Annotated in this window: 37 protein-coding genes and 1 pseudogene; 9 read left to right on the plus strand and 29 right to left on the minus strand. The window is 72.6% G+C overall.

The window, feature by feature from the left end:
• Positions 1–72: 72 nt before the first annotated feature.
• The 3 genes from KIK05_RS44030 to KIK05_RS44040 are packed head-to-tail and all read right to left on the minus strand — an operon-like array spanning position 73 to position 4,932.
• Positions 73–3,282: an FtsX-like permease family protein gene (locus KIK05_RS44030; RefSeq protein ID WP_308250400.1), complete on the minus strand. Its 3,210-nt coding sequence runs from the start codon at positions 3,280–3,282 to the stop codon at positions 73–75.
• Between the two features lie 16 nt (positions 3,283–3,298).
• Positions 3,299–4,003, minus strand: a complete 705-nt coding sequence (locus KIK05_RS44035) for an ABC transporter ATP-binding protein (protein ID WP_308250401.1) — start codon at positions 4,001–4,003, stop codon at positions 3,299–3,301.
• Positions 4,000–4,932, minus strand: coding sequence for an ABC transporter ATP-binding protein (locus KIK05_RS44040; protein ID WP_214416886.1), 933 nt, complete (start codon positions 4,930–4,932; stop codon positions 4,000–4,002). Before KIK05_RS44040 ends, KIK05_RS44035 begins: the two co-directional genes overlap by 4 nt.
• A gap of 568 nt (positions 4,933–5,500) precedes the next feature.
• On the opposite strand from KIK05_RS44040, the gene KIK05_RS44045 reads away from it, so the two are divergent.
• The 3 genes and pseudogenes from KIK05_RS44045 to KIK05_RS44055 all read left to right on the plus strand — a co-directional run bounded on the left by KIK05_RS44045 (position 5,501) and on the right by KIK05_RS44055 (position 7,858).
• Entirely contained in the window at positions 5,501–5,815 is a 315-nt protein-coding gene (locus KIK05_RS44045; protein ID WP_214416887.1) for a hypothetical protein, read from the plus strand.
• Between the two features lie 379 nt (positions 5,816–6,194).
• Positions 6,195–7,177: pseudogene (locus KIK05_RS44050) on the plus strand (serine hydrolase domain-containing protein).
• A 255-nt stretch (positions 7,178–7,432) separates the two neighbouring features.
• Positions 7,433–7,858, plus strand: a complete 426-nt coding sequence (locus KIK05_RS44055; RefSeq protein ID WP_214416889.1) for a S26 family signal peptidase — start codon at positions 7,433–7,435, stop codon at positions 7,856–7,858.
• 160 nt (positions 7,859–8,018) lie between these two features.
• On the opposite strand, the gene KIK05_RS44060 is transcribed toward KIK05_RS44055, so the two are convergent.
• A complete protein-coding gene (locus KIK05_RS44060; RefSeq protein ID WP_214416890.1) occupies positions 8,019–8,966 on the minus strand; it encodes an alpha/beta fold hydrolase in 948 nt (315 codons plus the stop codon).
• 398 nt (positions 8,967–9,364) lie between these two features.
• On the opposite strand from KIK05_RS44060, the gene KIK05_RS44065 reads away from it, so the two are divergent.
• On the plus strand, positions 9,365–9,655 hold the full coding sequence (locus KIK05_RS44065) for a hypothetical protein (protein WP_214416891.1): 291 nt from the start codon (positions 9,365–9,367) through the stop codon (positions 9,653–9,655).
• Between the two features lie 27 nt (positions 9,656–9,682).
• On the opposite strand, the gene KIK05_RS44070 is transcribed toward KIK05_RS44065, so the two are convergent.
• The gene (locus KIK05_RS44070) at positions 9,683–10,249 is read right to left on the minus strand and encodes a helix-turn-helix domain-containing protein (RefSeq protein ID WP_250564471.1); all 567 of its coding nucleotides are present in this window, start codon (positions 10,247–10,249) and stop codon (positions 9,683–9,685) included.
• Positions 10,250–10,317: 68 nt separating this feature from the next.
• Between KIK05_RS44070 and KIK05_RS44075 the strand changes: the two genes are divergently transcribed.
• Together KIK05_RS44075 and KIK05_RS47775 are read left to right on the plus strand one after the other, a co-directional pair.
• Complete coding sequence (locus tag KIK05_RS44075; RefSeq protein ID WP_214416892.1) at positions 10,318–11,643, plus strand: alpha/beta hydrolase; 1,326 nt, start codon at positions 10,318–10,320, stop codon at positions 11,641–11,643.
• Positions 11,644–11,681: 38 nt separating this feature from the next.
• Positions 11,682–12,923 carry a serine hydrolase gene (locus tag KIK05_RS47775; protein WP_214416893.1) on the plus strand — a complete coding sequence of 414 codons (1,242 nt, stop codon included), beginning with the start codon at positions 11,682–11,684 and terminating at the stop codon, positions 12,921–12,923.
• 59 nt (positions 12,924–12,982) lie between these two features.
• Here the strand turns inward: KIK05_RS47775 and KIK05_RS44085 are convergent, their stop codons facing one another.
• Positions 12,983–13,768, minus strand: a complete 786-nt coding sequence (locus KIK05_RS44085; RefSeq protein ID WP_214416894.1) for a carbon-nitrogen hydrolase family protein — start codon at positions 13,766–13,768, stop codon at positions 12,983–12,985.
• Between the two features lie 247 nt (positions 13,769–14,015).
• Between KIK05_RS44085 and KIK05_RS44090 the strand changes: the two genes are divergently transcribed.
• On the plus strand, positions 14,016–14,420 hold the full coding sequence (locus tag KIK05_RS44090; RefSeq protein WP_214416895.1) for a cupin domain-containing protein: 405 nt from the start codon (positions 14,016–14,018) through the stop codon (positions 14,418–14,420).
• 48 nt (positions 14,421–14,468) lie between these two features.
• Here KIK05_RS44090 and KIK05_RS44095 read toward each other — a convergent pair whose 3' ends face one another.
• From KIK05_RS44095 to KIK05_RS44205, 23 genes are all read right to left on the minus strand, one after another.
• Positions 14,469–15,521, minus strand: coding sequence for a pyridoxamine 5'-phosphate oxidase family protein (locus KIK05_RS44095; RefSeq protein ID WP_214416896.1), 1,053 nt, complete (start codon positions 15,519–15,521; stop codon positions 14,469–14,471).
• Positions 15,522–15,566: 45 nt separating this feature from the next.
• Complete coding sequence (locus KIK05_RS48595; RefSeq protein ID WP_214416897.1) at positions 15,567–18,860, minus strand: ATP-binding protein; 3,294 nt, start codon at positions 18,858–18,860, stop codon at positions 15,567–15,569.
• The gene (locus KIK05_RS48600; protein ID WP_308250402.1) at positions 18,851–20,035 is read right to left on the minus strand and encodes an FAD-dependent monooxygenase; all 1,185 of its coding nucleotides are present in this window, start codon (positions 20,033–20,035) and stop codon (positions 18,851–18,853) included. The genes KIK05_RS48595 and KIK05_RS48600 overlap by 10 nt, the downstream gene beginning before the upstream one ends.
• Positions 20,032–20,379 carry an FAD-dependent monooxygenase gene (locus KIK05_RS44110; RefSeq protein ID WP_214416899.1) on the minus strand — a complete coding sequence of 116 codons (348 nt, stop codon included), beginning with the start codon at positions 20,377–20,379 and terminating at the stop codon, positions 20,032–20,034. The genes KIK05_RS48600 and KIK05_RS44110 overlap by 4 nt, the downstream gene beginning before the upstream one ends.
• A gap of 312 nt (positions 20,380–20,691) precedes the next feature.
• The gene (gene pyk, locus KIK05_RS44115) at positions 20,692–22,122 is read right to left on the minus strand and encodes a pyruvate kinase (protein ID WP_214416900.1); all 1,431 of its coding nucleotides are present in this window, start codon (positions 22,120–22,122) and stop codon (positions 20,692–20,694) included.
• Between the two features lie 324 nt (positions 22,123–22,446).
• A complete protein-coding gene (locus tag KIK05_RS44120) occupies positions 22,447–24,117 on the minus strand; it encodes a S8 family peptidase (protein ID WP_214416901.1) in 1,671 nt (556 codons plus the stop codon).
• Positions 24,118–24,301: 184 nt separating this feature from the next.
• Positions 24,302–25,786 (minus strand): glutamate synthase subunit beta, encoded by a 1,485-nt coding sequence (locus KIK05_RS44125; protein WP_214416902.1) that lies wholly within the window; start codon positions 25,784–25,786, stop codon positions 24,302–24,304.
• 13 nt (positions 25,787–25,799) lie between these two features.
• Complete coding sequence (gene gltB / locus KIK05_RS44130) at positions 25,800–30,317, minus strand: glutamate synthase large subunit (RefSeq protein WP_214416903.1); 4,518 nt, start codon at positions 30,315–30,317, stop codon at positions 25,800–25,802.
• 431 nt (positions 30,318–30,748) lie between these two features.
• Positions 30,749–31,402 (minus strand): hypothetical protein, encoded by a 654-nt coding sequence (locus tag KIK05_RS44135; protein WP_214416904.1) that lies wholly within the window; start codon positions 31,400–31,402, stop codon positions 30,749–30,751.
• A 68-nt stretch (positions 31,403–31,470) separates the two neighbouring features.
• The gene (locus tag KIK05_RS44140; RefSeq protein ID WP_214416905.1) at positions 31,471–32,811 is read right to left on the minus strand and encodes a hypothetical protein; all 1,341 of its coding nucleotides are present in this window, start codon (positions 32,809–32,811) and stop codon (positions 31,471–31,473) included.
• A complete protein-coding gene (locus tag KIK05_RS44145) occupies positions 32,808–33,530 on the minus strand; it encodes a VIT1/CCC1 transporter family protein (RefSeq protein WP_214416906.1) in 723 nt (240 codons plus the stop codon). Before KIK05_RS44145 ends, KIK05_RS44140 begins: the two co-directional genes overlap by 4 nt.
• Positions 33,527–34,708 (minus strand): prolipoprotein diacylglyceryl transferase, encoded by a 1,182-nt coding sequence (gene lgt, locus KIK05_RS44150; RefSeq protein ID WP_372455665.1) that lies wholly within the window; start codon positions 34,706–34,708, stop codon positions 33,527–33,529. The genes KIK05_RS44145 and lgt overlap by 4 nt, the downstream gene beginning before the upstream one ends.
• Positions 34,709–34,818: 110 nt before the next feature.
• Entirely contained in the window at positions 34,819–35,565 is a 747-nt protein-coding gene (locus KIK05_RS44155; protein ID WP_214416908.1) for a DsbA family protein, read from the minus strand.
• A 92-nt stretch (positions 35,566–35,657) separates the two neighbouring features.
• On the minus strand, positions 35,658–36,209 hold the full coding sequence (locus KIK05_RS44160) for a MauE/DoxX family redox-associated membrane protein (protein ID WP_214416909.1): 552 nt from the start codon (positions 36,207–36,209) through the stop codon (positions 35,658–35,660).
• Positions 36,210–36,422: 213 nt separating this feature from the next.
• Entirely contained in the window at positions 36,423–37,217 is a 795-nt protein-coding gene (trpA, locus tag KIK05_RS44165; protein WP_214416910.1) for a tryptophan synthase subunit alpha, read from the minus strand.
• 26 nt (positions 37,218–37,243) lie between these two features.
• Entirely contained in the window at positions 37,244–38,464 is a 1,221-nt protein-coding gene (gene trpB / locus KIK05_RS44170) for a tryptophan synthase subunit beta (protein WP_308250403.1), read from the minus strand.
• Positions 38,465–38,484: 20 nt separating this feature from the next.
• Positions 38,485–39,309 (minus strand): indole-3-glycerol phosphate synthase TrpC, encoded by an 825-nt coding sequence (gene trpC, locus KIK05_RS44175; protein WP_214416912.1) that lies wholly within the window; start codon positions 39,307–39,309, stop codon positions 38,485–38,487.
• A gap of 181 nt (positions 39,310–39,490) precedes the next feature.
• The gene (locus tag KIK05_RS44180) at positions 39,491–39,928 is read right to left on the minus strand and encodes a DUF2752 domain-containing protein (protein ID WP_214416913.1); all 438 of its coding nucleotides are present in this window, start codon (positions 39,926–39,928) and stop codon (positions 39,491–39,493) included.
• Positions 39,928–40,464 (minus strand): CD225/dispanin family protein, encoded by a 537-nt coding sequence (locus tag KIK05_RS44185; protein ID WP_214416914.1) that lies wholly within the window; start codon positions 40,462–40,464, stop codon positions 39,928–39,930. The genes KIK05_RS44180 and KIK05_RS44185 overlap by 1 nt, the downstream gene beginning before the upstream one ends.
• Before the next feature lie 153 nt (positions 40,465–40,617).
• Positions 40,618–41,262: a TIGR02234 family membrane protein gene (locus KIK05_RS44190; RefSeq protein WP_214416915.1), complete on the minus strand. Its 645-nt coding sequence runs from the start codon at positions 41,260–41,262 to the stop codon at positions 40,618–40,620.
• Positions 41,259–41,603 (minus strand): phosphoribosyl-AMP cyclohydrolase, encoded by a 345-nt coding sequence (gene hisI / locus KIK05_RS44195; RefSeq protein ID WP_214416916.1) that lies wholly within the window; start codon positions 41,601–41,603, stop codon positions 41,259–41,261. The genes KIK05_RS44190 and hisI overlap by 4 nt, the downstream gene beginning before the upstream one ends.
• Positions 41,593–42,318 carry a cache domain-containing protein gene (locus KIK05_RS44200; protein WP_214416917.1) on the minus strand — a complete coding sequence of 242 codons (726 nt, stop codon included), beginning with the start codon at positions 42,316–42,318 and terminating at the stop codon, positions 41,593–41,595. Before KIK05_RS44200 ends, hisI begins: the two co-directional genes overlap by 11 nt.
• 8 nt (positions 42,319–42,326) lie before the next feature.
• On the minus strand, positions 42,327–43,049 hold the full coding sequence (locus tag KIK05_RS44205) for a FadR/GntR family transcriptional regulator (RefSeq protein ID WP_214416918.1): 723 nt from the start codon (positions 43,047–43,049) through the stop codon (positions 42,327–42,329).
• Positions 43,050–43,141: 92 nt separating this feature from the next.
• Between KIK05_RS44205 and KIK05_RS44210 the strand changes: the two genes are divergently transcribed.
• Together KIK05_RS44210 and KIK05_RS44215 are read left to right on the plus strand one after the other, a co-directional pair.
• On the plus strand, positions 43,142–44,179 hold the full coding sequence (locus tag KIK05_RS44210) for an ABC transporter ATP-binding protein (protein WP_250564472.1): 1,038 nt from the start codon (positions 43,142–43,144) through the stop codon (positions 44,177–44,179).
• A 59-nt stretch (positions 44,180–44,238) separates the two neighbouring features.
• A complete protein-coding gene (locus KIK05_RS44215) occupies positions 44,239–45,453 on the plus strand; it encodes an ABC transporter substrate-binding protein (protein WP_214416920.1) in 1,215 nt (404 codons plus the stop codon).
• Positions 45,454–45,540 lie beyond the last annotated feature (87 nt).

Genomic DNA, 45,540 nt, shown 5'->3' on the forward strand with positions numbered 1-45,540 from the left:
GGCCGCGGATGCTCGGCCAGTGCGGGGCGGGCAGCCGCCGGCGCGACGGTGGCCGCGGGGCGGCCGGCCCGGTCACGACGCCACCCGCAGGTGCGCGGCGTCGGCGCGGCGGACCTGGAGGGCGACCACGGCGGTCACCGCGAGCGTGCATCCCGCCAGCAGCAGGATGAGCAGGACGGCCTCGGTGGCCCACGGCCAGTCCGGCAGGGCGGCCGGGATGGGCGCGGCGCCGGTGTCGGAGCGGACGAGCAGGGGCGCGACGACACGGGTGGCGAGCGCGCCGACGGCCGCGCCCGCCGCGTGCAGGGGCAGCAGGATGCCGGCGTGCTGGCCGAGCAGTACGGCACGGATCTCGCGCCGGGACATCCCGAGGCCCCGCAGCCGCGCCACCTCCAGGGCGCGGACCTGGAGGTCGCAGGTCACATGCAGGACGACGCCGGCGAGCAGCAGCAGGGCGGCCGCCGGGACGAGCAGCCGGAGCGCGGCCGGCAGTCCGGCGCGCAGGGGGCCGCCGGTGAGGCGGGCGGTCTTCCCGCCGCGAGTGGTGACGGTGCCGAGGTGGAGGGCGGTGGCGCGCCCGGCGGCGTCGGCGTGGGCGGGGTGGCCGACCCACCAGCCGTCCACCGGGAACTCCAGATCGCCGCTGACGACGAGCGCGCGGGAGAGGGTGTCGAGGTCGGCCAGGACGGCCGCGGCGCCGGGGGCGGACGGGACGGCGGGCAGCACCTCGGTCACCCTGACCGGGACCGGTGTGGTGCCGACGGTGAGGCTGAGCCGGGAGCCGCGCCTGGCGCCGACCTCGCCGGCGAAACGCGCGGAGACGGCGACGGGTACCGGTCCGGGGGCGGGGAAGGCCGTGGCGACGAGGTTGCGGGCGGCGTCCGGAGCACCCTTGAGCTGGACGGTCGTCGTCATCCTCAGCTGGGTGCCCTCGGGGGTGCCGGCGAGGGCGACGGCCGGATCGCCGAGTTGCCCGGGGGCGGGTGCGGCGGAGGTGACGGTCCAGGACGACCCGGCCGCCGCCCCCGCGGAGGTTCCGGGCACCGTGAGCGTGACGGCGACGCGGTCGTCACCGGCACCGGCGGCGTTCCCGGGTGCGTTCACGTCGGCCGCGAACGGCAGGGACACCGCGACCAGCCGCAGTCCCTCGGCCGTCGCGCAGGCCGGCAGCGGGTGCGCCTTCCCGTCGAGCGGGACGGGCGCGCCGCCGCAGGGGATCCGCAGCCCCGTGGCGTCCTGCAGCAGCAGCCGAGGGGTCATGATGAGCGGGGTCGCGCCGGTCGCCGACCCGGTCACAGTGAGCGCGGCGCCGGCCGGGACGGGGACACCGGTGGCGGGGGCCGCCGGCGCGAGGGCGGCGCCCACGTCCCTCCAGCCGCGACCGCCGTCCAGCCGGCCGCGCAGCAGGGCCTCGGCGCGGGCGGCGTCGACGGCGACCAGCCGTGGTGTCTCGCCGGCGTTGCCGAGCCACTGCCCGACCGCGACGCCACGCCCGGTGGCCGGGCTCACCGTTCCCCCTGTAGCGGCGCTGACCGCCGCGCCCTGCCCGGCGTCCGGCGGGGCGGTGAGGGTGAGAGCGAGGTCGGTCCCGACGGACAGGTCGGCCTGGTCGTGTTGTGAGCGTTCCCATGTGGTGTCGAAGGCGATCCCGAACGTGCCGGCCGCGCACGCCAGGGCGATCAGCAACCCCGCGGCGACCGCCTGCGGCCGGCGGGCGGCCTCGAACGCGGCCAGCGGGACGACCAGCCCGCGGGCGCGGCGCGCCAGCCGGTCGGCGCCGCGCAGCGCCGGCGGCACCAGGCGCAGCGCCAGCGCGGAACCCGCGGTGAGGAGCAGCGCGGGGGCGAGCACCCGGACGGCGTCGGCACCGGAGCCGGAACCGGTGGGCTGCGCCCGCAACTGCCACCAGCCGGCCGCGGCGAACGCCACGAGCAGCAGGTCGGCACCGGAGCGGGCCAGCAGTTCGCGCCGGTGACGACGCTCGCCGGCCGTGGGGGCGGGCCGTACCGCGAGGACGACGAGCACCGCCGCGAGCGTCAGCGCGCCGCCGGCGACGGCGAGCACCTGGACTCCGGTCACAGCCGGCCGGACGGCGAGCCCGGCGCCCGCCATCGGTGGCAGGTGGGTCAGGACGGCGTGCAGGGCGGACGAGGCGGGTATCGCGAGCGCGGTGGCGAGGACGGCGAGTGCGCCGGCCTCGACGGTGGCGGCGGCGGCGAACTGGCCGCGGCCGATCCCCAAGGCGGACAGCAGGGCGGTCTCGTCCGTGCGCACACCGGCGGTGAGCCGGCCGGCGAGGGCGAGGGCGGTCGCGGTCAGGACGCCGCCGAGGACGGCGACGGCGAGCACGACGGCGGCGGTCACCTGCTGCTGGTCCCGGGCGGCCAGAAGGGTCGACGGCAACCGGGAGGCGACGCGTTCGATCTGCACCCGGTCGCCGAGGGTGCGCGCCAGCCGGCGGTCGGCGCCGAGCAGGGCCCCGGCGACGGTGTCGAGGCCACGAAGGGTGGGCCTGGACAGGTCGGGATGGGCGGTGATCTCCAGCCGGTCGATGGTGGATCCCCCGGCGAGCAGGTCGGCGAGGTCGACGACGAACGGCCCGTAGGCGTGGACCGGCTGCGCGGAACGGCCGTCGTGGTAGGCGAGGTCGTAGCCGGCGGCGGCGAGAGGGTCGCGGTCCCAGCCGGTCCCCCGCAGCGGGCGTACGACGCCGACGACGGTCACCTCGAGCGGCGGGGCGGAGTCACTGGACAGCTCCCGGCCGAGGTGGACACGGCTGCCGAGGGTGAGGCCGAGCAGCCGCGCGGTGGGTTCGATCACGACCGCCTCCAGCGGCACGCCGGGCCGCCGCGCATCGGCCGCCGCACGCGGCCAGCGTCCGGAGATCATCTGGGCGCGGGCCGGCAGACCCTCCACACCGGACAGGTAGGCCTCAGCCGGGACGCCCTCCCCCGCGGCACCGGTGGGCGGCATCGTCCGCATCACCGACGACGCGCGCGCCGCCGTCGTCGCGGCGAACGGCGCGAGCGCCGAGGTCAGGACGCCGCGGGTGTCGCCGGCGACGGACCGCGCGTCCCGGCCGCGGACGGTGACGGCGTAGGCGGTGACGTCGACGTCGGCGGTGCCGGCGCGGGACATGGCGGCCTCGAGTGCCTGCTCGGCGGTGCGGGTGATGAGAAGGGCGCAGGCGCCCAGCAGGGTGGGGCCGACCATGACGACCGCCAGCAGGGCCGCCAGCAGTGACCACTGCGCGCGGGCCCGGTGGGCGAGCAGCCTCAGCACGGGCGACACCTGGTGATCACGGGGCCGCCTGCCCGTCGAGCCGTCCGTCGTTGATCCGGATGACCCGGTCGGCCAGCGCCATCATCACCGGGTCGTGCGTGGACACCAGCGCCGTGACGCCCTCGGACTCCACCACGCCCCGCAGCAGCGCCATCACCGACAGGCCCGTCTCGGCGTCCAGCTGCCCGGTCGGCTCGTCGGCGATCAGCAGCCGGGGCGAGGCGGCCAGGGCCCGGGCGATCGCGACCCGCTGCTGCTGACCGCCGGACAGCTCGCCCGGACGCTGCTGGGCGTGGTCGGCCAGGCCCACCAGCTCCAGCAGCAGCTCGACCCGGCGCTCGCGTTCCGCCGCCGGGACGCGAGCCAGCCGTAACGGCGCGCCGACGTTCTCCGCGGCCGACAGCACCGGGATCAGCCCGAAAGTTTGGAACACGTAGGCGACCTTCTCGCGCCGGAGCAGGGACAGGCCGTCCTCGTCGAGGGCCGTGACGTCGGTGCCGTCGACGAGGACGGTGCCGGCGTCCGGGCGGTCCAGGCCGCCGATGACGTTGAGCAGGGTGGTCTTGCCGGAGCCGGACCGGCCCACGAGGGCGGTCATCGTGCCGGCGGCGAGATCGAACGACACCTCCCGCAAGGCGTGGACGGCGGTCGCCCCGGCGCCGAAGCGCCGGTGGACGCCGCGGACGGTGAGCAGCGGCTCGCCTGCCGGACGGGCGCTCACGCATGCCCGCCGAGGTCGGGACGGATCGCGACGTGGTCGGCCTCCAGCGCCAGCCGGACCCGTCTTGTTAGCGCTAACGCCTCGCGGTAGTCGCGCGGTACCTGGACCCGCCCGGCGCGGTCCATGACGGCGTACTCCTCGGCGATCACCTGCGTGTCGCCGTCGGCGCCGGTGGCGGTACGGCGCAGCACCTCGCTGCTGGTGCGCCCGTCGCGGATCGCCACCGTTCGCGCGACCTGCCCGCTGACCTCGGGATCGTGGGTCACGATGACGACGGTGACACCGAACCGGCGGTTGACGTCCCGCAACGTCGCGAAGACCTCCGCGGAGGTGGCGGTGTCCAGCTCGCCGGTCGGTTCGTCGGCCAGCAGGACGCGAGGCTCGTTGGCGAGGGCCACCGCGATGGCGACCCGCATCTGCTGCCCGCCGGACAGCTGCGCGGGACGTCGATCGGCGCAGTGGGCGATCCCGAGGGTCTCCAGCAGCTCGGCGGTGCGCGCACGGCGGGCGCGGGCCGGCGTGCGGGCCGCCGTCATGGGCAGGTCGATCATCTGCCGCGCGGTCAGGTAGGGCACGAGGTTCGCGGCCGTCTGCTGCCGGACGAACCCGACGGTGTGCCGCCGGTAGTGCACGCGGTCGGCACGGGACATCTCCAGCAGGTTCCACCGGTCGACACGAGCCCGCCCGGCGGTGGGGGCGTCGATCCCGGCCAGGATGGACAGCAACGTCGACTTGCCCGACCCGGACGCCCCGACGACGGCGATCATCTCGCCGCCCTCCACGACCAGGTCCAGACCCTGCAGCGCCTGCACCTCGACCGACCCGGACTGGTAGATCCGCACCAGGCTCTCACAGACGATCAGCGCGTCCCGCCCGAACTCCGGCGCACGCTGAGGCGGCTGCGGCAAGGACAGCGGCCTGATCGACATTCCCCCTCCTTCGCCCCGGCCGTCGCGCTGATCTCGGGCCAGACTCTATAGCCCGCACCCGAGCCGGGAGAAGGAGGAGATCGACATCGCCGGCCAGGGATCGATGGGGCGCGCCTCTGCGCCTGGTGGTGCCGTCGCGGGGGGCGACGGGTTGATTTCTCGCGGTACAGTCGGCCCCTTCGGGGCCCGTTCAGCGACCTTTGAAAGTGCCGGTTCGCGTGGGATGCGGCCCCACTTGTCGATCGTGGACATCTCGAGCTGACCCGGGCCGCTGCGCACCTCGCCAGTACTCCTTCGGCTGGGACACACCAGCCGAAGGAGTAGTAGGGTCTCAACCGTTTCGACAAGCCGTGTTGCCTCGCCCCCTTGAATCCGCCCGCAGGAGGACGGGGCGCTCGCATTTAAGGTCAGGCAGGTGCCACAGGTCAGGGTCGCCCGCGTACGGCCTGGCCGGTTTGGCAGGTCTCTGAGCCAACAAGGCCGTCAGGGGTGATGTGCTGCTGCTGGAACTGATGGTCACCGTCACGGTGACCGGGCCAAACCACCGGTCGGCGGCATCACCGAATCGGTGATCTTTCGGGGGACCGCGAAGCTGCACGGCCTGACGACCAGCCGGGAGGACTTCGAACGGTGCGCCGAGGCGCTCGCCGACGCGCGCGTCGAACGGATGGCCGGGCTCCGCGAGATGGCTGCCGCTCCCGACAACCACACCTCCGTCGCGCACATCCACGTCGACCATGTCTTCCTGGCATGGGCCGCTGACGGCGCCCTTACGAGTGAACCGGCGCATCAGGTGCGCTGGTGCACCGCTGTCGACCTCGCGCAGGCGCCTGACGTTGCGGAGGACTCCCGATCGCAGGCCGTCGACCTCATGCAGCGGTGACTTCAGGGCAGATCGCTCAACCAGGGGTGCCGGTAAAAATCATGTCATGAGCCCCAAACGGCGTTGTTTTTTAGAGAGCTTCACAGGCCGAGGTTGGCCTGAAGGCCAACACAGGCGTCCTTCCCAAGTCGGAGATCGTCGGTGTGGAATCAGGGTTTTCGTAGGGGATGACTCCGACGCCGTACCGCCCTCTCGTGTCGGATCTTGATACGGCGGAGGCCGAGAGCCGGACTCCGTGAATCGGAGGAGCAACGTGAAGGGAAGATGCACCAGCGCGCCCGTCGTGGCGTGCTTGACCGTGTCGTTGCTGGCAACGCCTGTCGTGACCGCCACGGCGGCGGCAGACGCGAGCCCGGGCGGTCGGCCGAGTTTGCAGGCGATGCTGGACAAGGTCGTCGCAGGCGGTGCGGTCGCCGCGATCGCCGAGGTTCGCGACGGGGACAAGACCTGGCGAGCCGCCAGCGGCAAAGCGAAGATGAACAATGCCCAGCCGGCCCCGGTGGACGGGCGCTTCCGGGCCGGGAGCGTGACCAAGTCGTTCACGGCGACCGCGGTGCTTCAACTGGTGGGAGAGGGAAAGCTGCACCTGTCCGACAGTGTGGAGCAGTGGCTGCCGGAGCTCGTGGACAGGGGCGCCGACATCACGATCAGGCACCTCCTCCAGAACACCAGCGGCCTTCCCGAGTACTCGACGGGCATGATGGACGAGGCGGGCATCCCCAAGGAGCGCTACCGCACCTGGTCGGCACGCGAACTGGTGGAAAGAGCGGAAAAGCTTCCGCGGGACTTCCCACCCGGGTCTGAGTACAGGTACTCCAACACCAACTACATCGTGCTCGGCATGCTGATCGAGAGGGTCACCGGCAGGCCGTACGCGACAGAGATCAGGGAGCGGATCCTGCGACCGCTCGGCCTGCGGCACACCCGCGTGCCGGGAGCCTCACCGGAGGTGTACGGCCCGCACGCCCACGCATATGTGCCGGTCACCAGGGTGGCAAGGTCGTCCCCGTTGACGTCACACGGTTCAATCCCACGATGGCCGGTGCGGCGGGCGAGATCATCTCCACCACCGGGGACATCAACCGGTTCTACCGCGCCCTGTTCCAGGGCAAGCTGCTCCGCCCTGGTCTGCTGAAGGAGATGAAGGATCCCGGCACGACCGAGGGATATGGGCTGGGGCTGGAGCTGGCGCCTCTTCCCTGCGGCACTGCGTTTGGCCATGGCGGCGGCGCCCCGGGCTCCCTCACGGTGGCGTTCAACTCAGCCGACGGTTCGCGACAGGTCACATTGTCGATCACCCCGTTCTCCGGTGACCCTCATCAGGCGGCCATGACCCTGTTGACCTCTGCGCTGTGCCCTTAGAGGGCGCCTGCCTTGGTGGGAACGGGTTCGGCAGGAGGTGGGCTGCAGTAGGCCGCGTCGACCTCCTTGGTCAGAGTGTCGGCGTCGGCTTTGACCACGGACACCTCCTGGGGGCGGCACCGCCCGCGGCGCGGATGGGGTGCGCCGGTTGTCCAGGTCCATGTCCTGGAGGTTCAGGGGAGGATCCTCGCGGCGAGCGAGCCTCACCAGAGCAGGGCCTCTTCTCGTTCGGCGTGTACCCTCCACGAGCGGCGGGTGACCTCTACTCGAGCGGCAGGGCATTGGCCCACCTACGGCCCGGGGACGCGGCTGCTGACCCGGCGCGTCACGGACGTCTCCAAGCTGCGCAGAGACGATGTCGTGGTCCTGAAGCCACCGGAGGAGGAACGGCCGGTTTTCCCCCGGCTACTGGCCGGCGACGCAAGCACGGTCATCGGAGATCCGGTGACCGACCTGGTCGTCAAGCGGGTGCACGCGCTGCCCGGCGATCGGGTACCGCGCGCCCGCGTCTCCGCACTCACCCACGTCGACGAGGAAGCCGTACCTCCGGGACGTCTCGTGGTCCTCGGCGACAATCCGGAGGACTCGGTGGACTCTCGCAGGTACGGCTACCTCTCGGAGAGTGCGCTGGTCGCGGTGGTCATCCGCCCGCTGGAGGGCGGCCCGGACTCCAGGAAATGAGACTCGAGGGCGGGACAAGGGACCGACGGACCCCTGCTCGGCGGCGCCTCGCCCTCGTCTCCGCCCGCCGTCCCCGCTGCGGGACGGCGGGCGGTTGGCGCCTGTGGACCCCGGTCATGTGCAGGACGCGGGTGACGAACGCGCGGTCTTGTACGGTCAGTCAGTGTCTCGACCGCCGTTGAAGATCGGCCGGCTCATTCTCCGCGCCGGTGTGCTCGAGGATGAGCTCGGCGACGCGGTGCGGCAGACCGGGAGAGAAGAACCCGTGCCCCATACCGGGGACGGTCCGCAGCCGTGCCCCCGGGATCCCCGCGGCGACGGCCTCGCCGTGGGCCGGCGGGCGGAGGGGGTCCGCTGTGCCGTGGATGACGAGCGTCGGTGCCGTGATGCCGGACAGGGACACGAGCCGGTCCTCGGTCATGCGCTTGGCGGCCAGGTCATGGTTGGCGGCGGTGGCCTGGTCGGGGTCCCGTTCGTAGGAGAGTTCGACGTTGCGCCGCGCGGCGTCCTCGTCGAAGGCGAGGACGCCGCCGTTCAGTACGCGCCATGTCTCCAGGGCCGCCGCGACGCGCTCCTCGGGTGTCGAGGGCGGTGACCCGGCCAGGCCGGCGAGGTGCGCCAGCACCGTCGGCGCCGGAGGCGGGAGGTCGTCGGGGTCGGGGGACCGTCCGGACATGGCGCGCACCCACGCGTCCCTGGCGTCGTGGCCCATCGGGCCGGTCATGATGGCGGTGAGGGTCATGACGCGCTCAGGGCGGTGCACCGCCAGCCACTGGGCGATCGCACCGCCGAGTGAGGCGCCGACGACGTGCGCGGCGGTGACACCGTGGCCGTCGAGCACGGCCGTGGCGTCGGCCGCCATGTCCGCGAGCGTGTACGGCCGGTCGGTGAAGTCCACGTGCGTCGACCTGCCGGTGTCGCGGTGGTCGAACCGGATGACCTGCCGCCTCCCCTTCACCAGACCTTCCACCAGTTCGTCGGGCCATCCGATGCCCTGGGCGGAGGTGCCCATGATGAGCAGCACGACCGGATCGTCACCGTTGCCGAAGCGCTCGGTCCACAGGTGAATGTCTCCCGACGTGACGAATTTCCCCTCGACCAATTCCACGACGATGAATATAGCGCGACAAGGCTATTTAGTTCGAAATGTAAATAATGGCGAAAAGGCGATATAATTGCATCGTTGAATACGAGGGAGCGAGGTCGGCAAGGGCCTACATCGGACGCGACTCGTGTCACCTCCGTCTCCGCGAAACAGTCCCTGTAAGCGGACCAGGGGAGGTCGGGAATGGCACGGCGTGCGCCATCGGTCGCGGCTTCAGGAGAGTCACGGGACGCCTTGGGCGTACGGGCTCCGGCCGGAGAGGCCCATGCCTGGTATCCGGGGACGAACCAGACCCTGTGCGGGCTCGCCCTGAGCCGGTCCGGCCTGCGCCGCTTCCACCACGTGCCCTGGCCGGAGGTGTTCCCCGAGTCGGGCGGGGCGGCCGAGGAGGTCCGGGTGGTTTGCCCAAGATGCCGCGCCGCGTCGGGACGGCGCTCCGCCCGGGGCTGGAGCAGGACCTGGGTCAGGAACTCCCCGCGCCCGTGACCCTACCGGCCTGGAGAAGGCGGCCGGCCCGGCGGCTCGACCAGGTCCGCGCCGAGGCGAGTCTCGCCCCGCTCCCCTCGATGCGGCGACGGAAGCTTGTGGCCCGCGTCTTCGACGAGCGTCTGGCCGCCGCCCCGGACCCGGAGGCGGCGGTCGAGGCCGTCATCACGCTGGTGTCGGACGACCTGCTCGGCGGACGGCGCTGATCGCCCGTGAGCGAAGGCAGGCCGGTATCACCTACTCGGGTCAGAGTGGTCCGGGCTCGGTTCGGAGTCGGCGGATGGCTGTTCGACCGGGAAAAAGATCGGGCTGAGCAGGTGTTGTGCGCGGTCCGGCGTTGGCTGGTTGGCCAACAGGGGCAGGATCACGCGACGGAGCTCGTTGATCATCTGTTCCAGCTCGCCGCGGGTGAGCCAGAGGGCGTGCTGCCGGTAGCCGACGAGATCCGCCACCGGGTCGGCATCGTCGCGGTCGAGGTAGGCGTTGAACTCAGTTACCAGGACGGCCATCGAGGTGGCGAAGACGCGCCGGTGGTCGTCGGGCGTCATGGCCGCGAGCGCATCGGCGTCGAGGACGGCTCGGTCGTGGCGTAGCCGGTAACGGCGCTCCACCGCGCCGCGCACCCGCCTCTCCCCCGCCACTTCCAAGATTCCGCCGGTCACGAGCAGGTCGACGTGCCGGTAGACCATGGCCTTCGAGGTGTCGGGGATCCGTGCGCACAGCTGGCCGGTGGTGAGTTCCCGGTCTCCGCGCATCGCGTGCACGATCCGCAGCCGCACCGGATGCGCCAGCAGCTCCAAAGTGTCCACGGTGCAACAGTCTCATGTCGTGCTACCGTTCGCAAAACAGTAGAAAGGATGGTGTCGGGATGACCACGGGAGTGGATCCGGTGGCGATCGCCATGGCGGTCGTCGAGATGGCGCGCAGTGGACGCTTTGCTGACGTCGAGACATTGTTCGCCCCGCCGCTGCGAGCGGTGGTCTCCGCCGAGACGCTGCGAGTCGCCTGGGAGAGTCAGCTCTCCAGGATCGGGGCGATCTCCGCGGTCGGGACGCCGATCAGCGAGCCGGCCCCCGAGAGCTCGGTGACCGCATCGGGGAAGGCGGAGCTGGTCAAGGTGAGCGTCCCGGTGACGTACGAGCGTGGCGGCCTGACGGTGGTCATGTCGGTCGACGAGACCGGCCTGGTGCAGGGCCTGCAGCTCGCGCCCGCGCTCACCGGGCAATGGACGCCGCCGCCGTACGTCCGCCGCAAGAGGTTCGACGAGCATGAGGTCACCGTCGGCTCCGGCGCGCGGGCCGTGCCCGGCACGCTGAGCCTGCCGCGCGGGCAAGGTCCGTGGCCCGGAGTGGTGCTGCTCAGCGGCGGCGGGCCGTTCGACCGGGACGCCACCAGCGGCCCCAACAAGCCCCTCAAGGACTTGGCCTGGGGGCTGGCCGGCCGCGGCGTGGCCGTGCTGCGCTTCGACAAGGTGACCCACACCCACGCCGCCCAGGTGGCCGCCATGCGCGACTTCACGATGGGCGACGAGTACGTCCCGCACGCCGTCGCGGCCGTCCACCTGCTCCAGCGCCACCATGCCGTCGACGCCGCGCGCGTGTACGTCGCCGGCCACAGCATGGGCGGCAAGGTGGCCCCGAGGGTGGCCGCCGCCGAGCCGTCCGTGGCCGGGCTGGTGATCCTGGCCGGTGACACCCAGCCCATGCATCAGGCCGCCGTCCGCGTCGTCCGCCACCTCGCCGCGCTCGATCCCGGCGCGCAGGCCGCGGTCGAGGCGATCACGCGGCAGGCCGCGCTGGTCGACAGCCCGCACCTGTCGGCCGAGACACCCGCCACGGAGCTGCCGTTCGGCTACTCCGGGGCGTACTGGCTGGACCTGCGCGACTACGACCCGGTCGCGACCGCGGCCGCGCTGGACAAGCCGATGCTCATCCTGCAGGGCGGCCGCGACTATCAGGTGACCGTCGCCGACGACCTCACGGGCTGGCAGGAGGGCCTCGCCCACCGCACGGACGTCACCATCCGCGTCTACGACGCCGACGACCACCTGTTCTTCCCGGGCTCCGGCCCGTCCACGCCCGCGGACTACGACAGGCCCCAGCACGTCGACGCGGCCGTGATCACCGACATCGCCGACTGGCTGGCACCGCGCCGATCGGCGGTCGCCCGGCTCATCTCCGGCTTCAAACGCTGACTCCCGGCTCGCCACCCCCTTGCAGGAAGGGCACCGCAGTGATCGACGAAACCTCCTCCACTCCCGCACGACGTCAGCTGGACTGGCTGCTGGACGCGTCGCTCCGGGGTCCGCTGCCGGACGGCGAGATCCGCCGGCACCTGGCCCCGTCCCTGCTGGAGGCGAGCGGCGGACCGGACGGATTCAACGCCGCGCTGGCCGCAGTGGGCCCGCTCACGCTCCGGGAGACCCTCACGACGCGACCGGACCAGGTGCAGGCAGCCGTGCACGGCCACACCACCGGCTACCGCGTCACGGTGCACGTGGAGGCGGCGGGGCGCGTGGACAACCTGCACCTGACCCCCGACGAACCTGCGCCGACCTCGTGGACCGAGATCGACGCACGGCTGGCCGGGCTGGGAGCACGCGTGTCCTTCGCCGCGGCGCAGATCGAGGCGGACGGACAGTGCCGCATCGCGCACGGCCTCGACGCCGACACGCCACGCCCGATCGGCTCGGCGTTCAAGCTGTACGTGCTGGGCGCGCTCGCCCAGGCGGTCGCCGAAGGGCGGCTCTCCTGGAACGAGGAACTGGCCATCCGCGACGACCACAAGAGCCTGCCCTCGGGCACCCTGCAGAATCGCCCGGCCGGCACCACGCTCCCGCTGTCGGAATACGCCGACCACATGATCTCGATCAGCGACAACACCGCCACCGACCACCTCATCCACCGGCTCGGCCGGGACGCGGTGCGACGGCAGCTGTCGCTGTTCGGCCACCGGCAGCCCGATGCGAACGTCCCGATCCTCACCACCAAGGCGTTCTTCCAGCTCAAGGCCACCTCGGACCAGGACCGGGCACGGCGGTACCTGGCCCTGCCGGCCCACCAGCGCATCGCCGCGGTGCTGGAGCTGGAACGGTCACCGCTGCCCGGAATACGCCAGACCTGGTCCCGGCCCAGATACATCGACCAGATCGAGTATTTCGCCTCGCCGGTCGACATCTGCCACGCCTACGCAGGCCTGCTGCGGCTCGACCAGCCCGAGATCCACCACGCTCTCTCGCTCAACGACGACGGACTTCACCTCGACGCTCTGCGATTCCCGGCAGTCTGGTACAAAGGCGGCAGCGAGCCCGGCGTCGTGACCCTGCACTACCTCGCCCGCACCGCCGACGGCCGCGCCCTCGCCACCAGTCTCATGGTGTCCGACCCCACCACCGCACCCGACACGACCGACGTGGCGGCCAGAAGCCTGTCCATCCTCCGGCAAGCGTTCCACCTCCTGGCCCGGCAACGGTGACCGGCCGAACGCTCACCTGGTCGGACGTAGTGGCGGTGCTCGATCGTCCGCGGCAGGGGTCAGACGGCCGCGCGCGGATATCCGGCGAGGCCGTCCTTGTCGCGTAGCTCCCGCAGTTCGTGGCGCGGCAACGACGCGGTGACCAGGCCAGGGGATGTTCCGGCCTGGACCAGTCGCGTGCCGTCCGGGTGCCAGGCGCCGCTTCCCCCGCATGACTCCCAGCCCGGCCCGGTGCCGGCGAAGTTGGCCACGACGGCGAACATCCGGTGGTCCATGGCCCGCGCCGCGAAGTGGACGTCCATGCGCCGGGCCTCCCGCATCGTGTACAGGGCCGACGCGGCGTAGACCTCGGCACCCTCTCGGGCCGCCGCCTCGGCGTGGCCGGGCACCCCGGCGTCGTAGCAGATGGCAAGGGCGACACGCCAACCGTCGATGTCGAGGAGACCGCTCGTCCGGCCGGGCTGGAACAGATCGCGCTCCCGGCCGTGCAGGTGGCGCTTGCCGTAGACGTGGAGCTTTCCGTCGGGGCACATGACGAGGGAGGCGATCGGACCCGTGCCGTCGGGCCCGCGGTACGCGGCGCCCACCACCGCGGTCACGTCGTTGTCCACGGCGGCACGACGGGCGACGTCGAGCCGGGGATCATCCTCGGTCACCCAGGCCGACGGGTCGCCGAAGAGGTCGAGGTCGTAGCCCACGAGGGAAAGCTCGGGAAACACGAGGAGTCTCGCCCCCGCTTCGGCGGCGGCGCCGATCAGAGCGGCCGCGGAGACGGCGTTCGCTCTCACATCCCCTCGCTCCGGCACGATCTGGGCAAGGGCCACGGTGAGCATCTCAGTGGACACCCGGGCATCCTATCGGCCGCGTCGATTCGCCAGGGGCACGGCCGGCCCGCCGGGACATTTGGACGCGTGCTGAGGCTCGCGTCCTGACCCGGTTCCTCCCGGCGGGTGACGCGGTTCCCCCTGGCGGGGGATACGCGGGCTCGGAATGGTCGCGATCTTAGGAACAGAGCGGGCCGGGATCGCCTGCCCGATCGCAGGTCGCGATGACCATCCGGGCCGATCGCGCGTCTGGACGAGGAGAGTTCCCATGACCGTTCGTGCCATCCCGGCGAAGCTGCACGGCCGGACGGCGGCGGGCGTGCCCCGCTGGGCCGCGTGGACCGCCTACGCCGCCGCCCTGACCCCACTGCCCTCCAGCATCTGGCGGATCGCGGCCGTCAACTTGGGCGCACCGCTGCTGGCGCAGATGCCGGGGGCGACGGCCGTGATGGAGCCCGGCGCTCCGGAGATGCACACCACCGACAGCCTCGACTACGTCCTGGTCGTCTCAGGCGAGGCCACGCTGGAACTCGACGACGGCGACCAGACGGTGTTGCGGGCAGGTGACGTGGTCATCCAGAACGGCACCCGGCACGCCTGGCGCAACCACGGCGCGGGGCCCTGCACGATCGTCGGCGTCGCCATCGGCGCGGAGCGCACCCGGCCCGCATAGTCCAGGCCCTCCTTCCCTGGCCACCGTGATCCGGCTGCGCGGGGGCCGTCACGTTCCGGCGGATTCGCGGGAGGAGTCAGGCGTGGGGCGGCGGACGCGGGGGGCGGGCTGGCCACGGCGGGCGGCCTCGGCCTTCAGTCGCTTCCTCAGTATCCTGCCCTGGCCGAGGAACGAGCGGTTCCGCTCGCGGCGGTCTCCGGAGAGGCTCCAGTCGTTCAGGGCCCGCTCGACCCGCACGCTCAGCCGGTCGCCCTCTCCGGTCGCGGTGCCGACGAGCACCACGTTCTCCTGCCACTCCATGGCCGGGCCGTGCCGGTGGAAGGTCAGGCACACCGGCCCCTCGGCCGTCTGGACGCCCACGGGCAGCCGCAGGTCGAAGCCGGCCTCGGTGCGTACGGCGGAGCGGGTGCGCACGGCCAGCGGCAGGCCGTCGGCGACCATGGTGACGACGGGCTCGCCCAGGCGGGCCGCGCGGTCGGCGAAGGGCCGCCAGTCCGCCGGCGGGGCCACGCGGCCCGGCAGCCGGGGGCCCGTGGGGGCGGGATCGGAGGCGGGTACCGAGACGTCCCCCGGGCCCGTCCAGACCTCGGGCGTCCTGGACAGGTCGCCCTCGGGCCACCAGACGATCCTGTCGGGGGTGACCTCGACCCAGATGCGGGCGAAATACCACCCCAGCCGCTTCACCAGGAACCACGGCATCCCGGCGAACCCGGCGCCGGTCTTGGCGAGCGACTCCCGGACGTACCGGTCGGTGTTGGCCTGCAGATCCGCGTCGCGTACGGTCGCCCGGCCCTGCACGAGGACGATGGGCGCCCGGTCCGGTCCGGTGCCCTCCGCGCTGGAGTGGAGCAGCGCGACGCGCGGGTCGCGCCGGGCACGCTCGGCCTTGTCGGGGTAGGTGAGCCCGGTGCTCACGTCGAGCGTGCCGCCCGCGCCGACGTACGGTGTGACGGGCCAGGTGACGGGCCGGCCGTCGCGGGTGAGCGAGGCGTACTCGCAGACCAGGGCGCGGCCGAAGATCTCGGCCGCCTCGCGCGGCCACGTGGCCGAGAGACCGGCGTGCGTCATCAGGAAGCCGGTCAGATGTCGTGGTGTGGTCATCAGTCTGTCCCCTCACTTGTCGGGAACAGAGTGCGCGACCCGCCTCTACGTGCACTTGCCGAGGGCTTGTCGGGCCCTTGTCAGCCAGTAGGCCGCGCCCGCCCGCTCGAGCAGGCGCACCGCCTCCCGCAGGTGGGCCCGTGCCCCCTCGCGGTCCCCGAGTGCCAGCAGCGCCTCCCCCATGTGGCCGTCGTACGCCCCGCTGACGGTGGTGCACGTGTCGTTCACGAGCAGCAGCCCGGCGAAGGGACGGAACGCGTCGTAGACCTCCCGCGCGACGTCCAGGTCGCCGAGCCGGATCGCCGCGTGCAGCCGGCACGTGGCGGCTATCGCCCAGTGGTAGTCGCGCGGCGGGGGAGGGGTCTCCCGCAGGAGCCGCCGGGCGCGCTCGTGCTCGCCCAGGCCCGCCAGCGCGTACGCCAGCGCGTAGCCGACCCCTGCCAGGCCGGTACGCCGGAACATCTCCTCGACCCATGCCGCCTCCTCGCCGAGGCGGTCCTCGTGGATGAGCGTCTCGGCCCGTACGGCGATCATGGTCGCCTCGAAGTAGGCGAGATCGGCGAACGACAGCGTCGCCCTGACGGGCTCGAAGTGGCGGGCCGGTTCCGGCACGCCCTGGAACAGGTCGAGTCCCCCGTGCGCCACCGCCGCCTGCAGCGCCAGCATGGGATTGTGCAGCTCGCGCAGCAGCGTGTCGATCTCGGCCAGCAGCGCGCGGGCCTGCGGCACCCTGCCGTGCTCGACGAGATGGACGACGAGGTGGAGCTGTGCGATCACCCTGAGCTGGGACGACAGGTCCGGCTCCGCCAGCAGGCGCCGCGCGGTCTCGGCGCGCTGCTCGATGAAGTCCTGTCCCTGCATGGCGAGCAGCCGCAGGTGGAGCACGCGCCGCAGCAGGGCGGGGTCGCCCAGGCGCCCGGCCGCCGCTACGGCCTGCGACGAGACCGGGTCGACCTCGTCCTCGCGACCGGTCTGGGCGAGCACGACGGCCCGGACGGCCTGTGCCGTCGCCCAGGCCGGCGTGGACGGCGGGACCTCTCGCACGGCCCGGTCCATCGAGTCCCGCACGGCGGCCACGTCAAGGCCGTACCGGAAGGGCACCCAGATGCCGTGTCCCATCGCGATGTCGGCGGCCCTGACGGCCCTGTCCAGGTCGGCGCCGGCCAGGGCGAGCGCCTGCTCGACCGCCTCGTAGCCCTCGTCGAACCGCCCGGCGGCGTAGCGGCTCTCGGCCAGCCCGACGGCGAGCTCGAACCGCTCGGCCGCGCCGGCCCCGGCCGGTTCGGCCGCCGCCAGCGCCTCCTGCCACGACACGGCCGCGTCGTCGGGCGCGTGCCGCCGCAGGGCCGCCCGCGCGGCGCGGGCGGAGTAGTCCATCGCCATGCGGGCGGGCTCGGCGCCCAGCTCCGCCGCCGCCAGCCAGTGCCGGGCGATCACCGCCGCGCGGTCGTCCCGGTCGCCGTGGACGCGGGTGAGGACGCCCGCGACCTGTTCGTGCACGCGCGCCCGCCACAGCCGCGACCGTCGCGACAGCAACGCGTCGGTCACCAGGGCGTGCGCGAACTCGTACACGCCCAGCCGGTACGACGACTCCCGGACCAACCCCGCGTCGAGGGCCGCGTCGAGCGGCGGCAGCAGGTCGCCGACCGTGCCGCCGGCGACCTGGGCCAGGACGCCCGCCTCGAACTCGTCGCCCATCACGGCGGCGAGTTCCAGCACACGGCCCGCCTCCTCCCCCAGGCCCGCCACCCGGTGCAGCACGACGTCCAGCACACCCTGCGGCAGTTCCTCGCCCGCCCGGGCCAGCTCCCCGAGGAAGAACGGGTTCCCGGCGGTGCGCCCGCGCAGTTCCTCGGCCCTGCGGCCGCCCGGGTCGCGGCCGGACAACTCCCGGACGAGCGCGCGGACCTCCTCGGTGGCGAGCCCGTCGAGCCCGAGCCTGCGCGCGCCGAGCCGCGACAGCGCCGACAGCGTGGCGGTGAGCGCCGACGCCTCGTGCCGCCGGAAGGTCGCCACCAGCAGCAGGCCCGGACGGGCGGTGGACGCCACGTGGACCAGCAGCCGCAGCGTCGCGTCGTCGGCCGCGTGGATGTCCTCCAGCACGACGATCACCGGGCCGACGCCGGCCAGGAACGTGCCGACCGCCTCGAAGAACCGCAGCCGCGCCCCCTGCGCGTCGGACGCCGGGATCGCCTCCAGCCCGCCCGACAGGAACGTGCCCACCTCGTCGGGCAGGGCGGCCTCCGGGGCCGCGGCGGCGAGGTCGCGCAGGACCCGTTCCCAGGGCCACAGGGCGGGCGCGGTCTCGTGGTCGGGACTGGCCCCCCAGCCGACCGGCACTTGGGCGGTCGAGCGGAACCGCCGCAGCAGGCTCGTCTTGCCGACGCCCGGCTCGCCGTCCACCAGCACGACCTGCCCGGCGGCGGACGACGCCTTCGCCGCCTCGTCCAGGAACTGCAGCGCGCTCTCGCGGCCGACGAAGACCGGCTGGTCCGCCGTGGGCTCGGGAGCCCTGCGTGCCGTCGTCGGCGCCGGAGGCCGCCGCGCGGGCGACGGCGTGGCGGGCCGCTCCGGCGGGAGCAGCGTGGCGTCCTGGCGCAGCACCGCGCCTTCGAGCTCCCGCAGCCGTGGCCCGGGGTCGATGCCCAGCTCTCCGGCGAGCACCTCCCGCACCTTGCGCAGGCATTCGAGGGCCGCCGCCTGCCGGCCCGCCCGGTAGTGGGCCAGCACCAGCAGCTCCCAGGCACGCTCCCGCAGGGGATGTTCGCGGACGAACGGGTCCAGCCGCGCGACCACGTCCGTGTGGCGGCCCAGCTCCAGCAGGGCCGCGGCCAGTCCCTCCACCGCGTCCAGCCGCACCTGTCCCAGACGGCCGATCTCCGGCTGCGCCCACTCCTCGGAACGCACGTCCGCGTACGGGTCGCCCCGCCACAGGTCGAGCGCCTCGGCGAGGGCGGCCGCCGTCTCCTCGTGCCGTCCCCCGGCCAGATGGCCGGACCCGGCCGACACGAGCGTCTCGAAGTCCCTGGTGTCGAGGCCGAGCCCGCCGGTCATCAGGCCGTACCCGTCGGCGGCGCTGACCAGGACGGTCGGGGTCGTGCCCGGCCGCCGATCGGGCTCCAGCCGGCGGCGCAGGTTGGAGACATAGACCTGCAGGCTGCCCTGTGCGCTGGCCGGCGGGTTGCCGGACCACAGCCGATCGGCCAGGAGGTCCGCGGGGAGCACGCGGTCGGCGTGCATCGCGAGGAGGGCCAGGAGGGCTCGCTCCTTCGGCGGTCCGGCCGGTACGACATGCCCGGCCACGACGAGTTCAATGGGCCCGAGGACGTTCAGCCGCACGGGCCAATAGTAGGGATGCACCTTTGAAACGGTCCAGATGTCCGGCCCGCGGGTGCACCCGCCCACCGCGCCAGGGCGTCGGCGAGGCCGGAGACGTCGGCGGCGGAACCGGCCCAGCAGACATAGCCGTCGGGCCGTACCAGCACGGCGTCCGCACCGAGCTCGGCCCGCACGTGCGCCCGGCCGATCCTGGCCGACCACGGCTCGGCGACCTCCGCGAACGCGGCCTCGTCGGCGGTCGTCAGCAGCAGGCCGCGGCCGTCGCGCAGCAGCCGCGCCACGCGGCCGGGCCCGGACGGCGTCACCAGGTCGAGGTCGGGGACGTGGCGCCCCAGCAGGTGGTGGCGGCGGCCAGGCAGGTCGTAGCGGATGTCCAGCCCCGAGATCATTCCGGCGACGATCCGGTTGGCCTCCGGTACCCGTAGGAGCTCCTCGACGATGTCGCGCAGGGCCAGGTTCTCCTCGTCGTGGACGAGCAGGACGGCTTGGGCGCGGGTGTTGGCGAGGACGCGTGCGGCGACCGGATGCCGTTCGGAGTGGTAGGTGTCGAGCAGCCCATGGTGCGCCCACCCGCCGATCTCCCCCGCGAGCTTCCACCCCAGGTTGAACGCGTCCTGCAGACCGAGGTTGAGTCCCTGCCCGCCCACGGGCGAGTGGATGTGCGCGGCGTCTCCGGCGAGCAGGACCCGCCCGTGACGGTACCGCTCGACCTGACGTGAGGCGTCGGTGAACCGGGAGGCCCATCGGACGCCCGTGAGCCGGACCCCCGGGCCGAACTCGTTGCGCAGGGCCCGCTGCACCTCCCCCTCGGTGATCGGGGTGTCGCGGGAGAGCCCCTGCTGCTCGGCCCCGTAGAACAGGAACCGGTGGACACCGTCGCCGATGGGAGCGATGTAGCCCTTGCCGGTCTTGTCGGGCGTCATGACGGGCAGGGTCCAGGTCTCCGGCACGACGCCGTCCGGGTCGGAGATCGTGATGTCGGCGACCACCGAGAGCAGTTTCCCGTCCAGGCCGGGAAAGCCGATGCCCAGCAGCGCGCGGACGGTGCTGCGCCCGCCGTCGCAGCCCACCAGGTAACGAGCCGTGAGCCGTGACTCGCCCCCGGGTCCGAGGAGAGTCGCCTCGACCCCGTCGGCATCCTGCGACAGCGCGGTCACCTGGTGTCCGCGCATCACCTGAACGCCCAGCTCGCCGAGCCGTTCCTCGAGCAGCGCCTCGACGCGCCCCTGGGGATGCCGATCGCGTACGGGTGCCGGGTGTCCCAGGCGGTGTGATCCAGGCGGAGCCCGGCGAAGTGCCCACCGGGCACCCGCTGGATCGCCCGGTCCATGAGGGGCTCCAGCAGGCCTCGTAGTTCGAGCGCCTCCGCGGAGCGGGGCTGGATGCCGAGCGCCTTGGACTGCCCGCTGCGCCGTGTCAGCCGTTCGACGACCACGGCGTGCACTCCGGCGAGGCCCAGCTCTGCGGCGAGCATGAGCCCGGTCGGCCCGGCTCCGACGACGATCACATCGACGCTCATCACGGATGCTCCGTTCGACAGGGGCCGGCGATGAGGTCGCCGACCGCTGCGCAGACGGTAGCTGCGGGGGTGCCGGTTTCCGCAACGATACTTGCCCGCGATGGACGGTGATCCGGCCACAGGACCCCGCCCTCGCCGTACCACGGCGCCGGCTTGGCCGTACCGCCTTCCCACCGCCGCGGCGCCGGAGAGGCCCGGCTCGGGCGGAGCGAGGGGACGGCGCTCCGCCGGCCGACAGGAGGGACCCGTGGTGTCGGCCGGCGCTGGAGACCGCGGAGCCACGCACCGAACGGCGCGGGGCCGGCGGTGGTGTCAGCCGGCGCTGGAGACCGCGGAGCCGATGGTGTGGACGCGGAGGGCGTTGGTGGAGCCGGGGTTGCCGGGAGGGGAGCCGGCGACGATGACGACCTTGTCGCCCTTCTCGGCCCGGCCGGCCGACAGCAGGGCCGACTCGACCTGGCGCACCATGTCGTCGGTGTGGTGAACGAACGGCACCTCGAACGTCTCGACACCCCAGGTGAGGGCGAGCTGGCCGCGCACCTGCGGGGCCGAGGTGAACGCCAGCAGCGGGATCGGGGACCGGTAGCGGGCCAGCCGGCGCGCGGTCTCGCCCGACATCGTGAACGCGCACAGCGCCTTGGCCCCGACGATGGCGCCGACCTCGGCCGCCGCGCGGGCGATGGCGCCGCCGGTGGTCTCGGGAAGCCGCTCGAAGGTGTGCGTGGAGCGCAGCGCGTCGGCCTCGGCGGCCTGGGCGATGCGGTCCATGGTGGCGACGGACTCGATGGGATAGTTGCCGACCGAGGTCTCGCCGGAGAGCATGACGGCGTCGGCGCCGTCCATGACGGCGTAGGCGACGTCGGAGGCCTCGGCGCGGGTGGGCCGGGGCGCGCTCATCATCGAGTCGAGCATCTGCGTGGCGACGATGACCGGGTGGGCCTTCTCGCGGCACACTTCGATGATGCGGCGCTGGACGATCGGCACCTGCTCCAGCGGCAGCTCGACGCCGAGGTCGCCGCGGGCGACCATGATGCCGTCGAACGCGTCGACGATCTCTTCGAGGCGCTCCACGGCCTGCGGCTTCTCGATCTTGGCGAGCAGGGGCAGGTGGACGCCCTCCTCGTCCATGATGGCGCGGACGAGGGCGGCGTCGTCGGGGCTGCGCACGAACGACAGGGCGATCAGGTCGAAGCCGGTGCGCAGGGCCCAGCGCAGGTCTTCTTCGTCCTTCTCGGTCAGGGCGGGGGCCGAGACGGCGACGCCCGGCAGGTTGAGGCCCTTGTTGTCGGAGATCATGCCGCCGACGAGGACCTTGGTGACGACGCGGGGGCCGTCGACCTCGGTGGCCTCGAGCACGAGGCGGCCGTCGTCGACGAGGATCTTGTCGCCGGGGTGGACGTCGGCGGGCAGGCCCTCGTAGGTGGTGGAGACCATGGCGCGGTCACCGGGGACGTCTTCGGTGGTGATGGTGAAGACGTCGCCGAAGCCGAGGCGCACGGGGCCTTCGGCGAAACGGCCTACACGGATCTTGGGCCCCTGGAGGTCGGCGAGGACGCCGACGGCCTTGCCGAGCTCGGCGGCGGCCTCCCTCACCCTGGTGTGGACCTCCTTGTGGAGCTCGTGGCTCCCGTGGCTGAGGTTGAACCGGGCGACGTTCATTCCGGCGGCGATCAGCTCGCGCAGGCGCTCCGGGGAGGAGGTGGCGGGCCCCAGTGTGCAGACAATCTTCGCTCGACGACTCACAAGTCCTACCCTAATTGGTACAGACCACTTGGGGATGACGAAGTGCGCAGCGCCTGGCGAAATCCAGGTGACGCGACCCCGGCCATCTGGCGCCCTCAGGCCCGTCGTCGCAGGTGGCCCTCGGTGAAGCGGGGACGCGGTCACGACGAACGCGACCCGGCGCTCGAGGTCCGTGTACGTGTTCGTGCGCCACTCAGGATAGTTGCCCGGGGCCACAGGAGCGTCCCGGCCGTCCGGCCCTCCCTCTCCGCGGCCCCGGAAAGCCGGCGGCCCGCACGCCGTCGGAGGCGTGCGGGCCGTCGGTCGATCGCCTGGAGCGCGGTGTCAGCCCTTGGCGGTGGCGGCGCGGAAGGCGTCGACGATGCCGTGGCCGTAGAAGCCGTTCTTGGTCTTGCCGCCCTCGCAGGCGTGGGTCTGCTCGACGGCGGAGTAGGTCGTGGAGCCGGAGGACGGGCAGGCCGTCTGGTCGGCCGTCGCGTACAGCAGCTGCTCGACCCTGGCGGGGCTGAGCTGGACCCCGCCCTTGCCGGGCTTGCCGAACCGGTCGATCAGGATCGCGGCGACGCCCGCGGCGTGCGGGGAGGCCATCGAGGTGCCCGAGAGGTACTGGTAGTACGAGCAGGTGCCGCGGTGGCAGTCACGGACGACCGAGGAGCTGGTGGGCTTGCCCTTGGCGTCGATCAGCTTCTGCGCCCGCAGGGCCTTCTCCGGAGCCGCGGCGAGGATCTCACGGGCCGCCCCCTTCAGGGAGGAGCCGGTGTCGGACGGGTCGCCACCGGGAGCGGCGACGTCGGTCTGCTCGATGCCGTAGTCGGAGTACCAGGCCTTGCGCTTGCTCGGGCCGACGGCGGAGACGGAGATGACGCCGTTCGACTCGGCCGGCACGTTGACGCAGGAGTTGTCGATGGTGCGGTCGCGCTCCTTGCCCAGCGGGTAGCCGGGGCTCTCCTTGTCCTCGGTCGGGTTGCCGAGGTCGGTGGAGCCGTTGCCCAGGGCGCTGATCAGGGTGACGCCGCGGCTGCGGGCGTAGTCGAGCGCGCGCTGCACGCCGGTGACGATGCCCGCCTGCTGGAGCTGGTCGGCGCGGGAGTCGGCGGAGTTGTGGGCGCAGTTGAACGTCCACGGGTCGACGAAGAAGCTCATGTTGACGACGTCGATGCCGGCGTCACCGGCGTAGGTGAGCGCGTCCATGACGGGCTTGAGGAAGAAGAAGCCCGAGTCCGTGCCGGCGCGGATGTTGACCAGCGAGACGTTGGGGGCGACGCCCGCGACGCCGATGCCGTTGAGCGGCGAGCCGATGGTGCTCGCCACGTGCGTGCCGTGGCCGTCGTCGTCCTCGTCGACCGGGTCCTTGCAGCCCTTGACCTCGCACGGCCCGTCGAGGACCTTGCCGTTGGGGTCCTTGGGGTGGTCGGTGACGAAGTTGCGGCTGAGCGCCCGGTTGAAGTTCGGGGCGATGTCGGGGTGCTTGCCGTCGACCCCGGTGTCGATGATGCCGACCAGGACCTTGTGGCTGCCGCGGTCCTTGGCGTACGACCCGCTGGGCGTGGCGCCGATCATCTTCATGTCCCACTGGCGGGCCGACAGCGGGTCGCCGCCGCGGGCGCCGGCCGCCGTGGAGATCTCCTGTGAGGGGACGGCGGTGGAGGCGGCGCGGCCGGTGAGGGCGGTGGCGGTGCCGATCCTGCGGTTGTCGGTCACGCCGACGACGGCCGGGCTGTCGCCGAGCCGCTCGGCGAAGGCCGCTCCGGGCCCGTGGGCCATGACGTAACCGAGTTTGGTGTCGACGGCCCCCGCCGTGCCCCCGCTCGCCTTGACGGCCGCCACGGCGGCCGCCTGGCCGCCCTTGGCGTAGAAGACGAGGTATTCGCCGGGCGTGCTCGAGGCGGGCCGGGCTGTGGCGCCTGCGCCCGTCGCCAAAGTGCTCGCGGCGAGCGTCGCCGCCACCGTGATCGAAACGGCGGCGCCGAACAGGCGTCTGTACCCCTGAACCATTGACCCTCTCCTCAAGACCTCTCACAGAACGAGGCAGCATCTTTCAGCGGATCGAGGATCAAAGCAAGTCGTCGACCAAATCCCCCAACAATCCACCCACTACTGCTCTTTTGACTACAAATAACTCTATTCACCACAAAAAGGGACGGCGTCCCTCGGCGAGGGACGCCGTCCCCGCAGGTCGTCAGACCAGCGGTCGCGCCGTCGGCGGGATCGCGACGGGCAGGGCGGTCTCGCCGCTGAGGTAGCGGTCGACGGCCGCCGCCGCCGAACGGCCCTCCGCGATCGCCCAGACGATGAGCGACTGGCCACGGCCCATGTCACCGGCGACGAAGACGCCCTCCACGCCGGACATGTACGACTTGTCGCGCGCCACGTTGCCCCGCGCGTCGAAGAACGCCTCGGGGTCGCCGGCGGCCGCCGCCAGGTCGGTCAGCAGGGCGCCCTTCTCCGGGCCCACGAAGCCCATCGCCAGGGTGACCAGCTCGGCCGGGATCTCGCGCTCGGTGCCCGGGATCGGCTTGAAGCCGTTCGCCGGCCCCTCCACGTCCACCAGGCGCAGCGCCCTGACCCGCCCCTGCTCGTCCCCGACGAACTCGGTCGTCGACGCGGCGTACACCCGCGCGCCGCCCTCGACCTCGAGCTCCTCGTGGGCGCTCTCCATCTTGAACAGCAGAGGGTAGGTCGGCCACGGCTGGGTGCCGGGCCGGGCCGCCGGAGGCCGCGGCATGATCTCCAGCTGGGTGACCGAGGCCGCGCCCTGGCGCAGCGCCGTGCCGATGCAGTCGGCGCCGGTGTCGCCGCCGCCGATCACCACGACGTGCTTGCCCTCCGCCGACACCGGAGAGGTCTCGAAGTCGCCCTCCTGCACCTTGTTGGACAGCGGGAGATACTCCATCGCCTGGTAGATGCCGTCGAGCTCGCGGCCCGCCACCGGCAGGTCACGCCAGGCGGTCGCTCCGCCGGCCAGCACGACCGCGTCGAACTCCTCGCGCAGCCGCGCGGCCGTGACGTCCACCCCGACGTCCACGCCGGTGCGGAACTCGGTGCCCTCGGCGCGCATCTGCTCGAGGCGCCGCTCGACGTGCCGCTTCTCCATCTTGAACTCGGGGATGCCGTAGCGCAGCAGGCCGCCGGCGCGGTCGGCGCGCTCGAACACCACCACGTCGTGGCCGGCGCGGGTGAGCTGCTGCGCGGCGGCCAGCCCGGCCGGGCCGGACCCGACCACCGCGACCTTCCTGCCGGTCCTGGCGGCCGGCGGCTGCGGCGTCACCCAGCCCTCGGCGAAGGCGCGGTCGATGATCTCGACCTCGACGCGCTTGATCGCCACCGGGTCGGAGTTGATGCCGAGCACGCACGCCGACTCGCACGGCGCCGGGCACAGCCGCCCGGTGAACTCCGGGAAGTTGTTGGTGGCGTGCAGCCGCTCGATCGCCTCGTGCCAGTCGTCGCGGTACACGAGGTCGTTCCACTCGGGGATGAGGTTCCCGAGCGGGCACCCGTTGTGGCAGAACGGGATGCCGCAGTCCATGCACCGCGCGGCCTGCTTGGTCAGCGCGGGCTTGGGGAAGTCCTCGTAGACCTCCCGCCAGTCGCGGATGCGGACGTCGACCGGGCGGCGCGCCGGCAGCTCACGCTCGTGCGTCAGGAAACCCTTGGGGTCAGCCATCGGTGAACCTCCCTTAACCGTGTACGGCGGCGGCCATGACCGCCTCGTCGATGTCCCTGCCCTCGGCCCGCGCGGTCTCGGCGGCCGTGAGCACCCTCTTGTAGTCGACCGGCATGATCTTGCCGAACCGGGTCAGCGTGGCGTCCCAGTCGTCCAGCAGGTTCTTGGCGACCGTGGAGCCGGTCTCCGCCAGGTGCCGCTCGACGATGTCGCGCAGGAACTCCGAGTCGTCCTCGGTGAGCTCCTCGATCTCGACCATCTCGCGGTTCACCCGCACCGGGTCGAGGTCGAGCACGTAGGCGACGCCGCCCGACATGCCCGCCGCGAAGTTGCGCCCGGTCGGCCCGAGGACGACGGCACGGCCGCCGGTCATGTACTCGCAGCCGTGGTCGCCCACGCCCTCGACGACGGCGGTGGCGCCGGAGTTGCGGACGCAGAACCGCTCGCCCACCACGCCCCGGACGAACACCTCGCCGGAGGTGGCGCCGTACAGGCCGACGTTGCCCGCGATCACCTGCTCCTCGGCGCTGAACGGCGCGTCGGGGTGCGGCCGTACCGTCACCCGCCCGCCCGACAGGCCCTTGGCGAGGTAGTCGTTGGCGTCGCCGGTGAGCCGCAGGGTGACGCCCCTCGGCACGAACGCGCCGAAGGAGTTGCCCGCCGACCCGGAGAAGCTCACGTCGATGGTGTTGTCGGGCAGGCCCTCCCCGCCGTACCGCCGGGTGACCTCGTGGCCGAGCATCGTGCCGACCGTGCGGTTGACGTTGCGGATCGGCAGCTCCAGGGTCACCCGGTCGCCGTACTGCAGGGCGCCCTCGGCGAGCTGGATCAGCGTGTTGTCCAGCGCCTTGTCCAGGCCGTGGTCCTGCTCGACCGTCCGGCGCAGCGGCGTGCCCTCGGGCAGGGCGGGCACGTGCAGGATCGGGGACAGGTCGAGACCCGCCGCCTTCCAGTGCTCCTCCGCGGCCGCGGTGTCGAGGACCTCGGCGTGGCCGACCGCCTCTTCGATCGAGCGGAAGCCGAGCGCCGCGAGGTACTCGCGCACCTCCTGGGCGATGAACTCGAAGAAGTTGACCACGAACTCCGGCTTGCCGGAGAACCGCTTGCGCAGCTCGGGGTTCTGCGTCGCGACGCCCACCGGGCAGGTGTCGAGGTGGCAGACGCGCATCATCACGCAGCCCGACACCACCAGCGGCGCGGTGGCGAAGCCGAACTCCTCGGCGCCGAGCAGCGCCGCGATGATCACGTCGCGGCCCGTCTTCAGCTGGCCGTCGGCCTGGACGACGATGCGGTCGCGCAGGCCGTTGAGCAGCAGCGTCTGCTGGGTCTCGGCCAGGCCGAGCTCCCAGGGCGCGCCCGCGTGCTTGATCGAGGTCAGCGGGGAAGCGCCGGTGCCGCCGTCGTGGCCCGAGATGAGCACGACGTCGGCGTGGGCCTTGCTCACGCCCGCCGCCACGGTGCCGACCCCGACCTCGGCGACGAGCTTGACGTGCACGCGCGCCTTGGGGTTGGAGTTCTTCAGGTCGTGGATCAGCTGGGCGAGGTCCTCGATCGAGTAGATGTCGTGGTGCGGCGGCGGCGAGATGAGGCCGACGCCGGGCGTGGAGTGCCGGGTCTTGGCGATCCACGGGTACACCTTGTGGCCGGGCAGCTGGCCGCCCTCGCCGGGCTTGGCGCCCTGCGCCATCTTGATCTGCAGGTCGTCGGCGTTGACGAGGTACTCGCTGGTGACGCCGAAGCGGCCGGAGGCCACCTGCTTGATCGCCGAGCGCCGCACGGGGTCGTGCAGCCGCTCGGGGTCCTCGCCGCCCTCACCGGTGTTGGACTTGGCGCCCAGCCGGTTCATGGCGATCGCGATGGTCTCGTGCGCCTCCTGGGAGATGGAGCCGTAGGACATCGCGCCGGTGGAGAAGCGCCTGACGATGCTCTCGACCGGCTCGACCTCCTCGATCGGCACCGGCGGGCGCACGCCCTCGCGGAGCTTGAACAGCCCGCGCAGGGTCATGAGCTTCTCGGACTGGCCGTCGACCAGGTCGGTGTACTGCTTGAAGATCTCGTACCGGCGGGTTCGGGTGGCGTGCTGCAGCCTGAACACCGTCTCGGGGTTGAACAGGTGCGGCTCGCCCTCGCGGCGCCACTGGTACTCGCCGCCGACCTCCAGCCGGCGGTGGGCGTTCTCGGCGCGCGGGTAGGCCCGCCGGTGACGCAGCTCGACCTCCCGGGCGAGCACGTCGAAGCCGATGCCGCCGAGCCTGGAGGTGGTGCCCGCGAAGCAGGCGTCGATGACCTCCTGGCCGAGGCCGAGCGCCTCGAAGATCTGCGCGCCGGTGTAGGACGCCACCGTCGACACGCCCATCTTCGACATGATCTTCAGCACGCCCTTGCCGTACGCCTTGATCAGGTTGCGCACGGCCTTACGCGGCTCCAGGTCGAGCGCGCCGGCGGCGATCATGTCCTCGACGGTCTCGAGCGCGAGGTAGGGGTTGACGGCGGAGGCGCCGTACCCGATCAGCAGCGCCATGTGGTGGCACTCGCGGGCCTCGCCGGTCTCCACCACGAGGCCGACGCGGGTGCGCGACTTCTCGCTGATCAGGTGGTGGTGCACCGCGCCGGTCAGCATCAGCGACGGGATCGGCGCCATGCGGCCGTCGGAGCCCCGGTCGGAGAGCACGATGATGCGCGCCCCGCCCGCGATGGCCTCCGAGACCTCGGCGCGGATCTCCTCAAGACGCCGCAGCAGGCCCTCGCCGCCGCTCGCGACCTCGTAGAGGCCGGAGACGACGTGCGGCTGGAAGCCGGGCAGCGCGCCCTCGTCGTTGATGTGGATGATCTTGGCGAGCTCTTCGTTGTCGATCACCGGGTACGGCAGCACGAGCCTGCGGCAGGACGCCGCGCCGGGGGCGAGCAGGTTGCCCTCCGGGCCGATGGTCGTCTGCAGGGAGGTGACGAGCTCCTCGCGGATCGCGTCCAGCGGCGGGTTGGTGACCTGCGCGAACAGCTGGCTGAAGTAGTCGAACAGCAGCCGGGGCTTCTCGCTCAGCACGGCGACGGGCGAGTCGGTGCCCATCGAGCCGATCGGCTCGGCGCCCGTCCTGGCCATCGGGGCCAGGATGACGCGCAGCTCCTCCTCGGTGTAGCCGAAGGTCTGCTGGCGCTTGACCAGGGCCTCGTGGGTGACGATCGGGCGCTCGCGGGCGGGCAGCTCCTCGAAGCGGACCAGGCCCGCGTGCAGCCACTCGTCGTACGGGTGGTCGGCGGCGAGCTCGGCCTTGATCTCGTCGTCCTCGATGATCTTGCCGCGCTCGGTGTCGACGAGGAACATCCTGCCGGGCTGCAGGCGGCCCTTGCGGACGACCTTGGCGGGCTCGATGTCGAGCACACCGGCCTCGGAGGCGAGGACCACCAGGCCGTCCTCGGTCACCCAGAAGCGGCCGGGACGCAGGCCGTTGCGGTCGAGGACCGCGCCGACCAGCGTGCCGTCGCTGAAGGTGATCGACGCCGGACCGTCCCACGCCTCCATCGAGGTGGAGTGGTACTCGTAGAACGCCCGCCGCGCGGGGTCCATCTCGGTGTGGTTCTCCCACGCCTCGGGGATCATCATCAGCACCGCGTGCGGCAGGCTGCGCCCGCCGAGGTGGAGCAGCTCCAGGCACTCGTCGAACGACGCGGTGTCCGAACCGTCCGGGTCGCAGATGGGGAAGAGCCGGGAGAGGTCGCCGGGGATCAGGTCGGTCGCCAGCATCGCCTCTCGGGCCCGCATCCAGTTGCGGTTGCCCTTGACGGTGTTGATCTCACCGTTGTGGGCGACGTACCGGTACGGGTGCGCCAGCGGCCACGACGGGAAGGTGTTGGTGGAGAAGCGCGAGTGCACCAGCGCGATCGCGCTCTCGAACCGCTCGTCCGACAGGTCGGGGAAGAACGGCTCCAGCTGCGGGGTCGTCAGCATGCCCTTGTAGACGATCGTCCGCGAGGACAGCGAGGGGAAGTACACGTCCACTTCGTGCTCGGCGCGCTTGCGCAGGCAGAAGGCGAGCCGGTCGAGCTCGATCCCGCTCCGGCCGTCCGGCGAGGACACGAACAGCTGGTGGAAGGACGGCATGGCGGCGCGGGCGCTCGGACCGGCGTACGCCGGGTCGATCGGCACCTCGCGCCAGCCGAGGACCGTGAGGCCCTCTTCGGCGGCGATCTCCTCGATCGCCCGCACGGCGGTCGCGCGCGCCTGCTCGTCCAGCGGCAGGAACGCGATGCCGGCGGCGTAGGAGCCGGCCGGGGGAAGCGGGAACGTGACGTTCCCACGGAGGAAAGCATCGGGAATCTGCGTCAGGATGCCGGCGCCGTCGCCGGTGTCCGGTTCGCTACCCTTGGCTCCCCGGTGGTCAAGGTTGCACAGCGCCGTCAGAGCCTTCGCGACGATGTCGTGGCTACGGCGTCCGGCGACATCGGCGACCATGGCCACACCGCAGGCATCGTGCTCCTGCGAGGGGTGATAGAGGCCCTGGGGCTCGGGGAGACCGAGGCGGGCAGCAGGCATTGAATCCCTCCCGTCGTCTTCGTCTGCTTCGTCTGGTATGGCGAGTGCAGGCAAGAGGGACGACGTTGGCCCTGCTGCAGTTAGGTGTGTAGAGACTACCTCACCCTGCCGGAATAGTGCCCGCCAGGTCTGAATCGCGAACATTCACCGTCCACGCGAGGACATCTTGGTGTCGTATGTCGTACGTCCCAGGCCGCACCGATGCAACAAGCCGAAATAGGGCGTTATTCCAGGTCAGAGGGCATGTGGCGGCTCCGGGGAAGGTCAATTTCAGGTCAAGAAAAGCCCTCCCACAACCCCGGCCGCCCCCACCCTTATGGCGGACCCGGCAGACGATCACGGCATCGACCGCCGAGTGATGTAACCCACAAACACCACCTGTCTCCTGGACCGCTTCCCCTTCCGGCGGCGCCGACGCGGCGGGAGGCGGGTCAGCCGGCAGCGGCCAGGACGCGCTGCTGGACGAAGGCGCCGAGCGTCTCCAGGGCGAGTTGCGGGGAGATCAGGTCCGCGGACCCGCCCTCGTCCGCCACGGGGCCGACCCAGTTCACGACCACGAAGTGGCCGACCGCCCGGACGTCCGCCCGGCTGTGGCCGGCGTCGAAGGACCGCGGCTGCCCCGGGGCGAGCCGCAGGAAACCGTCGCCGCGCCGGGGGTCGAGCGCCGCGACCAGCTTGTCGGCGGCGGCGCCGTCGGGCAGGTCGAAGACGGCGTACTGCCCGGAGACCCCGCCGTCCTCGCTGATGAACCCCGCACGGACGACCTGCGCGCATCCCGCCACCGCGGCGGAGGGGCCCTCCCCCCACAGCGCCTCGGCGCAGTCACGCGACACCGTCACCTGGCGGCGGACCATCGTCACCCCCGACGAGGCGAGCCTGGCCGTCGCCCCGAAGACCTCCTGCTCGCTGAGCGGGCGTGGATCGCCGCGCCGGGTGGCGATCGGCTCGTACAGCGCGGAGGTGGGCTCCCCCCGGAACACCGCCGGTCTCGGGCCCGTCTCCGGACGGGTGAAGGCGAACGCCGCCGCCCCCGCCGCAACGAGCACCCCGGCCAGGGCCACGGCCATCCACCTACGGCTGAGCATGGCCCCTGAGCCTAGTGGCCCCGGGCGGCGCCGTGCCCACGCTCACGACAGCGTCACCGGCCGTGAGCTCACTTGGCGGGCGGCGTGGCGCCCGTGCCGGTGACGGCCACGACGCGGCGGTAGATGGCCTTCTCGGCGCCCCTGGCGGCGAGGGCCAGCGAGACGAAGTCGTCCTTGGCCCCGGGCTCGTGGCCGTCCGCCCGGGCGACCCAGACGAACCCGGCGTAGTGCCCCATCGCGTGGCCGCTGCCCTCGCTGTAGCCGTCGGGGCCGAACGTCGCGGCGCTGGACTGCAGCGCGCGCACCCACCCACCCCCGCGGTATTCGGTGGACATCGCCTGCACGAACCCCTCGGCCGCCGAACCGCTGGCCATGTTGAACAGGGTGTACTGGGCGACGTACCGGCGGTCGGCGCTGAGGTAGAGGCCCCGCACGGCCTGCGTGCAGCCGGTCCCGGTCAGCTTGGCGACCGTGCTGCCTCCCCACATGACCTGCGCGCAGGAGCCGTCGAGGCGGCGGTCGAGCAGCTTCAGGGTCACCTTGTCGCTGGTGAGCGACTTGGCGGAGAAGACCTCCTCCGCCTTCAGGGGGGCGGCGTCGGCCTTCCGGTCGGCGATCGGGCCGAACAGCTTGGGCGAGGGCCAGGCCTCGTACTCTTCGGGTACGGGCAGTCCGATGCCGTCGGCGGCCGCTCCCTGCCGCGAAGGGGGAGCGTCGACGCCGAGCGTGCTGATCACGTACGTCAGGCCGGCCCCTCCGAGCAGCACCACGAGGACGGTGCCCACCGCGATCAGCAGGCGCTGCCGGCCCGGGCTCATCCCGCTCTCGCTGAGGGCCTCCACCTCGAAGGAGGATCGGCGCCTCTTGCTGCCCTTGGCCTTCTTGCCGCCGTCGTCGGGCTGGGCGGGCTGGGGCCGCTCGGCGGGCGGGGCGTAGCCGGTGCCCTCCATGTGGTCGGCGACCTCGGCCCACGAGGGACGATGAGGCGCGTCCGCATGCTCGGCGCGCCGGGGATACGGCCCTTCAGGAGGCTGGACGTGGCCCGGCTGCTGGGGATATGCCCCGTAGGCGTTGCCAGGAGATTGGACGTGGCCGGCGCCGCCCGGCTGCTGGGGATACGCCCCATAGCCGCCCTCGGGAGGCCGGACGTGCCCGGGATACGCGCCGTAGCCGCCCTCCGGAGGCTGGGCGTGGCCGGCGCCGCCCGGCTGCTCGGGGTACGCCCCGTAGCCGCCGTCGTCGCGCTGGGGGACCGCCGAGCGGCCGGCGCCGTCCCCGCGCCCCGCGCGACGGTCCGGATCGTCCGTGCGCTCGGCGCCTTCGGGGCTCCTGGCGCGCCTGGGGCGGTTCGCGCCCCTGGCGCCCCGGTTTCTCCTCGGGCTGTTGGTGTCGTTCGGGCGGCCGGTCACAGGGCACCCGCTCCCAGCAGCGACCCCAGGGCGAACGTCAGCCCGGCGGCGACGGCGCCCACGACGAGCTGACGCAGGCCGGAATACCACCAGCTCCGCGCCGTGACGCGCGACACCAGCGCCCCCGCCGCGAACAGCGCGGCCGTCGACAGGGCCGCCGACACCCACAGCACCGTGGCCCCGAGCAGGTAGGGCAGCAGCGGGATGGCCGCACCGACGCTGAAGGAGAGGAACGAGGAGACGGCGGCCAGCTTCGGCGAGGGAAGATCGCCGGGGGCGACGCCCAGTTCGGCCCGCGCGTGGACCTCCAGCGCCTTGGCCGGGTCGCGGGAGATCTGCCGGGCGACCTCGGCGGCCAGATCGGGGTCGACGCCGCGCATCTCGTACAGGCGCGCCAGCTCTCTCTCCTCCGCCTCGGCGTTTCCGGCGAGCTCGCCGCGCTCCACCTCGAGCTCGGCCAGCGCGAGCTCGCGCTGACTGGCGACCGAGACGTACTCGCCGCCCGCCATCGAGAACGCGCCCGCCGCCAGGCCCGCGACACCCGCCAGCGAGACGACCCTGATGTTGGACGTGCCTCCGGCGACGCCGGCGATCAAGGCGAAGTTCGACACCAGACCGTCCATGGCACCGAACACCGCCGGGCGGAGCCAGCCGCCCGTCACGTCGCGGTGCTGGTGGTGGACTTCGGCGCGCCCCCCCGAGGAGCCGCCCTGGGTCATCGTGTATTCGCCTCCGAGTCGGGTACGGCCGTGGGCGGCGTCTGCGTCTTCCCGGGGGCGTCGCCGCCCTTCGGGGCCGCGTCGGCGGCCTCGGCCCCGGCGCCGCCGTCCGTGGCCCCCTTGTCTTCGGCATTGTCCCCCGAGCCCGGCGCCGTCGTCTCACCGGATGCCTCGGAAGGCTCGGGCTCCGCGGCGGCCTCGGCGCTCTCCGTCCGCCCGGTGGGCTCGGACGCGGCGGCTCTTTCCTCGGGGTCGGCCTCTTTCGCGCCGTGGGCCGGGTCGGCGTCCTCCGTGCCTCCGGCACGCTCGGCGCCGGCCGAAGGCTCCTCGCTCTCCGCGGCGTCCGTCGTGGCGAGGGGGCGCACCGCCTCCGCCGCGTCGCCGGCGGTCTCGTGCTCGTCGGCCTGGTCGGCCGGATGGGCCGGGTCGGAGGCCGCTCCCCCGCCGGGCGACACGATCTCCTCGCCGGTCTTGTTCCTGGTCAGCCACATGTACAGCAGCGCGCCGACGAAGATGATGAGCGAGGTCCACTGGTTGAGCCGCAGGCCGAGGATGTGGTGGGCGGGGTCGACCCGCATGCCCTCGATCCAGAAGCGGCCGAGGGTGTAGCCGGCGACGTACAGCGCGAACAGCCGGGCGTGACGCAGCCCGTACCGCTTGCCGGCCCAGATCAGCACGCCTGCCAGCGCCAGGTCCCACAGCGACTCGTACAGGAAGGCGGGGTGGTAGGTCGACACGCCGGGGATCGTGCCGGGCCGCCCCGGGTCGATCTCCAGACCCCACGGCAGGTCGGTGGGGCCGCCGAACAACTCCTGGTTGAAGTAGTTGCCCCAGCGGCCGATGGCCTGTGCCACGGCGATGCCGGGGGCGACGGTGTCGGCGACGGCCGCCAGCGAGATACCGCGGCGGCGGCAGGCGATCCACACCCCGACGGCGCCGAGCGCGATCGCCCCCCAGATGCCGAGGCCTCCGTGCCAGATGTACAGCGCGTCGATGGGCCGGTTGGGCGCGTTCTCGGCGAAGTAGAGCTGCCAGTCGGTGATGACGTGGTAGAGCCGGCCGCCGACCAGGCCGAACGGGACGGCCCAGACGGCGAGGTCGGTGATCGTGCCGGGCTCGCCGCCGCGGGCACGCCAGCGGCGCTCGCCGATCCAGACGGCGGCGATGACACCGAGCACGATGCAGAAAGCATAGGCCCGCAGAGGGATCGGTCCGAGGTGCCAGACCCCTTCTGGCGGACTGGGAATGGAGGCCAGGGGCATGTCAGGTGACGTTACCGCTTCCGGGCCTACTTCGCGGCATCAAGGATGGCCTGGCGCAGCGAAGCGGGGGTGAACGCCACCTTGTTGTCGAGCTCGGTGCCGTTGAGCCGCAGCGTCGGCGTGCCCTTGGGCGCCATCTTGGAGGCCGTCTGGCTGTACTGCGTCTGGGCCTGGACGTGCTTCTGGGACTTGACGCACGCCTCGAAGCCCGGGTCGGTGACCCCGGCGTCCTTGCCCCACTTGACCAGGTCGTCGAGCGCGAAGCCCTGCTTGTCCTCGGGCGGCTGCTGCTTGAACAGCTTGTCGTGGAAGGCCATCCACTGGCTGCCGCCGGGGACGCAGCGCGCGGCCGCGGAGGCGCGCATGGAGTTACTGGAAGTGGGCTCCATGGTGAAGATGTTGATGGGGTGGTACTGCACCTTGACCTGGCCCGCCGCCGCCATGTTCTTGACCGTGGCGGAGCTGGTCTCCTCGAACATCTTGCAGGCCGGGCACTGGAAGTCCTCGTAGACGTCGAGCACGGGCTTCTCGACGCCCGGCTTCGCCATGACGATCGTGCCGTCGGACTGCACGGTGATCGGCGCGAGCTGACCGCTCAGGGTCTCGGACTTGCCCGACTGGACGTACCACCAGCCGCCGCCGACGGCGACCAGCGCGACCACCACGACCGTGATGATCGTGGCCAGGCGCCTGCGCTGCTCCTGCTTGCGCTCCAGCTCGCGCTGCGCCTTGATCCGCTCGCGCGCGGAGACGTCCCGCGCGGCCTTTCCCATCAGAGGATCTCCTTCGTTAGACGTCGTCCCCGCGGCCCGGGGCCGGGGAGGCATGCGACCGGCGGCCGCGGGAGGCTCCGGACGCCGGTGGGTCAGGCGGCCTCGGGCTCGCCGCCTTCGGGCTCGTCGTCCCCGTGCTCGTCGCCGGCGAGCGGCGCCCGGCCGGGGACCAGACCGAGGGCGGAGTCGAGGGAAAGGCGACCGGGGCCGTACAGGGTGATCCAGGCGCCCAGCAGGAACAGCCCGGCGTCCCTGAGGATCTCCCAGAAGTAGTTGGGACTCTGCCCGGCCGCCAGGGCACCGCCGCCCCCGAAGCAGCCGCAGTCGATGCGCAGGCCGCGCGCCCAGGCCGACCCGATGCCGACCACGAAGGCCAGCATGAGCAGCGCCGAAACGCCGCCCGCCGCACGCGTGAGCAGCCCGACAACCAGCAACACCCCAACGACGATCTCAAGGATCGGCAGGCCGTAGCCCACCGCCGTGGCGACCCCCTCCGGCAGCAGCTCATAGGCCTTGACGGCCTGGACGGACAGAGCCGGAGTGCCGATCTTGAGCCAACCGGCGGCGATGAGCACGCCGGCGACCACGAGCCTGGCGACGGTCGTCACCCAGGGTACCGCCGGATGCGCGTTGAGCGACCTCATGGTCGCAGCCTCCTGTCAAAGCCACCGGCGCCGCCCTTCCGGGGGACCGGCCGCAGGCTATCGGATCATGGACATGGTGGGGCCACCGGCGTCGCACGCGGCGGCGGCCCGGCCGCGCCCCTGCCGAGGGTACCGGCTGACCACCCCATCATGGGTGCGATAAGAGTCGGATAAGCGGCCTGGAGTCCCGGCCTGACCTGCGGAAAGGCTACCTCAGCCGCGGACGCCGGCGGCCAGCTCGGCGGCGAGGGCGCGCACCGACGCCAGGCCGGAGGCCTCGTCGGGGGCGTCGAGGAGGCCGCGGATGAACGCCGAACCCACGATCACGCCGTCGGCGTACCCGGCGACCTCGGCGGCCTGGGCGCCGGTGCCGACGCCGAGCCCCACGCAGACCGGAAGGTCGGTGTGGGCGCGGCAGCGCTTGACCAGGCCCTCGGCGGCGGAGCTGACGCTCGCGCGGGCGCCGGTGACGCCCATCAGGGAGGCGGCGTACACGAACCCGGTGCAGCAGTCGGCGACGGCCTGGATGCGCTCGTCGGTGGAGCTGGGCGCGACCAGGAAGACGGTGTCGATGCCGGCCTGCGCGCTGTACTCGCGCCAGGGCCCGGCCTCCTCGGGCGTGAGGTCGGGGGTGATGGTGCCGGTGCCGCCGGCGCTCGCCAGGCTGCGGGCGAAGCGCTCGGCGCCGTAGCGGTCGATGGGGTTCCAGTAGGTCATGACGAGGACGGCGGCGCCGCTCTTGGCCACTCCCTCGACGGTGCGGAGCACGTCGGCGATACGGGTGCCGTTGGTCAGCGCGCGGTGCACGGCGTCCTGGATGGTGGGACCGTCCATGAGCGGATCGGAGTAGGGCAGGCCGATCTCGATGACGTCACAGCCGGCCTCCACCATGGCCGTCGCTGCGGCGATGGCGCCGTCCTTGGTGGGGAAGCCGGCCGGGAGGTATCCGACGAGGGCGGCACGCTTGTCGGCGCGTGCCTTCTCGAACACCGTCTGAAGAGTCGTCATGTCTGGAAGTCCCGCTCAGGTCACGATTACAGGTTGAAGTACTTCATGGCGGTGCCCATGTCCTTGTCGCCGCGGCCCGAGAGGTTGACCAGGATCGTCGCCTCGGGGCCGAGCTCGCGGCCGAGCTTGATCGCGCCCGCGAGCGCGTGGGCCGACTCGATCGCCGGGATGATGCCCTCGGTGCGGGCGAGGATGGAGAACGCCTCCATGGCCTCGTCGTCGGTGATGCCGTGGTAGGTGGCGCGGCCGGAGTCCTTGAGCCAGGCGTGCTCGGGGCCGACGCCGGGGTAGTCGAGCCCCGCGGAGATGGAGTGGGACTCGATGGTCTGGCCCTCGTCGTCCTGCAGGACGTAGGTGCGCGAGCCGTGCAGGACGCCCACCGAGCCCTCGGTGAGGGTGCAGGCGTGCTCGCCGCTCTCGACGCCGTGCCCGGCGGCCTCGTAGCCGTGGAGCGCGACGCCCTCGTCGCCGATGAAGGCGTGGAAGATGCCGATGGCGTTGGACCCGCCGCCGACGGCCGCGGCGACGGCGTCGGGCAGCCGGCCGGTGAGCTCGAGGACCTGGCGGCGCGCCTCGACGCCGATGATGCGCGCGAAGTCGCGGACGATCTCGGGGAAGGGGTGGGGCCCGGCGACCGTGCCGAAGAGGTAGTGGGTGGTGTCGACGTTGGTCACCCAGTCGCGGAAGGCCTCGTTGATGGCGTCCTTGAGGGTGCGGCTGCCGTTGCCGACCGGGACGACCTTCGCGCCGAGGAGCTTCATGCGGGCGACGTTGAGCGCCTGGCGCTCGCAGTCGACCTCGCCCATGTAGATGACGCACTCGAGGCCGAGCAGCGCGCAGGCGGTGGCGGTGGCCACGCCGTGCTGGCCCGCGCCGGTCTCGGCGATGACGCGGGTCTTGCCCAGGCGCTTGGTGAGCAGGGCCTGGCCGAGCACATTGTTGATCTTGTGGGCGCCGGTGTGCGTGAGGTCCTCGCGCTTGAGCAGGACCCGGGCTCCCCCGGCCACCTGGCCGAACCGCCGCACCTCGGTGACGGCGGTCGGGCGGCCGGCGTAGGTGCGCAGCAGGTGGTCGAACTCGCGCAGGAACTCGGGGTCGGCCTTGGCCTCTTCGTAGACCTTGGCGACCTCGTCGAGCGCCGGGATCAGCGCCTCGGGCACGAAGCGGCCGCCGAAGACGCCGAAGCGGCCCCGCGCGTCGGGGTCGTCACCGGCCGGGCCGTTGCCCGCGAAGTCGGCCGCGGTGATCAGGGTGCCTTCTGCGGTGCTCACTGGTGCCTCTCGGGTCCGTTGTCGAGTCGCGATGCCGGGTGGGCTCCGGCCGTGACGAGGTCGACCACGGCCGCCCTCGGGTCCTTGCCGGTGACCAGGCTCTCGCCGACGAGAACGGCGTCGGCGCCCGCCCGGGCGTAGGCCAGCAGGTCGTGCGGGCCGCGCACACCCGACTCGGCGATCTTGATAACGCCGTCGGGGATCTTGGGTGCGATGCGGGAGAAGACGTCGCGGTCGACCTCCAGGGTCTTGAGGTTCCGCGCGTTCACCCCGATGATCTTCGCACCGGCGTCGAGAGCTCGATCGAGCTCCTCCTCAGTATGCACCTCGACGAGCGGCGCGAGGCCGATCGACTCGGCCCGTTCGATGAGCGACACCAGGGCGTTCTGGTCGAGGGCCGCCACGATGAGCAGCGCCAGGTCGGCGCCGTAGGCCCGGGCCTCCCACAGCTGGTAGCTGGTGACGACGAAGTCTTTGCGCAGGATCGGGATGTCGACCGCCGCGCGCACCGCGGCGAGGTCGTCGAGGCTGCCGCCGAAGCGGCGGCGCTCGGTCAGCACGCTGATGACGTGCGCGCCGCCGGCCTCGTAGTCGCCGGCGAGCGCGGCGGGGTCGGCGATCGCCGCCAGCGCGCCCTTGGACGGGCTCGACCGCTTCACCTCGGCGATGACCGACACCTTGTCGCCGCCCAGCGCGGCGTAGGCGTCCTTGGTGGCGGGCGCCCGCTGGGCGCGTTCCTTGAGCTCCGCCAGCGACACGGCCCGCTGCCGGTCGGCGAGGTCGGCCCGAACGCCGTCCAGGATCTCGTCGAGCACGCTCACTTGATCTCCTCGCTTGGCTTGCTCACCCGATCAGGGTCCCTCCGGTCGACTGTGCTCGCGGGCGGAGCCGCCGCGCCCGCAGCTGGGACCGCGGAACCGGCTTCCTCCCCCGACCTTGCCCTGCCGATGGTATCGGGCTTAACGCGGTCGCCTCGCCACAGGGGGTGCCGATCTCGCTGGGTCAGGGCGCCAGGAACCGGCCGAACGGGAGATTGCGCACGATCCAGAAGACGATGACGAGCGCCAGGAAGCCCCAGATGTAGGCCGGGTGGGCGAGGGTCGTCCGCACCGGCCGCCCCTGCCAGGTGCGCAGGGCCCACCGCCCCCACCAGAACAGCAGGAACGGAACCGTGGCCACCGCGAGAGGGTTCAGCCCGAGGGCCGCCACGACGTCGGCGTGGGCCAGGGCGTGGATCGCCCGCAGGGTGCCGCACCCCGGGCAGTAGAGCCCGGTGAGGAACAGGAACGGGCAGGTCGGGTAGTGACCCGGCTGGTTGGGGTCGACGGCGCCGACGTAGGCGACCACCGCCCCCGCCAGCGCCGCGGCGCCGAGGGGCGCGAGCAGCGGCCTCAGCCGGCCGCCCCCGCGCCTCCCGGTGTGCTCCGCGTGAGAGGCCATCAGTAGCTGGAGTAGCTCGAGGCCGACAGCAGCAACGCCACGAGGACGAAGTAGCCCACGATGGCCACGACCTCCACGACGATGCCCCAGATCAGCGCGCGCTTCCACCAGGTCTTGGCCTCTTCGGAGGCGGCGATGGCGCCCTGGTAGTCGCCGGCGGCCCACTTGGTGTTGACCTGGGACGACTTGACGATCGAGACGATGCCGAAGGGCAGACAGCAGAACAGCGTGGTGAGGATCGCCGGGACGAGGTGGTTGTCGGGCGCCTGCGGCGGCGGGCCGCCGTAGCCCCCCTGCCCGTAGCCGTAACCCCCCTGGGGAGGGTAGCCGCCCTGCTGGCCGTAACCGCCGTCCTGCGCGCCGTACCCCTGCTGGCCGTAGCCCCCGCCCTGGCCGTAGCCGCCGGGCTGCTGACCGTAGCCGCCCTGCTGGCCGTACCCCCCGGGAGGCTGGCCGCCGCCCTGCTGGCCGTACCCCCCGCCGGGCTGCTGAGGGTCGTACCCCTCAGGGTTGCCCGGCTGATTCCCGTAGCTCATTCGATGACTCCTGTGACGTCATTGCGCATCTCGCGCTGCGGCAGCATAGCGACGAGCACCGACCGAAAGGGCCGATCGTTCCGCTTTGTGGGCAACTTGTGTCCTGCGGCCGGGCCCGGCGTGCAGCCCAGGACACCTCCCCGCCCCGGGATGTCAGCCCCTCTGGTCGTCGGTGGGGTCGACCCCGCGGTCGAGGGCGTCCCAGAGCGACCGGTCGCCGGCGCCGGGCCGCTCGCCTCCGGGACCGCCCCGCCCCGTCCCGGAGGCGCCCGGACGGTCGTACCGCTCGGACATGCCGGGCCAGCGGGCGCCGCGCGCCACGGCGGTCAGGCCCGCGGCCAGCAGGACGACCCCGCCCGCGACGGCCGTCGCGGGCCAGGCCCAGGTGACGGACGCGGTGGCGTGGCCGGCTCCGGTGAGGGTGCTGTGCTCCAGGGCGGCGCGCACCACGTGGGAGGACGAGGCGCCCTGCCAGGCGGCGAAGCCGATCGCGGCGCCGAACAGGGCCATCAGCGCGCCGATCACCCGGCGCCAGACTCCCCGGGTGGCCAGCACCGCCACCACGGCGGCCAGCGAGGCCAGCGCCAGCGGGCTCAGCACCGGGACGAGATCGCCGCCGGCCTGCGTGACCGGCGCCATGTGCGGGGCGCCGGGGTCGGCGGAGAAGGTGACCCGGGCCCAGGTGCGGCCGGCGGCGACGAGCGGGAGCACGGCTCCGGCCGCGCCGGCGGCCACCCAGGCGAGCAGGACGCGCCGCGCCCCGCTGCGCGTGGGCCCGGCCTCCGCCGTGAGAGTCATGCCGGCACCTCGAGCACGTCGGCGTCGAAGCAGGTGCGGTCGCCGGTGTGGCAGGCCGCCCCGACCTGGTCGACCTTGAGCAGGATCGTGTCGCCGTCGCAGTCGAGGGCGACGTGCTTGACCCACTGGACGTGGCCGGAGGTGTCGCCCTTCACCCAGTAGGAGCCCCGGCTGCGCGACCAGTAGGTGGCGCGGCCGGTGGTGAGGGTGCGGTGCAGCGCCTCGTCGTCCATCCAGGCGAGCATGAGCACCTCGCCGGTGTCGTGCTGCTGGACGACCGCGGGCACCAGGCCGTCGGAGGTGCGCTTCAGGCGTTCCGCGATCTTCGGATCAAGAGGCATGTGGCAATTGTGCCGCAACCAGGCGCAGGGGCAGGTCACCGCATGGGTATGTCGCCAGCTCCCCGCCGCCGCGGTACACCGACCCGGCGAGCCACTTGGCCGTGGTGGAGGCGACCACCCGGCCGGAGGCGTTGACCAGGAACGCCGGCCCCGGGATCGCGCGGAGCGCCGGGACGACGGCGGCCTCGAAGGCGCCCACCAGCACGTCGGCGGCCGCCACCCCGACGAAGACCCCCTCGGCGAGCACGGGGACCGAGAGGGTGAGGCTGTAGTCGTCGGTGCACAGGTAGTCGACGTAGGGGCCGCAGACCGTGCGCTCGGCCCCCGAGCGAGGCCCGGCGAACCAGTCCCAGTGGGTGTAGTCGTAGAACGCGCTGCTGGCGGGGTCGAGGTCGCGAAGGAGCTGGGCGGGGGCGCCGTCCGGGCGGTACTGCCACCATTCGAGGTACCACGGCGCGTCGGCGAGCAGGCCGGGCGCGGCGATGAAGCCGATGCCCGCCACCAGCGCGCCGAGGTGCCCGAACAGCAGCGGCCGCAGCGCGGCCAGCTCGGCGGTGACCGGGTCGCGCCCGTTCCGGCGGGCGGTGGTGATCAGCTCGGCGGCGACGGCGCGCACCTCGGCGAGGGCGCGGAACACCATCTCGGCGGTGTCGGTCACGGCGAGGCGCGCCCGGGTGAGGCTCGCGCGGGCCTCGTCCTCAACCTTCGTGGTCATGGTTCCGTTCACGTTTCGAGGAGCCGGAGCTCGATGAGATGCTCGACGGCGTCGAGCACGTGCCGCTCGGCGAGGTCGCGGGCCTCGCCGGCGTCGCCCCTCCGGACGGCCTCGGCGATGGCGCGGTGCTGCGCGGTCACCTCATCGTGCCTGGTGGCACCCGATCGGGGAAGCCACAGCAACGGTCCGATGTCGGTCTGTAACCGGATCTCCTCCTGGGTGAGGCGCGCCGACTGGGACGCGGCGGCGACCTCGATGTGGAAGCGTCCCTCGACGCGTCCCCTGCGGCTCTCGGGCGCGGCGGCCATCTCCTCGATCGAGCGCCACAGCGGCGCGAGGTCCTCGGGGAGCGACCGCTGCGCGGCCAGCCGGGCGGCGGCGCCGGCGATGGCGGCGTAGTGGTCGCCGAGGTCGCGCAGCTCGGCGACCGAGAACGCCCGCAGCCGCGCCTCGAACTCCCCGCCGCGCGGGTCGGGCGGGACGCGGACGAAGCTGCCGCCGCCCCGCCCCCGGCGGGTCTCGACCAGCTCGCGCTGCCGCAGCGCCACCAGGGCCTCCCGCAGGGTCACGGTGGAGACCCCCAGCCGTCCGGCGAGCTCGGTCTCGCTCGGCAGCTGCTCGCCGTCGGCCAGCAGCCCTAGGGCGATCGCGTCGGCGAGGCGGCGTACGACGGCGTCCACGCGGGCGGCGCCGCCGACCGGGGCGAACACGGCCAGGCGGGCGGTGTCCATGCTGGTGACTTCTCCCTCTGCCGCAACGGTTTACCCCATTGATACCGGACCGTGCATTGCCGGGAAACCTTTGAAACCATATGTTTCAGCTCATGCCAGAGAACAACGTGGCGGTACGGCTGCGCGGCCTGCGCAAGAACTTCGGGGCCGTGGAGGCCGTCGCGGGCGTCGACCTCGAGATCGCCGACGGGGAGTTCTTCGCGATGCTCGGCCCGTCGGGGTCCGGCAAGACCACCGTGCTGCGGATGATCGCCGGGTTCGAGTCGCCCACGGCGGGCACGGTCGAGCTCGGCGGGCGCGACGTCACGCGCCTCGCCCCCTTCGAGCGCGACGTCAACACCGTCTTCCAGGACTACGCGCTCTTCCCCCACATGACGGTGCTGAACAACGTCGAGTACGGCCTGCGCGTCAAGAAGGTCGCCAGGGCCGAGCGCCGCGAGCGCGCCCTGGAGGCCCTGCGCTCGGTGCGGCTCTCGGGCTTCGAGAACCGGCGGCCGGCGCAGCTGTCCGGCGGCCAGCGCCAGCGCGTCGCCCTGGCCAGGGCGCTGGTCAACCGGCCGCGCGTGCTGCTGCTGGACGAGCCGCTCGGCGCGCTGGACCTGAAGCTGCGCGAGGAGATGCAGGTCGAGCTGAAGGAGATCCAGCGCCAGGCCGGCATCACGTTCCTGTTCGTCACCCACGACCAGGAAGAGGCGCTGACCATGAGCGACCGGGTCGCGGTCTTCAACGGCGGTCTGGTCGAGCAGGTCGGCACCCCGGCCGAGGTGTACGAGAGGCCGGCGACGCCGTTCGTGGCGGGCTTCGTCGGCACCTCCAACCTGATCTCCGGCGAGGCGGCGCGGACCGTCCTGGGCAAGGAGGGCACCTTCAGCGTGCGGCCGGAGAAGCTGCGCCTGGTGCTCGACCTCTCGGCCCCGGTCGGGGACGAGGAGCACAGCGCCACCGGCACCGTCGCCGAGGTGGTGTACGCCGGGGCCGCGACGCGGTTCGTCGTGGACCTGGACGCGGGCGGGCGGCTCATCGTCCTGCAGCAGAACCTCGAGGTGTCGTCCATGGACGTGACGGGGCTGCGCGGCGGGCGGGTGCGGCTCGCCTGGAACCGCCGCCACGAGTTCGCCATCGCCTCCTGACGCCCTCCCCTCCTTCCCCCTCGACTCCCGTTCAGCGTCCCCTCGCCAAGGAGGAACACATGCGGTCCACCCGACTCGCCATGGCCGTCGCAGCGCTCGCGCTGGCCGCCGCCGCGTGCGGCGGTTCCGGCGGTTCGAGCGGTTCCGGCGGCACGGCCGCCGCCCCCGGCCGGAGCGGCTTCACCCCGCCCGAGATCGAGGCGCTGAAGAGCCTCGGCGCGGGCGAGGGCCAGGTCAACCTGGTGGCCTGGGCCGGTTACGCCGAGGACGGCTCCAACGACCCCAAGGTCGACTGGGTCCACCCCTTCGAGCAGGCCACCGGGTGCAAGGTCAACACCAAGACCGCCGGCACGTCCGACGAGATGGTCAATCTGATGAAGACCGGCGAGTACGACGCTGTGTCGGCCTCCGGCGACGCCTCGCTGCGCCTGATCGCCTCCGGGACGGTCGCGCCGGTCAACACCGACCTGGTCCCCAACTACAAGAACGTCTTCGACGGGCTGAAGCTCAAGCCGTGGAACTCCGTCAACGGCGTCGCCTACGGCGTGCCGCACGGCCGGGGCGCCAACCTGCTGATGTGGCGCACCGACAAGGTCACGCCCGCGCCCGACTCCTGGAGCGTGGTCTTCGACCCGGGCTCCCCCTACAAGGGCAGGCTGACGGCCTACGACTCCCCCATCTACATCGCCGACGCCGCCCTCTACCTGATGGGCACCAAGCCCGAGCTCGGCATCAAGGACCCCTACGCGCTGGACGACAAGCAGTTCCAGGCGGCCGTCGACCTGCTCAAGCAGCAGAAGCAGAACATCGGCGAGTACTGGTCGGACTACACCAAGGCGGTGCAGGCCTTCAAGAGCGGCGACACGGTGGCGGGCACCACCTGGCAGGTGATCGCCAACCTGGTCAAGGCCGACAAGGCGCCCGTCGAGGCGATCCTGCCCAAGGAGGGCTCCACCGGCTGGTCGGACACCTGGATGGTCGCGGCCAGGGCCCAGCACCCCAACTGCGCCTACAAATGGCTCGACTGGATCATCTCGCCCAAGCCGAACGCCCAGGTCGCCGAGTGGTTCGGCGAGGCGCCGTCGAACAGGGAGGCCTGCGCGCAGACCTCCGACAAGAGCTTCTGCGACACCTTCCACGCCACCGACGAGTCCTACTTCTCCAAGGTGCACTACTGGACGACGCCGATCGCCCAGTGCCTTGACGGCCGCACGGACGTCAAGTGCAAGGACTACTCGGAGTGGACCCGGGCGTGGACGGAGATCAAGGGGTGACGTCCTCCGCATCCGGCGCGCCGGCCGTGTCCCCGCCCCGCCTCGGCGGCGCGCCGGGCGGGCCGGCGGGCCGTCCCGGTCCGCGGC

The sequence above is a fragment of the Sphaerisporangium fuscum genome, assembly GCF_018531465.1.
In the GTDB taxonomy this organism is placed as follows: Bacteria; Actinomycetota; Actinomycetes; order Streptosporangiales; family Streptosporangiaceae; genus Sphaerisporangium; species Sphaerisporangium fuscum.

Coding starts and splice junctions, on each gene's coding strand:
- KIK05_RS44040 (WP_214416886.1), bottom strand. CDS start 4,932: ATGTCGATCAGGCCGCTGTCCTTGCCGCAGCCGCCTCAGCGTGCGCCG.
- KIK05_RS44075 (WP_214416892.1), top strand. CDS start 10,318: ATGACCACGGGAGTGGATCCGGTGGCGATCGCCATGGCGGTCGTCGAG.
- KIK05_RS44090 (WP_214416895.1), top strand. CDS start 14,016: ATGACCGTTCGTGCCATCCCGGCGAAGCTGCACGGCCGGACGGCGGCG.
- KIK05_RS44095 (WP_214416896.1), bottom strand. CDS start 15,521: ATGACCACACCACGACATCTGACCGGCTTCCTGATGACGCACGCCGGT.
- KIK05_RS44110 (WP_214416899.1), bottom strand. CDS start 20,379: ATGAGCGTCGATGTGATCGTCGTCGGAGCCGGGCCGACCGGGCTCATG.
- KIK05_RS44120 (WP_214416901.1), bottom strand. CDS start 24,117: ATGGTTCAGGGGTACAGACGCCTGTTCGGCGCCGCCGTTTCGATCACG.
- KIK05_RS44125 (WP_214416902.1), bottom strand. CDS start 25,786: ATGGCTGACCCCAAGGGTTTCCTGACGCACGAGCGTGAGCTGCCGGCG.
- gltB (WP_214416903.1), bottom strand. CDS start 30,317: ATGCCTGCTGCCCGCCTCGGTCTCCCCGAGCCCCAGGGCCTCTATCAC.
- KIK05_RS44135 (WP_214416904.1), bottom strand. CDS start 31,402: ATGCTCAGCCGTAGGTGGATGGCCGTGGCCCTGGCCGGGGTGCTCGTT.
- KIK05_RS44145 (WP_214416906.1), bottom strand. CDS start 33,530: ATGACCCAGGGCGGCTCCTCGGGGGGGCGCGCCGAAGTCCACCACCAG.
- KIK05_RS44155 (WP_214416908.1), bottom strand. CDS start 35,565: ATGGGAAAGGCCGCGCGGGACGTCTCCGCGCGCGAGCGGATCAAGGCG.
- KIK05_RS44160 (WP_214416909.1), bottom strand. CDS start 36,209: ATGAGGTCGCTCAACGCGCATCCGGCGGTACCCTGGGTGACGACCGTC.
- trpA (WP_214416910.1), bottom strand. CDS start 37,217: ATGACGACTCTTCAGACGGTGTTCGAGAAGGCACGCGCCGACAAGCGT.
- KIK05_RS44180 (WP_214416913.1), bottom strand. CDS start 39,928: ATGGCCTCTCACGCGGAGCACACCGGGAGGCGCGGGGGCGGCCGGCTG.
- KIK05_RS44185 (WP_214416914.1), bottom strand. CDS start 40,464: ATGAGCTACGGGAATCAGCCGGGCAACCCTGAGGGGTACGACCCTCAG.
- KIK05_RS44190 (WP_214416915.1), bottom strand. CDS start 41,262: ATGACTCTCACGGCGGAGGCCGGGCCCACGCGCAGCGGGGCGCGGCGC.
- hisI (WP_214416916.1), bottom strand. CDS start 41,603: ATGCCTCTTGATCCGAAGATCGCGGAACGCCTGAAGCGCACCTCCGAC.
- KIK05_RS44200 (WP_214416917.1), bottom strand. CDS start 42,318: ATGACCACGAAGGTTGAGGACGAGGCCCGCGCGAGCCTCACCCGGGCG.
- KIK05_RS44205 (WP_214416918.1), bottom strand. CDS start 43,049: ATGGACACCGCCCGCCTGGCCGTGTTCGCCCCGGTCGGCGGCGCCGCC.
- KIK05_RS44210 (WP_250564472.1), top strand. CDS start 43,142: ATGCCAGAGAACAACGTGGCGGTACGGCTGCGCGGCCTGCGCAAGAAC.
- KIK05_RS44215 (WP_214416920.1), top strand. CDS start 44,239: ATGCGGTCCACCCGACTCGCCATGGCCGTCGCAGCGCTCGCGCTGGCC.